The organism is Halobacillus sp. B29 (assembly GCF_052246755.1).
In the GTDB taxonomy this organism is placed as follows: Bacteria; Bacillota; Bacilli; order Bacillales; family Halobacillaceae; genus Halobacillus; species Halobacillus halophilus.
This window is the reverse complement of the sequence record NZ_JBQQCM010000020.1, coordinates 1-48,409: the sequence shown is the minus strand read 5'-3', so window position 1 is coordinate 48,409 and position 48,409 is coordinate 1. Positions and strand designations below refer to the sequence as shown.

Genomic DNA, 48,409 nt, shown 5'->3' with positions numbered 1-48,409 from the left:
TGACCCCCTTACCAGGAAAACCTGAATGAAGACCTTAAAAAAGAAGCGTTAATGCTTCTCTTCTTAAAGATGGTCAAAAGTGTGAGGGGTTGACAGTTTCGTTCATATCAGGAGGCTCACCAGTTCCCCCACAGGAAAGCGAGTTATTTCCCCACCAATCCTTATCCATCTAACGTAACGGACCCATTTATTTCGAAAATGAGTCTTCAAGTATTGGAAGCTTTACTGTAAGAACAACTGAGATTTTGTAGCTTTTTACAAACGTACGCGATAGGTTTTGAGCCAATAATTAATTTGACAGAGGTGGGCGATGAGCTGTGGTCCTGTCATTAACTGACCAAACCATGGGGCTCCGATCGCCTGACCTTCTGAATCATTCAGCTTCCTCACTTTGTTACGGTCGAAAAGATCGAACAGTGGAGCATTCGCATCGGCTACTATTTCATTCATCCATGTACAGACGGCTTTTGTATAAGCGGGGTGAAACGTTTTTGGATATGGATTTTTCTTTCGGAACAGCACTTCATCAGGGAGTACGCCGCGCAACGCTTCACGCAGCAAACCTTTTTCCTGATCCCCGTGAAATTTCATGCTCCACGGAATATTCCACGCATATTCCACCAGACGATGATCACTGAAAGGTACACGAACCTCAAGACTTGCCCCCATACTCATCCGGTCTTTACGCTCGAGAAGCGTCTGCATAAACCATTTCATATTGAGGTAAGACATTTGTCTGTGTTTCACCGCTTTTTCATCTTCTCCTGCCAGAACCGGCGTTTCATCGATCGTATCCTGATAACGTTTCAACATGTACGCTTCCATATTCACACTCTGACTAACATCCGTTTTCACTAAATTCATTCGTTCATCTAAGGACCGGATCCAAGGAAATCCTTTTCGCTCCTGATCTTCTTTTCTATAAAACCACGGATAGCCTCCAAATATTTCATCAGCGCATTCCCCTGATAACGCAACCGTTACATGTTTTTTAATTTGTTCACAAAACCACAGTAATGAGGAATCAACATCTGCCATTCCTGGCAAATCCCGTAGTGTTACGGCCTGCTTCAGCCTTGATATTAGGTCTTCAGGCGTCGCTTCCATCACGTAATGACGGGTCTGGTGCTGGCTTGAGACTTTCTTAATATAAGCTTCATCACGATCCGGCTGAAAAGCGCTCTTCTTAAAGAATTTATCTTGATCTTTATAATCAATCGAAAAGGTCTGCAGGGCGCCCTTTTGTTCATTTTTGTATTTTTCTGCGGCTACGGCCGTAATGGCACTTGAGTCCACCCCGCCCGATAAAAAAGTACCTAGTGTTACATCCGAAACGAGCTGCCGTTCGGAAGCATCAATAAATAACTCCCGCACACGCGCTACGGTCTCATCCCATGTGTCGGTGTGCTCGGCGCTCTTCACATTCCAGTAACGCTCGATCGAAAGCTTTCCTTTTTCCCAAAACGCCCGGTGCCCTGGACGAAGTTCTTGCAACGTTTCAAAAATGCCGTGCCCCGGTGTTCTCGAAGGTCCAAGCGTAAGAATTTCCTGAATTCCTTCCGCTCCAACCCTTGCTTCTACGTCCGGATGAGCAAGAATGGCTTTCATCTCAGAAGCAAACATCAGACCATCCGGCTGATGACGAACAAACAATGGCTTAACCCCGAGCCGGTCTCTAGCTAAAAACAGACGCTTTCTCTTTTTCTCCCAAATACTGAAGGCGAAAATACCGTTTAATCGCTCCACGCATTCTCTGCCCCACTCCATAAAACTGACAAGGACAACCTCCGTATCCGAATGAGAGCGGAACGTCCAGCCTTTCGCTTTTAATGTATCTCGTACTTCATCCGTATTATATAACTCACCGTTATAGCAAAGCACATACTGTTCGTCATGTGCCTCTCGGACCATCGGCTGTTTCCCGCCGTTCGGGTCTACAACAATTAGACGCTGGTGTCCGAAAGCTGCCGGCCCATCCAGCCACGTTTGATAATCATCTGGACCACGGTGCCGGATGGTATCGGCCATCCTTTCTAAAAGAGGGGCTTTATTCTGTACTTTATTTTTGTCATCAATCCAACCCACAATACCGCACATTAAGCTTCACCATCCTTTAAAGTAAGCTGAATCAGAAAAAACACATCATAGCTTACTATATGAAAGCGCCTGGCCACTTATTAAAAAGTTCTGCTTGACAACATAAGTGAGAATGATTATCATTATAAATGATAAAGGATATCACCCGTTCCCCCCCCAAGTAGCGGAGCTCATTCTAGGACAGTAGAAAATCCCCCAAAAAAAGCGGCAAAGCCTGTACAAGGCTTGCCGCTTTTTTTATTAAGCAGGAAGTATGCCTGCTCCAAGGAATCCAAAGCCTAAAATAATCGCGATGGCTCCTGCTATTAACAGCTGCGCCCACCAGACAGCAGCCGGTTTCTTTTTCTTATACTTCACGCATGCCATTTCCATAGCTACAATCGTCCATAGGCCGACAAGCACTTTAAAAATGATCAGGCCGCCATAGTTCGCGTAGCTTGCAAAGAGCGATCCTCCTGAATAAAGAATCAATAAGTAGTCCGCCCGCAGAATCATATGGGATATTTTTGCCCCTTTATCATTACCGCTCCGGGCAAATGTCGTAACAAGTCCCACTAAAGCAAATGCGATTACCCATGAGGTAATATGTAGATGTGCCAATGTTCTTCCTCCTTTTACATGAATCTACGGATATAATAGCACGAGTCCGTCAAAATTTCCTACCAATAAGTACCTTGGAAGGGTGAGAATAATAAAACAAACCTGTTATAATAATAAAAGATTGAAATGTAATTGGAGGGATATCATGTCAGTAAACAGTCAAGAAATCATTGATCAAACACAAGAATATGGTGCCAAAAACTATCATCCACTTCCGATCGTTGTATCGAAAGCGGAAGGCGTATGGGTAGAGGATCCAGAAGGTAACCGCTACATGGATATGTTAAGCGCTTACTCTGCAGTGAATCAGGGGCACCGTCATCCAAGAATTATTCAAGCATTAAAAGACCAGGCCGACCGTGTCACCTTAACTTCCCGAGCTTTCCATAACGACCAGCTTGGACCGTGGTATGAGAAGATTTGTAAAATTACCAATAAGGAAATGGCTCTTCCAATGAATACAGGAGCAGAAGCTGTTGAAACAGCTGTTAAAGCAGCTAGACGGTGGGCTTATGATGTGAAGAAAGTAGAAGACAACCAAGCCGAAATCATCGCCTGTACTGGTAACTTCCACGGAAGAACGATGACAGCCGTATCTCTTTCCTCAGAAGAAGAATACAAGCGTGGATTCGGTCCAACGCTTCCAGGAATTAAATTGATTCCTTACGGTGATGTAGAAGCTCTTAAAGAAGCCATCACTGAAAACACAGCCGGCTTCCTGTTTGAACCGATCCAGGGTGAAGCGGGTATTGTTATCCCTCCAGAAGGATTTTTGAAAGAAGCTTATGAGGTTTGTCAGGAAAACAACGTGCTGTTCATAGCTGATGAAATCCAGGCAGGTCTTGGCCGAAGCGGTAAAATGTTTGCCTGCGACTGGGAAGACGTAAGCCCTGACATGTTAATTCTCGGTAAAGCTCTTGGCGGCGGGGTCTTCCCTATTTCCTGCGTAGTAGCCAACAAAGAAGTACTGGGCGTCTTTAACCCAGGTTCTCACGGATCTACATTCGGCGGAAATCCATTAGCCTGCGCTGTATCTGTTGCTTCTCTCGATGTACTTGAAGAAGAAAATCTGGCCGAACGTTCTCTTGAACTCGGGGAATACATGAAGAAAGAACTGCAGTCAATCGATAATCCGAAGATCAAGGAAGTACGTGGTAAAGGACTGTTCATTGGCGTTGAAATGACAGAACCTGCGCGCGGCTACTGTGAAGAGTTGAAAGCAAAAGGACTGCTTTGTAAGGAAACACACGAAAACGTCATTCGTTTCGGTCCTCCTCTTATCATTGAAAAAGAGGATCTTGAATGGGCAATTACTCAAATAAAAGAAGTTCTTAGTCAATAAAACCCAAAAGCCTGAAGAGAAAATTTTCTCGACAGGCTTTTTTCTTACTTCGCCCGATTAAATCCTACAGTAAAGCTCCCGTTTGTTGAAGAGTTGATTTCGAGATGTTTGTTGAGCAGAAGGTCCTGCGGGGGATGATTTCGCTTTCCGGCCCTGCACAACGCAGGGTCGTTCGACGTTGCGACAGGACGTGGCGATCTTAGTCGAACATCCCTTGTGCTGATCCTCCTCAGGCTTGGCCTTCCGGGGTCTCCCTGTCATTTTCATGAGGCCACTGAAAAACTCCTTTCTGCTCAGGGTAGTTGGTGGCGCTTGATGTTGCTTCTCACGAATCGCTTATCGGTGGGTGCTTGCCGCGGGCACGGCCTCAGCTAACTTGGTCAAGAAGACCACATGACCAAGTGGATCTTCGGCTCGCGCTGTTCCCGCAGGCGTCACCAACGAACGCTCATCGTGAAAGCAACGGAGATCCATCTAAAAAAGTGCTTTTTTTGAACTTACAATAGCCAACCACTCGTAAACGATCCGTGAAACGAATGAAGAGGTAGCGGGGATAAGTTCGCTTTTGTGTAGCCTGCTTTTCATAAATCTTCAGTTGTTCAGCGGCCTCATTTTCATCCCACAGGAGTCTTCAAAATCCCCCTGCGCACCTTGTGAAATAGGTAGCTCGAAATCCTCTTCGAAGATACCTGCTAAATGAAGTTCATTAACCTGGGATCGACGCTGAATTTTCAGCGTATTCAAGTATATAAACCTCCCTATATAAACATTTAAGGCAGATCCAGGACGCTTACCTCTTTTATAAAAGGGTCCGTTATTCTCCCATGGCCGGGGTGGCGAAGGAAACGACGAGACTCCCACGGGAGAAGGAGCTAGGCGAGACCCCACAGGGAGTGAAGCGACCGAGGAGACTTGCCAGTTCCCCCGTAGGAAAGCGAGTTGTTTCCGCAGCCACCCCTCCTCTATATAAAGTAACGGACCAAAGATATCTCGAAACTGAGTCTTCAACTAACCGGCCCTATTGTTGAATAAGTCTCTTACTTCATAGAGATTCGAGGAAATCTTAGGGATTTAGTGGGCGGGTAATCCACTTTGCTCGCTTCAGGTTTTATCCAGCCAACTGATTAAAAAGAGCGCTCTTCCATTTAGGAAAAGCGCTCATTATTTACTCTGCCGTCGTTACGGAATCAATCTTTTTCTGTCCCCAGGGAGCCACGATAACTTCCACAATCAGGTCTTCCCTGTTCTGTTCATATTGCTGACCTGTGCCTTCCTCAATAAAATAACGCTCCATACCGATATCCACCATATACACTCCCCTTTGAGGATCATGCCAGTCAAGACGGGCAGGAAGGACTACCTCCGCCCCGCTCACATCAGGTTTTTCAGTGGTAGCCTGAACAAGTGTATAAAGATCATTTTCACCAGGTTCGAGCAGCAAATAAACCTTTTCTCCAGAGGCTATATCAGCGGAAATATTCCATTTATCTGTAGGAACCAGTTCCACCTCGTACGATAATGTCACATAATCACCATAAAAAGGGTCTCGTGGATCTACAGGGGCCGTTTTTAAACGTATGGATTCGCCCCATGCGTCCATTGTATAGTAAGACATGGACATCAGAATGAGAAACAGAGCCTGAAGGCAGACAATGACATAAAACCAAATGCGCTTCATGGCGTTACCTCCCCTTTGCTGACTTGTCTTCGTTTCCTTTCAAGGAAGAAGCTTAAGGCAAACAATAGAATTCCTCCAATAAAAAAGAAAAGAGAGCGGCTCATGAAGTCCCAGGCTAGCTGGAAATAAGCTATAAAGGTCGTAGCCAGAAGTGCAGCTGTCCCTTTGTTTACCCACCGTGCCACACTCTGCTGATAGCCGGAAGTTAGCCACAGCAAAGAATAAACAAACAAAATACCAAGAGACAGGCCATCAGCGAAATCGAATCGGAAGACCGGTAAGAACAATAACAGATCAATCCAATAGTAATTCGTTGAACTCATCGCGGACCGGACCACAGCTCCAACGAAAAAGACGGCCCATACAATAAAGAAATAGAAAGAGGATTCCGTCTGGACTTCTACAAAACCTTCTCCAAGAAAGAAGACTTGAAAAACTAAAATCAAAAAGACTGAAATAACACTGAACGTTTTGAGTACACGCAGTTTCCCTTTTCCAGCGGCTGCATCATCGAATAAATAAAGAAAGAGAATCAGATTAATGAGCCAGTAATAAGGATAACCGCTGCTGACAACGAAGACGAGACTTTGAATCAAGTAACCCGCTCCGAACCAGACCGAATAATCCGTCCGCTGCCCGTGCGCCGTAAACCACCCTAGACCAAGGATGAAAAGCAACCCAGTCCAGATGTGAAATTCACCAAAAGTGACCCCACTGTACACCTGACCCACCGTAGTTAGAATAGCCGCAGCTATAAAGAAAGGCGTTTCTTTACATAAGAGATACAAGCTGAATGCGGCGATGGACCAAATAAAGAATGGCAGGGCACTGAATGAAGTGAAATGATACATTTGCCCCGTCAAAAAGATCCCTGCTCCAAATATCATAAGAGCAATGAGCATTAGACTTTCCCCTAAGCGCTTGGAGTGCTTCCTGTAAATTTGCTCCCCTGCAATATAGAAGGCTAGTAAACTTCCGATGATAATCGCCATTCGAAAGATATCCGAGATCGCGGACCAATTGGAAGCGATAAACGTTAGAAACCCGAGGCCTATGAAGATGGCGGCAAAGGTCAGCAGCAGAGGTTTATGCTGACGGGCCGGATAGCGCTCCATCAGCTGTTCCCTCTGCTCTTCCGATATTATTCGTTCTTCCACCCATTCCTTGCTTTCTTTGATGAGCTCTTCACGTTTCATGGTGTGTCCCCCTCTTTTTAAGAAGCAGCTGTCTGTTTACGTTTCAGCGGTTGTCTCTTCCCATAAGTTAACGTCCTCCACAGCCACTCGAGAGGACCATAACGGTATCTTTTGAGCCATGCTCTGCTTGCGAAGATCTGCAACGTGTAAACCACCACCACAATCATTACGCTCATAATAGGTGGTACCTGTCCGTAGAGACCAAAGCCCACCGAATAAAAAAGGACAAAACATACAAGCGACTGAAGAATATAATTGGATAACGACATTCTTCCAATCCACGTCAATGGATGCAAAAACCTTGCTCCTGATTTTGTCCGGAACAATAACGTAACCGACAGCACATAAAATATGGCTGAGGCGGTGCCCCCAACACTGTCCTGCATAATTCCGACCCACTCAGGATTACCATAGAGATGAGGACCTGCTTTAAAAATAAGAAAAAGGACGCCTGTCATGGCCCACACTTTTTTAATACTTCCCAAATGAGCAGCCGGTTCGTGGAGCCAGCGCTTACGGCACACATATAAACCAAATAAAAACATGGGAAGCAGGCTGAGTGCTAAAAATGGAAGATTAGCAACATGGTTGGCATACAGCCAGTCAGAGGCATTCTGCTGCCAAATTTCGGTTAGACTCCCTGTGCCGTAGTTAGCTATAGCTTCATTAATTGATTCCTGTTCAACAATCCCCTGCAGCCGTCCGCGAATCGAGTAGAGGGCCAAAGTCATTGGCAGGACAAGAAGCGCAAGCATACTATAAGCCACGAACAAAAGCCCAGTTGTCGATAGATGGAAAAACGCGAATAAAGTAAGTCCGAGTACTCCATAAGAAAGCAGAATATCCCCATGCCAGATCAGAAAGGCGTGAACTAACCCAAAGCCGATCAATACCACCAATCTTTTAAATATGATCGGGCGGTAATCGAGATTCTTCTCATCCAGCCTGTCTTTCATCATCTGCATGCCGAACCCGAACATAAAAGAAAATAACGTATAAAAACTTGCCTGGAAAAAGATATCAATGATCGCCTGCACGGTATGGCTCAGTGATGAATCCCACGCCTGAGCGGCTCCCCCGTATAAGAAATAAGGAGCGTTAAAGGCTGGCACATTCACCATAAAGATGCCTAAAATCGCAAGCCCGCGCGCAGCATCAATCCAGTTTAATCTTTCTGACTCACCTAATGGCGACGCCTTCGAATTCATGTTTATTCCCCCTGTTAGCTTTATTTTACTTTTATTCTGTTATTTAGACAATTGCGTTTCATAAAATAAAGAAAGGAGTTTTTGCATGCCGGCAAAAGTAGGAGCCGTAAATGTGACGTCCTTATCCAGTTCCAGTATATTCAACATTGGCGACGTGTATAATATGGCCCCACAGGCATGGGTAAAAACATTTGCTGGCGGCGGGTCATTTAACACAGGGAATGGAATAAAGATTGATATTAACCGCTCCAATACCTATGTAAACGACCAGGAAGTCATTGACCAATCCTTAATTAACGATTCCTAGGAGGATGCTTCATGAACATTACCGTCCACCAGTCCATCTGCATCCATGTACTGCGTATCGGCACCGTGGCCAACTCATCGATCGTTCAAATCGGCAGCTCAGGAGTCATTCAAGCCAAAGCTGACCTCTATAATACGGGAGCTTTTAAAACCGCTGCACCAGCTGCCATGCCAGTAGAAGGAACGGTAGACATTCCAGAAGCCGAAGGTCCTTCTCTCGTTCCACTTTCCATATCATAGTCTTGTTTATTGTGCATAAAGTTAAACAGGGGGTGATCTCATTTGAACAATCATTACCAATCATGGCAGTCATGGGTTCAGCAAGTTATGAAACACATGGAAAACCAGCAGCAGCTGATCAATCAATTGACGCAGAAAATCGAACAGCTTCAAATGAATGAGAGCCCTAAGACCGTCATTGAAAAAATCGAGTATCATTTTGATCAGCTGAAGATCGATACATTGGAAGGAACTTTGCAAATTGGACTAACTCCCAACGGAACGGATGCGGCAGATATCGGTGATTTTTATGCAAATCAGGGTCAGATGCCTCCTCAGCAGGATCCCGTCCTTCACCAATTACAAAAATACATGAACACAGACATTCCCCAGTGGATGAACCAATATACCCGCGATCATGATATCTCGGTCACGGATCACCATAAGGAGCAAATTATTGCCGATGTTAGAAAACAGCTCTCTCAGAGAATAGAACACTATAAGAATCAAAATCCGGACTTGGATGACGCCGGTCTTGTCAATCAGGTCCAAAATGAAATCAGGCATTCCATAGCTCAATACTTTGATTCTTTTCAAGGAGATGGTACCTCATGAATCACATCGTTCACAACTATGGTCTCCATGTTGGACGGATCCGCGTAACGGCGGTCTCTTCCTCATCCGTCTTCATGATCGGAGATAATAAAACGATTCGCTTACAATCCTATTTTGATACACCGCCGGAATCCTTGATTATTGGTCCGTATGTTCCAATGGAAACCGACGGAGAAGCCGTGGTTAGTGATGATGGTGAAAATGTATAATCGCATGGTGTACGTCGATGAAATCGACATTACATCTGCACTGATCGCTTCTCATATTTCGATCGGAGATGTGTACCGTGCGTCTCCCTGGTCGAAAGTGCTGGCTGTACAAAAAGAAGGCTCTGAATTTATTTCCGATACGTTCAACTTTGAAGATTTTCCCGTTTTCTCACTTCAGCCCACCAGCCCTTTACCTCCAATCACCGTTCCTTCCTACAACTACCACAACCAGGCGATCTATGTAAATGATATCCATGTAACCGGGGTTTCCACTGCTGGAATCGTGCAGGTAGGAGGTATTGAACACATTGATGCCGTATCGAGAACTAAACATATTCGACTCTTAAGTGACGAACAATAGGTCCTGGTTTCGCATAGGTTGTAACTATATCGTCGAATCGAACTAATTATAAGAAGGAGGCGATCATGAATGCCGGCCATAGTCGGTCCCATCAGTATAAATAGTGTCGGCGGCGGGGTCGTAAACTTCGGGGATTCCTTCTATCTTTCACCTAAGAGTACTTCAAAGACAAACGCGGGTTCAGGTGCCCTCAATACAGGAAACTGGATTGTCTGCAACAACGGTATCAGTTCTACGAATCCTTTTGATCCTGATGTTAACGACCAGAATGTTACCGCTAATGCTTAAGCTGCTTTATTTTGAGTTAAACTAATAGTGTATAAACGGATAGAAGAAGCTCAAAGTATTTTATAACTTTGAGCTTCTTACATAGAATGAGTCCATTTCCTTATTTTTGAAGGTTTTAGGAAGGATGACCCGGGGAATTAACCATGAAAGCGCAAGATGGAGGTTATGAAGATGAAGGAATGCACACTGAGCAATAGAATTCATTGCAGAACGGAATATTCTGCTTTAAAAAAAGTGCTGGTTGCAAAACCATCCTTTATGAAGATATCGACTGTTATTAATGAAACACAAAAGCATTATGAAGATGTCAATATTGATATCCAACGTGCGCTTGACCAACACGACACCTTTGTCCATGTGCTGAAGGAGCATGGTACTGAAGTGGTTGAACTTTCTTCTCATCCTGAATTACACGAGCAGGTCTTCACGAGAGACATTGCCTTTGTGATTCATGATCAACTCTTCGTTGCTTCAATGAATGAGGAAGTGCGGCTTGAAGAGACTTCGCTTTTGAAAGAGTGGCTTTATGAAAATTCGATCCTTTTTCAGGAACCGTTTCCTTCTTCCATCGAGGGCGGGGATGTTTTAATTGACGGAAAGACTATTTGGATTGGGAAAAGCGGGCGTACTTCCTCTGAGTCTATAGAAACGTTACAAGAACAACTCCCTTCCTATACGATTGAACCGCTGGACCTTGAGGATGATATTCTTCATCTGGATTGTGTATTTAATATTATTAGTGATCATACAGCTCTTGTTTACCCTCCCTCTTTTACTGATAGTGGATTGGATAAGCTTCAGTCCAGGTTCAATCTGATTCCGGTAACTCGGGAGGAGCAATTCTATATGGGGCCGAATGTTCTTTCCATTGATGAAGGAAAGCTCATTAGTCTTCCTCAGAACCAACGGTTGAACGATGAACTGCATTCAAAGGGTTTCCAAGTCATTCCCATAGATTTCTCTGAAATTATAAAATCAGGCGGTTCCTTCCGCTGCTGTACCCTTCCCCTACTGCGCTCATCTGATAAGAAATAAGACAACCCTTAACTAAATCTACAGATTATTTCAATTATAAACCCAAAAAACTACATGGTAATTCTTACAGAAAAGCTCCCAATACTGGAAGACTCAGTTTCGAGATATCTCGTGAGAGAGTTGGGTCCTGCGGGGAACGACTCGCTTTCCGGCCCTGCACGACGCAGGGTCGTTCGACGTTGCCACAGGAAAGCGAGTTGTTTCCGTAGCCAGCCTCTCTCTATATTAGCAACGGACCAAAGATATCTCGAAACTGAGTCTTCAACAATCCGGCCCTTTTGTTGAATAATCATTAAATGAAAATCAATTAGCAAAAGCGGAAGGACTGGTTGGTCCTTCCGCTTTTTGAATGAAGAGATCGTCTCGTTCATTTTTTAGTTACACCATTCTAAAAAAGCAGATCACCAGTTGAAAATCCAAGGAGGCTTGATCATCCATTCTGCGCTTCAAGTGTAATAGACCCGAGGTTGTATAGGGTCCCGGAAGCCCCATCTGACTTCAAGTATTCCAGATCCTCTATGAATATACGGCTGGTAAAGACGGTTTCGCCATAATCACAAAAGATTTCCAGACTCGAAGAATCCATAAACAAACGGATGCGATGATTTTCTTTATATTTTCGTAGAGCATATCGCTTCGTTCCGTAGGTTTCTGCAAACGTATGAGTCATGTCAGACCGATCCAGGCAATATTCCTCCCCATTCGAGGAGAAGGTGACAGATTCACCTTTACGATTGCTGAAAGTTAGAGTAAAGTCTGGATCTACGGATAACTCCAGCTCAAACGCCCGCGAGCTTAAGTTATGTTCCTGTTCCAGTGTTTCTGCACCTAGACGCAATTTCTTCAATTCCTCCAGCGGCTGTTGAACGAGGCGGTTCCTCTGAAGGGTAACTTGCCGGGGAATCGTCAGCATGTGTGCCCACATATTCTCATCCGTTGGGTAATCGCTTTTCGAGTTACCGAGCCATCCTATTAGAATCCTTCTTCCCCGTTCATCCTCATACGTTTGAGGAGCATAAAAGTCGAATCCTTTATCAAGTTCAATGTACTGCTTCCCTTCATAGTGAAGCTTGCGAACATCCAGCGGATCACTGAGCACATAAGCGACAGAAAACACATTATTGAAATTATATTTATCGGTTTCTAACTCTCCCTGAGGTGAAAAGATGAACACCCCGTGCCCGTCCTGCTCAAAGTGATTGGGACATTCCCACATATACCCGGCATCCGGCAAGTCTGTGGTCAATTTTCCTTGAAAAGATAACTGCTGCATACTTTGTCCTTGATAAAGAGCCAGCGCCCCCTCCCCGTCTTTCGTTTCTCCTCCTACCAACATGCAGTAGATATTCTCTCGTTTAAATTTAGGAACTTCCTAAATCCAACGCTTATGTTGGCATTGATCTCGGATTGAAAGACTTCGCTGCTCTCTCGAATGGCACCACCTATCAAAACCCACGATACCTACGTAAGACCGAAAAGAAACTAGCAAAAGCTCAACGTATCCTTTCCCGAAGGGAAAAGGGATCTTCGAATTGGCATAAGCAACGTATTAAAGTAGCTAGACTTCACGAGAAGATAGCGAACTCCCGCAAAGATTATCTGCATAAGATTTCTACCGAAATCATCAAAAACCACGATGTGATCGGTGTAGAAAATCTCCAAATTTCCAATATGCTCAAAAACCGAAAACGATCCAAATCGATTCGTGATGTGAGCTGGTCGATGTTCACGTCTATGCTCGAATACAAAGCAAAGTGGTACGGGAAGCAGTTGGTAACTGTATCGAAAGTTTTGGCGAGTTCTCAGCTATGTTCCAAGTTGCGGATACCAAAACAGGGAGGTAACGAATCTCGCTGTTCGAACGTGGAACTGCCCGAATTGCGGATCCCACCACGACCGCGACCTAAATGCGAGCTTCAATATATTGAAGGAGATTCAAAGAATCCTTACAACCGTCGGTGCGACGGGGCTAGCCTAATCATGTGAATGAACCGTTAGATTCGTGCTCTTAGGAATCCCCCAACTTCAAGGAGTGTCAGCGAGTAAGTGGGGGTAGTTCAAGACCTCTACCATCTACCTCATTCTATTAAGTCTTAGAGCAGGATTTTAAAAACGAGGGTCTCATTTCTGAGAATTTGAATAAGCTTATTTGGGGAGTTATTTTATGAAAGGAGCCTGCCCATGTATAACTATGACCCTTGTGATCAATTAGCGTGGAATGCTGCCAAGTACGATATGCTGTCAAATTATTACAAGTACTCCAATCCTCAGAAGCACATCTATTATTACCAAAGACATTTAGAATGTATGCAACGCTGGATCATGATGCAAGAACGGGGTGAAAACTCCGGTATGATGGGGATGAACAGTGAAGCGAAGGTCCGTGTACTCCACGCTTCGCCAGATGCTCCCGCCGTAGATATTTATGTGAACGGCCAGAAGGTTCTTGAAGGCGTTACGTATAAGCAGCAAAGTGAATATTTAAGTGTCCCAGCAGGTCAATATCAAATCGATATTTATCCTTCTGGAGAAATGAACCAGGCCGTCTTATCGCAAAACGTCTCGGTCGAAGCAGGTAATATGTACACGGTGGCTGCTGCCGGCAGGTTGAACAATTTGCGGCTGATTGCCGTCGCAGACAACGACAGTATCTCGTCTGGAAATGCTAAGGTACGCTTCTGGCATTTATCACCAAATGCACCAAACGTAGATATTGCGGTACAGGGTGGAGATGTGCTCTTCCGTAATGTACCATTCGGAAAAGCTACCCGCTACTTGACCCTGCCGCCGACGACCGCTAATCTTGAAGTCCGCGTGGCAGGAACAAATCAGACAGCTTTAACTATTCCAAATGTAACCTTAAGTCCTAACCAGGCTTATACAGCTGTGGCCGTCGGCTTAGCTGGTGGCGATCCTCCTCTTGAAGCTATTTTTCTTCAGCCTTAAAAAACAAGCAGCGATTCCTCAGGTTTCGCTGCTTGTTTTTTATTGTGCTTATAGGCGAGTGCCCCCACCCAAGCAAAGCATAATCTTTTTTTAAAAAAAGCTCTGTTAAAGCTTATTGTTGATTTTCCATAAAAGACTTATTACACAATAGGGCCGTTTAGTTGAAGACTCAGTTTCGAGATATCTTAGGTCCATTGCTGATATAGAGAGGGGCTGGCTACGGAAACAACTCGCTTTCCTGCGGGGAAACTGGCAAGCCTCCTCGCTCGTTTCACTCCCTGTGGGGTCTCGCCTAGCTCCTTCTCCCGCGGGAGTCTCGTCGTTTCCTCCGCCATCCTATGTTTGAGGAGTGAACGGACCCTTCCATAGGCGATAAAGCGGTGCTTGCCCCGCCTTAAATGCTTCTATGGCAGGAATTATCTACACATGCACGCTTATTGTTAGAAGTTTATCTCTATCATAAACCGGTGCGTTTCGAAGAGAGATTTCGAGCTCCATATATCGCAAGCTCCGGAGGGGGACGGTGAAGACTCCCTGTGAGATAAACTTGAGGTCGCTGAAAAACTGAAAATTCATGAAAGGTAGACTCCAAAAAAAGCAACCTGGATGGATTTATTCCCTCCAAGCCGCTTTTCTTTTGCTTTTATAAGTTCAACAAAACCCCTCTTTTTAGATGGATTTTCGTTGATTCCACGATGAGCGTTCGGTGGTGACGCCTGCGGGAACAGCGCGAGCCGAAGATCCACTTGGTCAAGTGATCTTCTTGACCAAGTTAGCTGAGGCCGTGCCCGCGGCAAGCATCCACCGACAAGCGAGTCGTGAGAAGCAACAACAAACTTCAAAAACTCCCCTGGGTAGAAAGTAGTTTTTCAGCGGCCTCATAAACATGATCGGTGAGACCCAGGAAGGCGCAAAGCCTGAGGAGGCTCAGCACATGGGAGGTTCGACTAAGACCGCCACGTCTTGTGGCAACGTCGAACGACCCTGCGTCGTGTAGGGCCGGAAAGCGAAATCGTCCCCGGAGGACCTTCCGCTCCTCCAATGTCTCGAAACTGAGCCTTCAACAAACGGGAGCTTTACCTTAAAAGGATCACTGAGGTTAGCAAATCCTTAAAAAAGACGGAAAAATAGCAATTCTTATCTGGAGAATTTTGTGCATTGACGCACTAAATAATCGCTAATAGAATGTGGTCACGATTTTAGAGAAGCATCTCTAACGTCAATCTATTTGGAAGGGAGGAGTACCTCATGCTTTATCGATCCATGGTTTACCTATTCGGAATGCTTGTCAACTTTTTCGGAGTCGCCCTGTTAATTAATGCTACACTTGGCGCAGGATTTTGGACATCCTTTTTTATTGGAGTTTCTGATCATCTTGGTTTCACGGTTGGATTCTGGTACGGTGCTTTTCAACTGCTGATTATTTTTATTAATGCGAAACTAATGAAGAATCTCCCCGAGGTAAGAGCCGTAGTACCAGTGTTTATGGAAAGTTTGATTCTTGACTTTTGGCTTGAGATTGTATTCGCAAATGTCGATCTATCGACAGCCCCATTTATTCTGCAAATCGCAGCCCCTTTTCACCGGTGTAGCGATTATCGGACTCGGAGTGGCTATTTATATTCTACCTCAGTTTCCGCGTGCGCCAGTTGATCAGTTGTTCTTAGCAGTCAGTGCGCGGTTTAACTTGAGCCTCCAAACAGGTCAAACCCTGGTTGCGGTAACCATGACGTCTCTTGCCCTGCTCATTGGAGGCCCAGTGGGACTTGGAACTCTTGCGCCAATGCTGTTTCTCGGCCCTGTGATCCAGTATTGTTATACTAGGGCCTATCCACTTTATTATAAAATTCATCCTGACGGTGAGCGAGTATACCAACAAGCTGTATAACGAGATAACATGTGAAAGCCGCATGGTTCAGAATAGAACCATGCGGCTTTTTTCATTGATCTTTAATTCGGACGGTGTGTGGTTATCTACGGCGTCTGCGGTTGGACTTTCTGGTGGTGACTTCCTTTTGAGGATCCTGCTTTTTAATCCAGCTCAAATATTTTTCCATATCGGGATGTTCACGCAGACGCTCAAGAGTATGATAAAAGTTCGCGAGTTCTTCATTGGTGAAAAGAGCATGAATTTGCCGGTGACAGGCACCGCACAGCCATACTGTCACGCCCATGGCTCCGCCGTGCTGTCTTGGAATTAGGTGGTGTTCCGTCGTTTTGACAGGCGTACGAAAACACAATTCACATGTACCTTCCATTTAATCGACCTCCACAAGTACCGACCCTTCAAACAAGTACAGACAACTCTTACGAACCGGCTCTTTCCAAATTTTTTCTAATGCACACCGGTACATCTCTATTTGGGTGCGGTAGCGGTCTTTCATGGTTTCTTCTACCGACTTCTTCTCAGGGTCAATTTGATCAGATTTGTAATCCAGGATCATCCAACCATCTTCATAAGGAATCATGGCGTCAATAACCCCCTGGATGAAAACCAGTTCATTTTCTGGTGACTCCCAATCAGGATACACTTCATGAGCCGGCAGCGTCAGACTGAACGGCACCTCGCGTTCCACATGTTCCGCTTCGAGTACAAATTGCCCCACAGAGGTTTCAAAGAAAGCCGCCACTGCTGCTGGATCGATAACGTCTGCTTCCTCTCGACGAAGCACGTCTTTAAGGACCAGATGTTCGACAAACTCTTCCACCTCTTCAGCACTGTGTTTATGGGACAACGGAATATGCTGCATGACGGTATGCATAGCGCTTCCTTTTTCAGCCGCAGACAATCTTTGATCCGCCTGCATAAACCTTGGCCGTTTCTGGATTGGAGCCTGATAAGGAACCAGCAGCTGGTCGCTTGAATACTCATCTTTTGTTTCGCGCTGCCTTTTAATTTCTGTAACGGTCTGTTTAGCCCGCGAGTAGGCTGCTTTATGATGAGGATAAACGAAGCTTAACCGCTTCTCGACCATATCTTTTCCTTGAGCATAGTCTTCTGCGGGCTGCCACTCTTCAATCGCTGTGCGCAGCTCCTCATCCCTTGTCTCCTGAGATTCATCAAGGACAGCGAATTGACTGCCGTGCGCTATATTAACTTTCCACTCCGATGTGTCTGCATAAATGTCCTCTGATGTGGTCACTTCAATACTGCCGCGGAGCTCTTCCGCGTGCCGATGACGGATCAGTGCAGGCCCTACCCAGTCCAGGTAGGATTTAGCATCGAGCCGATCATGAGGCGGCAGCACCCATTCCGGTGAATCCAGAAACGTCTGCCACTTTTCCTGTTTTTTATCAAAAGAAGCAACATTTCCGACCATAACCAGCTTTTCCTTGGCCCGGGTCATCGCTACATATAAGACTCGCATTTCCTCTGCCAACAGTTCTCTTCGCTTGGCCTGCTTTAAGGCGTGATAAGCAAGTGTCGGATACATCAGCCGCTTATGGGGGTTTATATATCTTGAACCAAAACCATAATCTTTATGAAGCAAGTAACGATCCTTCAAGTCCATCATATTGAACTGTTTATCCATCGCCCCTAAGATGACGACAGGAAACTCCAGACCTTTACTTTTGTGAATGGTCATAATCCGGACCACGTCTTCCTGTTCGCCAAGAGCACGTGCCGCTCCCAGATCATCGCCCCGCTCTTCCATCCGTTCAATGAACCTCAGAAATCGGAACAGTCCTCGGAAGGATGTAGTCTCATAGGACCTCGCTCTGTCATAAAGAGCACGGAGGTTAGCCTGACGCTGGCGTCCGCCTGGCATGCCTCCCACGAAATCATAATAACCCGTTTCTCGGAAAATATCCCAGATCAGTTCCGATAAAGCTCCCTGCCTGGCCCGCTCTCTAAAGCTTTCAATCAGTTTAAAAAAGTTTGCTACCTTCCTGCCTAATTCATCATTTCCAGGATACACTTTCATAGCTTCGTAGTAGCTGACCCGCTTTCTGGCGAGTCTCAGCCTTGCCAGCTCGTCCTCATTCAGTCCGACGATAGGAGACTTCAGAACAGAGGCGAGAGGTATATCCTGCATCGGATTATCAATGACTTTCAATAGACTGAGCATAATCTTAATTTCAATTGCTTCAAAATAGCCGGTCGAAAGTTCCGCATAAACCGGAATGCCCTGCTGTTTCAGTTCATCAACGATCATCGGCGCCCATGTCATTGAACGCATTAACAGGACAATATCCCGGTACTGAATCGGGCGCTTCGTTCCCGTTTCCTTATCCATCACTTCAAGCGGAGGTTCGTCGTCATGACCGAGCCATTTTCGAATCATCTGGCCGTAAGCTCTCGCTTCTAACTGGGCTTTCTCCAGGTCTTTATATTCTTCGTTCTCTTCCTGTTCATCCTCTTTGGATTCCCGATCGATCACAAAGAGTTCAGCTTCTGGACTTGAAGGCGCCCATTCGTCATACGTTTGATTACTGTAGATAAGCTCGGCTTCTTTCTCATATTCCATTTCCCCGACCTCTTCATCCAGCACCTGACGGAAAATATAGTTGGTCGCGTCCAGCACCTGCTTCCGGCTTCTAAAGTTGCGGGCTAAGTCAATCCGTTCGCCGTCGTTTTCAAGATAGCCGTAAGCCTTATATTTTTGGAGAAACAAGGAAGGTTCAGCATGACGGAAACGATAAATACTCTGTTTCACATCCCCCACCATAAATAGGTTCCCGGCTTCCGGAGCATCGGTTAATAAACGAAGCAGTGTCTCCTGTACCAGGTTCGTATCCTGATATTCATCAATCAGCACTTCACTGAACTGCTGGTGAAAGCCGGCTGCTACAGAGGAAGGAACGGGCTGTGCCGGCGTCGAGGATTCATCAAGCAGAATCTGAAGACAGTAATGCTCCAAATCGGAAAAGTCCACAATTGCTTTTTCTTTTTTTAACTGTTCATAGCGCTGCTTGAAATCTTTCACCACTACAGCCAGTTGTTCCATGACCGGATAAAGTTCCTGCATATCCTGTAAATAACTGTTTAAAGACCTTGAAAACCACTCATCCCGCATTTCATTCCAGCGCTTCTTATAGCGGTCACGGATTTTTTTGGCCTGCTCTTTCTTCTCTTCATTGCATTCCATCTTTTTCTTAGAAAGGGTGGCAAAGGACTGTTCACTAATATACGATTGCAATTCTTCCCATGAGTGGGCCATCGCCCCTTTAGCCTGTTGAATCATCTCTAGGTCGGAGTCAGCGGTTTCCCCGTACGTATAAGGACCATCCGGTTCTTTGGTAAGATCCAAAAATTTATGAGCTTCCGCTTCCATCGCTTTTAAGTGACTGCTGACTTCCTCTTTCAATAGGTGAAGCCATGGAAGCTGATCTTCTCCATCTACTTCCTGTACGTTGTACATCTGCACCATTTGATCCAGCCATACTTCCGGCCAAGGATTCTGCGTAGCAAACGTGTAAAGTTCAAGAATAACCTTCTCTACATCCAGATCACTGCGATCACTCGAGAAACGGTCGACAATATCAAAGAATCTCTCCTGCTCTTCCCCTTCTTTTCCATACCAGTCCTCAAACAGCTCCTCTAATACTTCCTGCTGAATAAGATCGGCTTCTACCGTATCGGCAATTCGAAAGCCCGGGTCAAGGTCAAGCCGGTAAGCATACCTGCGCACCACTTCCATACAAAAAGAGTGCAGCGTAGAAATCGATGCATTCTGTAGCAGCGACAGCTGTTTCTTCAAATGATGAGAGCCTGGATTTGCTTCCAGCGCTTTACTTAACGCCTGCCCCACTCGATTTCTCATCTCCTGCGCTGCTGCATTCGTAAACGTAACGACCAGTAAAGAATCAATGTCCGCTGGCTCCTCTTCATGAAGCAGTTTTTGAATGATCCTTTCAACAAGAACCGCCGTCTTCCCAGAGCCAGCGGCAGCAGCTACCAGAATATTCGAGCCATGCGTATAAATCGCCCGCTCCTGTTCTTCTGTCCAACTTACCAAGCAGATCCCTCCTCTCTATTTATCATTCGTTCCAATACATCTTCATCTTTCAGTTCTTTCAGCTTCCGGAAATTGTTCTCCTCAAGGGTAGGGTCAAATTGACAGACGGAACGGTACGGGCAGAAATTACAGGCACTCTGCTGTTTCTGCTGGTAAGGATTCAAATCCACTTTGCCGTCCGTAATATTTGTGCCCGCACGGCTCATCAGCTCCCGAATGTAGTGGCTCAGCTGCTGGAAACGTTCGGCATCAGCGGTTTTAGAATTTTTATAAAAACCGCCTTTCGCTTTCAGACCAGCCGGCACAATCTGGCTGTGGCCTTTCTCAAGCCCTGTATCCATCATCTGGATGATACGCTCATTTTCAAGCAGCAGCCCCTGCATTTTGAACTTCTTGAAAATCTCTTCTTCAATCGCCGCATCCTGAAGCATCCGGCTGCCTGTAATCATCGGATTATGAACGTGGAAGTATAGAACCCCGGCCGGCGAAGCTGCCGTTCCAAGCCAGTGCTCGGCGTTAGTGAGAACCACGTCCAGATAAGCGAGCATCTGAAGGGACAGACCATAGTAGACGTCCATCAAACTCAAGCCCTTGGCACTTGATTTATAATCTATAATTCTCAAGTAAAGATCTTCTTCCGTTAAGGCTTTATCCACACGGTCAATCCGGCCGCGCAGCATCAGTTCATAACCATTAGGTAAATCAAGTGAGAGCGGCGGAAGTTTTGCATCATTACCCGTTCCAAATCCTAATTCCAATCCCACAGGTGAAAAGTCACTGCTTCTCGCCTGCTCACTCAGGACAAACGCGGCACGTGCGATGACCTGCTGCAATTTCTTCTGGATATATTGATATCGATTGGAACTGTGCAGGATCTGATTTTGAAGGACCGGAGCCAGCTGCTCAGTCGCTTTAGCGGCATAGCTGTTCGTTTCCTCTTTGTTCAGCTGGGCAAAATCCCGGCCTTCTCCTTGAATCCACTCTGTAATCTGCTTTAACGCCTCATGGAAAAGCTGACCGATATCCGGAGCATCCAGTTTATACGTACGGCGCTCTTCCAGGTTCAAACTGTGTCTTGCAAAATATTGATAGGAGCAGCTGTGATAGGTTTCAAGTCTCGATACACTCGTTTTCACCTGCTTATCAAACAGCTGCCCCGTTGTCTCTTCCCCGAGATCCACCGGCTGATTATTGTAAAACAGACTTTCCAGCACGCGGTGTGTTAATCCATTGGGATCTTCCCGTTCGATATACCAATTCAGCACACTCCACCACACAGGCTGCATGGCATATCCTTTTAAATACCTGGCCAGCTGTGATGTAAGCGCTGATCTCGTTTTAACCGGGGTCGTAATAAAACGTTCCGCTTCATGAAGATCATCTGGATCCTGCAGCAGGACATGGTCTTTACAGGAAGGAAACAGCTCTTCCAGTCTTTGAATAATCGCTGCCGGAATTTTTGATTTACCTTCTTCATTGCTTAAAGGATAGCTGACCCACAAGCGGTCTTTAGGCATGGTCAGGGCTAAATACACATAAAAGCGGTCATCGAGCAATTGCCTATTGCTCCCGTCTGCGAGCTGCAGTCCATGTTCAGCCAAAAGAGAACGCTCCTGTTCGGAGATCATCCCGTCACTAGGCGGTTTCATCGGCCACAGACCATCGGTGACCCCTAACAAAAACGAGGCCTTAATGCCCGTGATTCTGGACCGGTCCACACTTCCTACAATCACGTGATCCATGCTCGGCGGCACATGGGCGAAATTAAGAGATTCGAGTCCGCTGTCCATCGTATTCCGGAACACCTGGAGAGACATTTTTCCTTCTCCTGCCATTTCCACCATTTCGTCAAGAAGCTGAAGGAAAGCATCATAGACCTGCTCTTGTTCCCGGCCTCGCTCAATCTCACCGCTTTCATCATAGCGGTTACGCCATTCTTCCAGCTGTCTGGGTACTTGCAGATGTTCAAGCCAATCATAAATAACAACGGCTTTCTCTTCAATCGTAACTACTGCGCGAAGTCGTTCATCGAATTCCTCCAGCGCTTCGCGTACCTGCTTCCGATACGCATTAATCCGCTGTTGTTTTTGCTTTTCCTCATCGGTCTGAGAAGCTTGCTCAAACCCTCTAAATCGCTGATAAATCCAGTCCTGGTTTGAGAACCATTGAGTCCTCGAGCGGATGCCGTATTCCAGAACATAGTTCTCCAGCTCATCGATCGCATTTTCATTAAGCGGATGTATCCGATCCGTCGCCGGGATAAACCCAGTTTTCAACAGGCGGAAAAGCGCATCGTACCGAAAGTTCCCTTCTACCACGTCGAGCCCTGAGCGGATGAGCTCAATCATAGGGTGATTCAGCATCGTCCTTTTTTCATCAATAAACACTGGAATTCCGTAGTCATTAAATAAGGTTTCAATTAAGCTGTGATAAACCTCAGGTTCCCGCATAAGAATCGCCATATCCTTATAACGATAGCCCTCTTCACGTACCAGCCGTAAAATTTCCTGGGCCGCGCCTTCCACTTCGGCACGGGGATGAACAGCCTCCGCAATGTGAATTGGTGCCTGCCCTTCAAAAGCAGGAGCCGGGTGCTGATCAAAATATTTCTCCAGATGCTGAAAGGCCGGCTGATCCTTCATGCGACCTTTCGTGTGATCGAGAATGACCACCTCATCCACCTGAGAGCCAGCTATCCTTGTAATTTCCTTTAAATTCAAATACGTTTCTTTCGTTTCATGGAAAAGATCAAGTTCCGGATTTGAATCTCCCTCCGGCCGTTCCGTCGTAAGGGTGACGTGAACCTTGTCCACCTTTTTCAATAGCTCTTCCAGTACACCGCATTCCTGTGGCGTGAAACTATGGAAACCATCAATATAAACTTCAGCGCCTTCCAAGAAGCCTGCTTCCGGAATTTTACTGGCGAGCAGCTGCAATTGATCTTCGCTGTCTATGTACTGCTCACGTAAAGCATCCACCAGGCGGTCGTAAATATAATTTAAATCATCAAGTTTATCTCTTAACCCTTCTTCCTGGGTCGTCGTATGCTGAAAGCGGTCGAGCCCTTCCATTTGAGCATGAAGGTCTTCTGGAGTAATACGGTACCGCTTGAATTCTGTGATCATACCTTCCAGCTGTTCAATGAACCCCTGCTTTTCAATCGCCTTCTGAAATACTTTCCAGTCGGACGTACGCTCTTCCACAATTTTACGAAGCATCATCTGGACACCGGTAGACGTCAAAAACTTTTTCGTACCGCCCCCGGTCTCCTGCAGAACCCTCCAGGCAAGGCGTGAAAAGCTGAACACTTGCGCCCGGATCGAGCCTTCAATCCCCTCTCGTTTCAGCAGCGCGTATTCCTGCTGAAACGTCATTTGTTCTGGAACAATATAGATAATAGGAGGCCCTTTAGGGTCTTCTTTTAACCTGCCTTCAATTTCTTCTAAACATCGTGTGCTTTTCCCTGCTCCTGAGCGGCCGAGCAATAAACGCATCCCCATAAAACACACTCCTTCCTTCCTTTTCCTTTCCTTCTAGTTTATCATTTTTTTCGTAGTCTGCAGACGAATGTAATTTCTTTTTCCAACTGCTCACGAACTCGTCATCTATAAATCTACATTAAAAAAACCGCCCGACGGACGGCTGGAATTCACTTCTAAAATTGTAGAGCTAATTGAGAAAATGGCCAGTAACGGACATCCACTTTTCCAACCACCTTCTCAATAGGTACGAAACCAAAATAGCGGCTGTCCAGACTGTCTCTGCGATTATCTCCTAAGACAAACAAGTGGCCTTCAGGAACCTGCATCTGACCGGTAACACCTTCTAAGGTAAAGTTGCTTGTGAAAGCCTTACCATCATGTGGTCTCAATGCTTCGAGATACGTTTCCTTCACGCGCTTTCCATTTACATAAAGCTCGTCCTCCCGCACAGCGATCTCATCTCCTCCTACACCGATCACCCGCTTCACATAATCTTCCTTTTCGTTTGCATGGAAAACGATCACATCCTGTCTTCCAATGTCCTGTAAATCATAGACGACTTTATTGACCATCAATAAGTTTCCGTCATACAAAGTAGGCTCCATGGATTCGCCATCCACGATATAGCTTGCGAAAAAGAAAGAACGAAAAACGAAAGCTAGCAATAAAGCAAGCAATACAGTCCGGATAAGATTACGATATTTTTTCATAGTTTAATCCTCCAGGTCTTCTTTCTACCCCTATTTTACCCTTTCTGGATTAAACTTAATCACTTACGCGCCCCGTCCTCTCTGCTCTTCTCTGAATCCGCTTTTCTATATATTTCCCTGCTGTCCAGAATAATAGAATGCAGATTCCGACAATGACCGATTTCATCGGATTTTGAGCAAATGAAGCGATACTTGATCCCACATAAGCAATCGTAAAAATCATAACCGACTTCCCTAAAATCGCTGCCAGCATAAACTGCTGCCGGCTCACGTTCGATAGACCTGAGACGACATTAATAATGGATGAAGGTGAAAATGGAAAGCACATTAAAAGAAACAAAGGACCGAACCCATGCTCTTCCACCCAGGTCATGACTTTTTTCACCTGTTCATGACGTGTGATAAAGCGAAGGAACCGTTTTCTTCCAAGTCTTCGAATAATAAGAAAAACGCAGAGGGCGCCCGCTACGGAACCAATCCATGAATACAAAAACCCTTTAAACAAGCCATACACGACCGAGTTTGCCAGTACAAAAGCCACTAAGGGCAGGATCGGCAGGAAAGCTTCCAGCAAAGGAAGCAGAATTCCCGGCAGTGGCCCAAAACTTTCTAATTGCTCCAGCTGCTGGATCACATAATCAAAAAGCTGATCGTTTTCAGCCATTCTTTTGTAACGCTCAAGTGAGAAAGTAAATAAGTACATGAGACGGTGCTGCTCCTTATTCACACCGAGAAAACCAGTGCTTCTTTTCTCCATTTTATATGAAACCTTCTCGTATGCCTACCAGAAATCTGTTTATTCTTAGCTTCCCCACCTATTTCCATTTATAACCTTTTCCGAAATTTACTTGCATAATATGTTCCTTCACGTGATATAATAAAAACAGAACAAACGTTCCCTTTTGGAGGAGAATAGTATGCGTTATTTAAAACAAAAAGAGCTGGATCTGGCTTCACGCTATTTATTTTTATCAATGGCCATTGCTGTCATCAAGCAGGATCGGAAGCACTTTGAATTAGGGAAATTCAAAATAAAAGAACCTTATTTAGAACTGTTGGGAAAGATGGAGTTGGAAGCCCGCGAAGAACGGAGAAAGCTCCGCCAGAAAATGGATCACCACAAGCTGCAAGTCGTTGAAACCGGCAGAAATGATTCATTCACCTCATTTTTATTCTTAGCTCACGGCTACGAAGAGAAACGAAACTACTTTAACCCGGCCATCCGCAAGAAAGTAGAAGTGATTCTATCAGAACTTATGAAGAGGTCCCAAACCTCAAATCGTGAGAAGCATCCAGCGGGGGTTGAGAAGCGTGCAGACGATCTTCAAGGATAAATCTGAAATGAGCGGTGCGGTGAAGCTGGTTGGCAAACATCCCCACTGACACGGGAAGGTTGAGGCTTGTCCCATTGGAAAATTGTATCGTTGTCGTATGATCGCTTTCACCTTTGTGGGTTTGGATGTATTTTAAAGCGATCCAGGAGCACTCTTTACGTTTAGGAGAAATAATTGGGAAGAAATATATACCCATCGCTTCAGATATCACAATAGGAGGTTTGTGGGTATAGCTGGTTACTTGCTTTGTACCTAGAATACGGCCTTCCAGACTGCTTGCGAAATAACGGCAGGAATCATCGACCACCTGGCTTGGACATTTTAACACTTCAAAGCTTCCATGCTGCTCAACCACGTGTGTAATTACTTGCCCTTGCTGATCATACTTAGCAATCAGGGCCATCGTTTGAGGGTTCACCTCATATTCTTTTTTTTGAAGATACTCCATTCTAGTAATCATCCTTTCTATTAAGCCGGCGGTAGTTCTTCCTCGACCCCGCCGCTTATCTTCTTAAATTTACCATAATACTGAGCATAAAGTCTAAACATTCTTAATAAATGTGGAATTATACCAATTCTGATATACTACTGTTATGCCTCCTCTTTTTGCCTGGCTTGTTGTTCTCTGTCTCCTTCTTCCTCCCTTTGACCGAAGTCCGGATTCAGCAATGTAAAAAAATCGAGTTCTGGCTGAAGATTTGGTTTATCTTTCAATTGACGTACCCCCATGTCATTTTTCAATTATTCTAAAGGAGGAATATACGTGTGGAACCGTAAAAAAAAGCAAAAACCTAAGCATAATGATCAACCTCTGGAAATCAGTGATCTCTCCATCGACGATATCAGAAAAGCGGTTCATGCTTTCGCTGATAACAAACCTAATGAAGTTCCTCTTAGTGTCGTGATCAATCAGGATTTAACTCTTGATTACGAACTTCTTGCTCCCTATTTAAACGCTATTCCCAGAAAAAACTTTTACATGTCACGAAAAACGTATGAACTGTTTGAAGAGGAAGATTTACAACTGGCTAAAGATATTGATACTGTGCAGCAAGCTGTAGATGAATACATGAAACAAACTCAGGAAGTTCCCGTGATCGATAATGATCCTTATAAGAGGATAAATTATTATAAGCTCGAAAAGCTCGACCTGTTACCCGAAAGGCCAAAAAGAGACTTTTATATGACAGCGGAAGAATTTATGATTACGTACAAGAAACAAAAGTAAGCGAATCTATACAGAAATGCTTTCTTAAAAAAATACAAAAAAGGACCAATGCTATTGGAAGCATTGGCCAAAGAGACGACTGGTTAACTTTTGAGTGAGGGATTAAATTTGAAAAAGTTCCTGTAAGGAAACTTCTTCACAGAATACACTCATCAGTAACAAAGTTACTGACCTATTTATGATCACCACATCATAAATAGTAAAATCAATAAGCATCATCGCTTATCTATTCTTATTGTAATATACAAATAATCAAGATTCACCGAAAAGATATTGCGGAAGACCGCAACCGATTGCGAAGTTACTAGGATATGACATCTTACATCCAATACTTTACAAAATGACCGCTTATATTTGGGCTATATAACTTCGTTTGCGACTTTCCCATTCAAATAATCTCCATTTCCTTTCCAGCACAAAAAACACAAAAACTCTTAAATTAATTAATTTTCTTTTTATATTTTTGTACATGTAAAAGGGATCATTGCGGGGTGCCGCATCAGCTGCTTGCACTCTTCCGAAACATATATTCAATAATATTGTAAGATAAAATCCACTTTGCACTACGAAAGGAGCGGACCATGAGAATTCATTTCGTAGAATTAAAAGAACCAGCCTGCCATCTGGTTGATACATTTAACCGATGGGAAAACGACCCGGAACTGATCCCACTCACACGGCCCAATCAAAACCAGTCTGAGTTGGAGCAACGATCGCTTATGACACTGGAAGACTTACAAGAAAACCTGGATCACCACTATATTTACCTTATCTACATGAATGAACAACTGGTCGGCTCAATGAATTACATGGTTGACCCAGAACACCTTTACAAAAAAGAACCTGGAACAGCCTGGATCGGGATTACGATAGGCGAACCGGAAGCGAGAGGTAAAGGAGCGGGGTACAAAGCAATCCGATTCTTGGAAAAGCAAATCAAGACGCAAGGACTTGACCGTATAGAACTGGGAGTATTTGAATTTAACTTTCCTGCTCAGAAACTGTACCAGAACCTGGGATATAAAGAGATCGGCCGTATTCCTAATTTCACTTATTGGCAGGGACAGATGTGGGAGGATATCCGCATGGAAAAATATATGGACGAGATTTAATTAAAAACCTCAAAAAATGGACCCTTAGGAATCAAAAAAAGATTCCAGAGAACAATATGTTCCCGGAATCTTTTTTAAATGGAGGCGTTTATAAATCGACTCTGCCAAACTCCCTGTTGATTATTAAAGATAAGCTCCCTTTTCTGTAAGAATCAGTTTCGAGATAACTCGGGTAAGTTGCCAAAAACGGTGAGGGCGGCTACGGAAACAACTCGCTTCCTACGGCCCTGCACGAGGCAGGGTCGCGGAAAGCAAGCCGGTCCCTGAAGCCCCTTTGTCCACACATTATCTCGAAATTGAGTCTTCAACTAAACGGCCCTATACTTTAACAAATCCTTATCTACTTATATAATCGCTGTACCATCTCAGTTTTAGAATTTAACTCATTAAGATTGAGCCAGTTTTTCGCGTAAATTCTTCCGAAGGATTTTACCAGTCGTGTTTTTAGGCAGTTCTTCCATGAACTCTATTCGGGAAGGCACTTTATATTTAGCTAAATGTTCCCGGCAATACTCGTGCAATGCCTGTTCATTAATGGAAGGGTTGCTGGATACTACAAAGCTGATGACGGTCTCCCCAAGTTCTGGGTCCGGTGCTCCGACCACAGCGACTTCCGTAATATCCGGATGATTATATAATACTTCCTCCACTTCTCTTGGATAAACGTTGTAGCCGCCTACAAGAATCATATCCTTTTTGCGATCCACAATATAAAAATACCCTTCCTCATCCACCCTTGCCATATCTCCCGTATAAAGCCAGCCTTCCCGTATAGTTACAGCCGTTTCCTCAGGTAACTTATAATAGCCTTTCATCACGTTCGGACCACGGACGATCAATTCGCCTACTTCTCCGACTGGAACCTCATCTCCCAGTTCATCCACCACTTTATTTTCTACGTTACGAATATTAGCCCCAATAGACCCAGCTTTTCGAGGGCGATCAAGAGGATTAAAGGTCGTAACAGGAGAAGCCTCCGATAAACCGTACCCCTCTGAGATTCGCACATTAAATTGTTTTTCAAACGACTCCAGCAGAGCAACAGGAAGAGAAGAGCCGCCGGATATACAGAGTCTCATATTGGCAAATGTGTGAACTTGATCCTTGCCGGTTTGCTGCAGGTAATTATACATAGTTGGTACACCTGCAAAGACGGTAGCTTGATATTCCTCAGCTATGGTAAATACATTCTGCGGGGAGAATTTCGGCACAATTAAGACCGTCCCTCCGTTCATAATCGGAGCGTTTAAAGCGACCGTTAAGCAGAATACATGGAACATAGGTAAAGTAGCTATGACGCGATCATCCGATGATATTTGCAAGTAATTAGCGACATCTACCGCATTGGAATACAGGTTTTTGTGCGTGAGCATCGCTCCTTTGGGTTTACCTGTTGTGCCGGAAGTGTAAAGAATAACGGCTGTATCTTCAGAATCCAGACTAGGAGGTTCGTAATCCAGTTTCCCTTCCGACAATACATTTGTAAACGATTTCATTTTTTGGGATAACGGAGAGCTGTTCAAATCAATACCCGATCCTGTGGCTGCCGTAAAGTAATGATACACCTCTAACTGGTCATCCATTTTCTCAAATAATTCAAGCAATACATCCATCGTGATGACAGCTTTCACATCCCCATTCTTCAGGATGTAACTCATTTCATCGGCTGTATAAGTCGGATTGATGGGAATAACCGTAATCCCTGCGCGCAGTGCTCCGTACAAGCCGATCATAAACAACGGACTGTTTCCACTGACAAGGGCAATGTGGTCATGCCTCCCGTAGCCTAATTCGGTTAATCTGGAAGCAAACTTCGTAACAGACGCATCAAATTCCTGATAACTCACCTTTTGTCCCTGAAATATGTAAGCATCTTTAGAAGGGTTACGCTGAGCTGTTACGGACAACTGTTCACTTAAATTCATGAATGACTCCCCTTTTTTTATTCTGAATGAATAATCATTCATATTATTGTTTTAAATTTTCATTCTAATTATAAAATACTGACAATTAATTAGCAAGTTTCGTCGAAGAGTATAAAAAAGATCCCTCATCGCATGAGGAATCTTTGGTTTCCAGTATAAATGATAACTAAAGGGATTAACTCTTATCAGTTTGAACAGCGCTTTAGTATACGATATCCAAAAACTGTTCAATATTAATTTTACCTAAATACTGGGAAATATCAATATCTTCAAGAGCTTCTGCGATGGCCTGGCGGTTGTATTGCGTGCCAATCAGCTTCTCTTCTACATCATTGATGTCCCCTACACCGAAGAAGTCGCCATAAATTTTAGCATTTTTAATATAGCCTTTCGCTACATCCAAACGTACATCATAACTGCCGGCACCTTCAATACGTTCGGTATGCTGAATGTTGAATTTAGGAGATTTGCCATAGTTCCAGTCCCAGTTGCGGTATCTCTCTTCCGCAAGCTTATAGATATTCTCCCAATCTTCCTCCGTTAATTTATATTGAGGTACATCTTTTACATCTTCAACGTCGAAAATATGACGCAGAATAAGATTTTTGAATTCCTGCATAGAGATTTTTTCTTCAAGAAACTCAGAAATATTCGCTACGCGGCTGCGAATAGATTTGATGCCCTTGGATTTAATCTTTTCAGTTTTTACATTAAGAGCAGATACCACATTTTCAATTTCCGAATCCAGCATCAGCGTTCCATGACTGAACATCCGGCCTTTGGTTGAAAATTGAGCATTTCCTGAAATTTTACGGCCATCTTCAGCAACTACATCATTTCGGCCGGACAATTCCGCATTTACACCGATCTGTTTCAGTGCGGTGGTTACTGGTTTTGTGAATTTAGCGAAATCGTGAAAGCTATCTCCATCATCCTTTGTAATAAAACTAAAATTTAAATTACCAAGATCATGATAAACGGCTCCTCCGCCAGATAAGCGGCGTACAACGTGAATACCGTTCTCCTCCACGTAATTGGTATTAATTTCTTCCACTGTGTTCTGGTTTTTCCCAATAATGATGGATGGCTCATTTACGTAAAAAAGCAGGTACGTTTCGTTAATATCGAGGTTTTTCAACGCGTATTCCTCGATCGCAAGGTTAATCGTAGGGTCATTGATTCCTTCGTGATCAATAAATAGCATCATTCTCATCCTTTCCACTAAAACTGTTCTAATTCTCTATTGTAATGGTTTCGACATGTTTAGACAATCTATTCTCCCCACGTTAAACCTTCCGAGGCTACTTGAATAGTTCCTTCAAAAACATCCTGCGCTTCCTGCAGCAGCCGTCCCTGTACACCAAAGTGAGGCAGATGGCTGAGCCATAGGGTATCAACTGAAGCCTCAGCTGCAATTGAAGCCGCTTCTGTACTTGTCATATGACCAGGTCCTTTTCCATCCATTCCTTTAAAGAAATTGGTATCCGTAATCAGAAGGTCGGCATTCTTAGCAAATTCTCCCCATTCAGTGAAGTAACTAGTATCGGCTGTATAAACCACTGTTTCATTTCCATCCGTAATGCTCATCCCATAGCAAGGAACCGGATGCTCTGTTTTTTGGAAATCAATTGTAAACGGTCCTACTTGTAAACTCTGTTCAGGATCATACTCTACTCCTTTGGTGTACTGGTGAGTTAGTGCTTTAAACGCTTCTTTATCTTCCTTATGCCCGTAGATAGGCAGCACCTCATTGGTGTCATTCAGAGAGTTTTGTACAAGATAAGCGTACTGTAAAGGACCAATATCGGCTATATGGTCGTGGTGATAATGCGACAGCACCACCGCATCAAGATCCGTAAGATTGGTAAACTGCTGCAGCCGGGATAGCACACCACTTCCGCAATCAACGAGCATTTTGAACCCGTCCTGTTCATATAAATATCCTGAAGTAGCGCTTCCTGCCTCAGGATAGGCTCCCCAATAACCGATTACTGTCACTTTCATTTTTACCACTCCTTATATCTTTTTGCCTATTTTTTAATTGTTTTATAACAGACTGTTGATTTCTGCATATTGTTATAATACAATGACTTTACACTAAATTAATTGGAGGCGATGTAACATGATGAGCGTAATTGAATTCTTCCGTAATTTGCCCGAGAAACAATGCTCCAAGTGCGGTGATGTTATCCAGGAAAAAGCTGATTGCTACGGTAACGTTTGCGACGAATGCGACCACCCGGCTCACTAATTCTAGTATTCCACAAAAAAATGAATCTGGAACATGTAATTTGGAGCAGCTGTATAAAAGCTGCTTTTTTTTTGGAATTTTTTATTTTCAACTTTCCTGTTCTTCAGAACTGTTACATTACAGCTTTAACCCTTGAGATCAGCTTTCCTTCACGTCACTATCCAGTTACAGCGCTTCAGATTATAAGAAGAGCAATCTCTAATAAAAAATTAATAATCCAAGTACTCACTAAACGTTTACATAAATTAACATTTATAACAAAGAAGCACCCGTCCCATAATAATAAAAGACTAATGCCTCAGCCTGTCTATTCAGAGGGGGATTCAACTTTGCTGATAAATATCTTATTAGGATTTATTCTCCCCTGGATTAGCGGAGTTTTTCTTTTTAAACGCGCCCGGGTGTTATTATATACCGTTGTTCCATTTACTGCTTTATTTTCGATGGCAGGTAATCAGTTAGGAGTGCAATTGGGCTTTTGGCTCTTAATTCCTGAAGGAAAAATTCATTTAATGAATACCATCTTTATCGATTTTGGTTACAATCCCATTGTTGCTGCATGGTTTATTTATTTTCTTTACTATAAACAAATTCGCCGCTGGATTATGTATCCTTTATTTATGGTGATCTTGAATGGCTTTGAATTTTATGCTTTATCCGTAGGTAAAATCATCTATGATCAGGGCTGGCACATCTTATACTCCGTGATCATCTATGGCATAGGCCTTATCGTTATCGATTGGTATTTCTCCCAAGTGATAAAAGCCGCGAAACCCTTAGCACGACTCTCCTAAACAAGCTAATTCAACAAATGGAACAAAGAGTCGTTTCGATCCCTTTAATTAGGAGCTGCGGTTTTCCGGGGCCGGAGGACACAATTATAGCAGCGCACAGCACAATCCAACACCTGGGTTGCTGTGGCTGAGATTTGCTTTCCCGGTCACCATCTCCTCCTTAATATATCTTGTTAACTTAAAATCTACACGATGAATTTATCAAAAGAAAAAACCCACGGAGTAATGGGTTTTAGTGTATGATTAATTCTTCTTTCCTTGTCGATCCTCTGACTACGAGTTTGTGGTCAAATACATGGCTCTTCCCACGCACAGGGTCGGGATGAAGCAGCTGTTTCAGTAAGACTTCCACAGTTTTATCAGCTAACTTCTTCACAGGCTGCTCAATCGTTGTGATGGAAGGCACCATAAGAAGGGAAAGCATCTGATTGTCAAAGCCGACCACCGAGAGGTCTTCGGGAATCTTCCAATCAGAATGGGCAGCTTCATAGATAATCCCGGCTGCGACTTCATCGGAACCGGTAAATACTCCATCAATATGAGGCATTTCTTTTTTAATATAGGTGAACAAATGTCTCCCGTCTCCTACATCCATCGGCCCCTGGATCACTTGATCCTCCGATGAAGAAAGACCATGTTCCAGCAAGGCTTGTTCAAATCCCCGTTTCCGCTCTAAGGTTAAATGCCCTTCCTGCCCCCCATGAACAAAAGCTAAATGCTTACACCCCTGTTCAATTAAATGCTGCACCGCTTCATAAGCCGCCCGCCGGTGGTCCATATGAATCATCGGTACAGTGTTATTTTCCATATATTCATTACATAACACAATGGGGCCATTTTCCAGGTAAGGGTGGATCAGCTCCCAATCATTTACTAAAGAAGTCATGATAATGCCATCCACTTGCTTTGTTTTTAATAACTGAAGATAATCGAGCTCTTTCTTTTTTGAATCGTGGGTCTGACAGACAATTACCTGATAGCCTGCCCTGGATGCTTTCTGCTCCATGGACTCTATTAAATTTCCGAAAAAAGGATTCGTTATACGTGGCAGCAATACAGCAATGGTTTCGGTGCGCTGGCTGCGCAGGCGCCGTGCAGAAGAATTAGGAACATACCCCAGTTCGTCCATTGCATGAAGGATGCGCTGTTTTTTCTCATCTGTTACATAGGGCTGGTCATTAATGACTCTGGATACCGTCGTTCTGGATAAGCCAGCCAGCTTTGCTACATCTTCTATCGTAGCCATTTGATCTCCCCCTGATGATGTTTACGCTAACTTGAAAACGTTTCCAATTTAAATCATACTAATCCTTCCGTTTTCTTGCAAGCCCTTTCATAATTTAAGAGAAAAAACTGCCGCCCGGGGCAGCAGTTTTAAATACGATTATCCTTTATAGAGCTAAGCACTTTTTCTACCGCTGCTTCCCCTTGATCGATACAATCAGGAAGACCAATTCCACGGTACGAACCACCCGCTAAACAGACACCAGGCAAATGCTGATCCAATTGTTCAGTGATTTCTGCTAAACGGTCTTTGTGGCCAACTTGATATTGAGGCATGGCGTCATACCAGCGGGTCACAATAGAAAAGTCGGGCTTATCGGTAATGTTCATCGTTTTATTTAAATCGTTCAAGGCGATCTCAACAATGTCCTCATCTGGCAGGTTCACCACGTCCTGGTCGTCAGGCTTCCCTACGTAGCAGCGAAGCATAACTTTCCCAGTCGGCGTCGAATGGGGCCATTTTTTATGCGTCCATGTACAGGCTGTAATTCTGAAGCTGCTGTTCCGTGATACCACAAAGCCTGTACCGTCGATATCTTTTTTGATTGCTGACTCGTCAAAAGCCATCGCAACATTGGCTACAGAAGTCGCATTTACTTCTTTAAAAGGATCCATAAAATCAAATTGAGAAAGCATACGCTGTGCCTGAAAGTGAGGAACAGCCAGTATGACAGCATCCGCCTCTTCTACAGTTCCATCACTTAACAGTACATGATAGCCTTGAGGCTTTCTCTCAATATGATCGACTTTTGTATTTTTTCTAACAGAGCCGGGGGCAAGATTATCTTCCACAGCATCTACCAGGGATTCAAGGCCATGTTCGAGTGTACGGAACATGCTTGGTTTCTTTTCCCCTTTTTTGGGTTTACTGATGGGACGCGTTTTGCGTAACCCTTTAATTAAGCTTCCATATTCCTGCTCTAAACGGTAAAAATCAGGGAAGGTTGCTTCAAGACTCAGCTTATCAATGTCTCCTGCATAAATGCCGGAAAGAAGGGGTTCAATTAAATTCTCCACCACTTGACTGCCAAGTCGCCTGCGGAAAAAGAGACCTAATCCCTGATCGCCTTCCACATGTTTCTTAGGCTTTATTAAATCTAAGGACGCTCTTAATTTTCCCGCAGGGGTAAAAAGACCAGAAAATAAGAAGGGCCGAATACGGGTAGGGATTCCCATAAAAGAACCACTTGGCATTTTATGAAGTTTACCATTGACCAGAATGTAAGACTGCCCCGTGCCATTTGGCACCAGCTGATCGCCAAGACCGACTTCTTCAGCCAGTCTTGCAGCACTTTCTTTACGGGCAAGAAAAGAATCAGGTCCTCGTTCAATCGTAAAACCATCTCTCTTTTCTGTTTTAATTTTTCCTCCTAATTGATCACTTGCTTCGATCAATTGAACATCAAGAGGTAAGTTTTTCTGCTTTTGTTCTTTTTGCAGATAATAAGCCGCTGTTAAACCTGAAATGCCTCCGCCAACAACAAGTACTCGTTTTTGCTCTGTCATCTTTATCGCTGCTCTTCTGCTTTTTCAAGTACGACACCAGCAAGCGTATGAATAAACTTATCGTTAGTGTTAGGCATTTCTGGACGGTAGTAATCCGCTCCTACCTCATCACAAACTACCTTACACTCGTAATCATTATCATAAAGAACTTCCAGGTGATCGGATACAAAGCCTACGGGAGCATAAATAAAGGACGTGTACCCTTTATCATGATACAGATCTCTGGTCAGATCCTGCACATCCGGTCCAATCCAAGGATCCGGTGTATTACCTTCACTTTGCCAGCCGATTTCGTACTGAGTAATTCCAGTCGCTTCACTAATCATCTCAGCGTTTTTTTTCAGTTGATCCGGATAAGGATCACCGCCTTCTAGAATTTTCATTGGAAGACTATGCGCCGATACGATCAGGCACGTATTTTTCTTCTCTTCTTCTGCAATTTTCGAATATTCTGCGAGGATTTTTTCTTTCCAGAAGTCGATGAAGCCTGGAGCATCATACCAGCTTTCCACGGAACGGATGGTGATGCCGTGCTTCTCAGCTTCCTCTTGAGCTCGTCCATTATAAGACTTCACACTAAAGGTGGAATAATGAGGAGCAAGTACAATGGACACAGCTTCTTCAATTCCGTCTTCTTTCATCTGTTGAACTGCATCTTCTACAAAAGGTTCAATGTGCTTTAGCCCGATGTATAGTTTGAATTCAATTTCATCCTGATTTTCATTCAAGTCATTTTGAAGAGCTTCCGCCTGGCTGTCTGTAATTCTTGCTAAAGGAGAAATGCCTCCAATGGCGTCATAACGGTCTCTAAGATCCTGAAGCATTTCATCCGTCGGCTTGCGTCCACGCCGGATGTGTGTGTAATAGCGCTCCAAATCTTCTTCTTTGTATGGCGTACCATAAGCCATTACTAGCAGTCCCATTTGTTTTTTACCCATGATCGTCACCTCTTACTTAGATTTTGAATACTCATGTACCAGATTGGTCAATCGCTTCAATGTTTCCGGTTTGATATCAGGTGTGACGCCGTGTCCGAGATTAAATATGTGAGCCGGATGCTCGCGCCCTTCATCTATAATACGCTTCGTCCGCTCTTCAATCACGTCCCAATCGGCCAGCAATAAAGATGGATCCAGATTTCCCTGTAATGGTTTCGTAATGCCATTACTTCTTGCTTCGGTAATGGACATTCTCCAATCAAGTCCCATCACATCTACTGGAAGGTCATTCCACTCAAGAGCCAGATGGCGGGCGCCTACACCGAATAAAATAAGCGGTACACCCTCGGAACGTAATTCGCTGAAGATTCTTTCCATAACTGGTTTAATATACGTTCGATAGTCCTCTACATTTAAAGCACCGACCCATGAATCAAAGATCTGAATAGCTTTTGCGCCTGCTTTCACTTGAGCACGGACATAGGTGATCACCATATCAGCCAGTTTGTCCATTAAAGCAAACCAAGTCATGGGTTCGCTGTACATTAAGGATTTGGTCTTATTATAGTTCTTGGAAGGACCACCTTCCACCATATAACTCGCCAGTGTAAACGGTGCCCCGCTGAAGCCAATTAAAGGAACCGTCAGCTGCTCTTGTGTGAGAAGTCTGATCGTATCCAGAACGTAAGGAACATCGGATTCAGGATCGATGGTTCCCAGATTTTCCACATCCGCTTTGGAGCGGATTGGATTGTGAATCACCGGCCCGATGCCTTTCTTAATCTCCACGTCCACGCCCAGTGCAGGAAGGGGGGACATAATATCTTTATAAAGAATGGCCGCATCGACTCCGTACTGTTCCACGGGAAGACGGGTCACATAAGCGCAAAGTTCCGGCTCGTGTGTAATTTCAAACAATGAATATTTCTCTTTTAATTTACGATATTCAGGCTGGGATCTGCCCGCCTGACGCATAAACCAAACCGGAGTATGCTCCGTCTTTTCTCCCTGAAAAGCTCTTAAGATCGTATCGTTTTCAATTTTATTCATAATCACCTAGCTCCTTTATCCACGTTCATCTTTCATCCGATTTCCACTATAACGATATATCCTTCTTCTGTATAGAAAAATGAACTAATTTTCACCAGATTGTGCGTTTTTTCACAGGTCCCAATTTAGGGTTACTTTATTGGACGGCTCTCCTTCTCTTCCAGTCAACGGATCAAAAGGAACGATGTAATACGTGGTCTGATCAAATATTCCAAAGGCATTGACTTTAAACTCGCCTTTTCCAGTCACTTCCCCTACTTTTACATCTTCTCCTTCTTCTTCTCTGTAAATACGGTAAACCAGTCGATCGTCATCCGCAGGCGTCCAGCTGATCGTTCCACGGAACCTGGCAAGCCCTGATAAACTTAAAGATCCTGATGCATCCTCGAGATTAGGCATTTCAATCGGTTCCGGCAAGTCTTCTACTCCCTCGGGACGATCAAAGCTTTCTTTTAAATTCTTTTCCTCGTCGATTTGCGATAATACTTCCTTCATAAGTCTGGTAGGATAGCTGCTTCCGCCTTCTAAGCGGTATTTCTCCCCGGCCTGGTCATAGCCCATCCACAACGTCCCGACGTACTCCGGTGTATATCCGGCAAACCATACATCCTTATTATCACCGTCCGGGTGCTGCTGGGTCCCTGTTTTCCCTGCCAGTGCTTTACGATAATCACCTGCACTTGCTGTGCCCTCGTTAACTGTGCTTTGCAGCATTTCAGTCATATACCAGGCTGTCTGTGGACTGAACACCTCAATTTCTTCTTCGCTTTGATGCTTATGAATGACTACACCGGATCGATCTTTGATTTGAGTGATCGTATAACTGTCTGTGACCTTTCCGTTTTGAGCAAAACTTCGATAACCTTCTGCCATTTGCAGAGGGGTATATCCTTCCGTAAGTCCGCCGAGAGCAATCGCCAGTCCCTCGTCTTTCGTCTCAAGTCCAAGCTTTTTTAAATAACCTTTTGCATAATCAATACCCATTTGATCCAGCAGCCACACGGCGGCAACGTTTTTGGACTGGCTCAACGCCTGATAAAGAGACACAGAGCCGTCGTATTCCCCGTCGTAATTTTCCGGCGTCCACCCATCCGCGAATTCCTGTTTTTCATCAGGAAGAACCGTGTAAGGGGTGTACTCTTCAGTCATAAGGGCTGGTCCATATACGGCAAGAGGCTTGATGGCAGACGCCGGCTGATGAGAGGTTAAGACACGGTTAATATCACCGTGTTTAAAATCTCTTCCGCCGACAACCGCGCGCAAGGCTCCAGTTTCATGATCCATCAACGTTAAAGCCCCTTGAACTTCTCCGTTCGTACCGGGAACAAATTCTCCGTTCTGCATATTTTCAGAAGCAATCCGCTGAGCCACAGGGTCCATTTCAACAATCAAACGGTAGCCTCCGCGTTTTAACTCATCTCTTGAAATGTCATATTTCTCTGCCGCTTCTGCAATTACTAAATCCACATAACTATTCGTCCACGTTTCGGTTTCTGAATCATCTTCTTCCGCTCCCAGAGTCGCCCCCTGGTACCTCTTCATATCGGCAGCCGATATACTTCCCGTATCGTGCATACGCGAAAGAACGAGGTTCCGACGTGCTTTCGCTTCTTCTGGATTATCAAAAGGAGAATAGGAATTCGGAGCTTTAGGCATACCGGCAAGCAGTGCACCTTCAGCTTCCGTTAGTTCTGAAGCTGGACTTTGAAAATAATGCTCGGCAGCGGCCTCAATTCCATAAACCCCTTCTCCAAAATAGATCCGGTTTAGATAGAGCTCCAAAATTTCATCTTTTGTAAAATTCCGCTCCAGATAAATAGCGGCCATAACTTCTTTCGTCTTCCTCATCCACGTCTTATCATTGGATAAAGATATATTTTTCGCCAGCTGTTGTGTAATGGTACTGGCTCCTTCGACCTTCGCCATAGCAATGATGTCTTTATAGACGGCCCGGACAATCGATTTAAAATCTATTCCGGAATGTTCGTAGAAGCGACTGTCTTCAATCGCTACAAACGCTTCCTGCACGTGCTCAGGTACATCGGATAGATCGATAATTTCCCTGTTTTTCGTGTAAATCTCTTCAATGACCTCTCCATCTTTTGTTTCGACAAACGTTTTTTCGTCTAATACCAGATCTTCTTCACTAACGACTAAACGTCCTCCAAACAGGATGGTTATATAACCTAACACACCGGCCATGACCAGGATAGCGAGGATTATGCCTGCCCATCGCACACGTCTTGCCGCACGCTGGATCGGTTTAAGATAATCATATTGTTTCACTTTCTATGCACCCTTTCTTGTGCAATCTCTTTCAAACTTGCGGGTTCACCATTTCAATTGCTAAACTGAAATTAATGTTGGAAAGGAGACATCCATTATGAAAGTTTCGATGACAAATGGCACTTTGAATTACTTAGCTAAATTAGACAAACAACACCCAGATGCTCACCTCTTATTTATGCAGGACCAGGATAAAACAGTGGCTTATTACGAAGGAGAGAATTCAATTTTTGAAGAAGGGCGCGAGTACGAAATTGTAGACTCCGTTGGCAGCCTTCAACCTAAGGGATACGTCGTTATGAATAATATTCCTGTAGCAGACGAAGGACGTCCTGTATTTGAGGACCGCTTCAAAAATCGTGCAGGGAATGTCGAGAATATGGAAGGCTTTCAAGCGATCCGAATTCTGAGACCTGTCAAAGGCAATACTTATGTGGTGCTGACTCAATGGCGTAATGCTCAGGACTTTGAAGATTGGAAGAACTCTCAATCCTTCGAACAAGCCCACAAAAATTCAGGACCAAAGCACGAGAAAAAACCTTCATTTATTGATGGAGAGGCCTACATTACCAAGTACCAAATGCTTCAGCTAGAGGAATAAACGAAAAGTGAGCGGACAGTGCCGCTCACTTTTTTTATTCTTCTGCCTGTCCGGACTCCTCATCTAAAACTTCTTGACGGAAAAAGTTATCAAAAGTGGTTACCGGCTGTTCGCCTGAAATCCGTGCCGCTTCTTCACCATTCTCAAAATGAACGATGGTCGGCGTTCCTTCAATGCCATATTTGTCCCATTGACCTTCAAACTCAAGCAGATTCATTTTCTTCATATCAACGCCAAGCTCCTGAGTCATCGGCACAACGACAGGTGTCGTACGCTGACAATGAACACAAGTGGGGCTGTAAAAATAAACGGTTGTTTCTTCGCCTGATTCAATTTGTTCTTCTAGTTCGTCAGGTTGAATTTGATTTTGATAATTCTCGTTATCCAACTGATCAATCGTTGCTTGATTGAGGTTCTCCTTACCGTAAGGATTGTCGGCTGTCTTCTGACTATTCTGGTAGTTCACTACAAAGATCAATACAGCGATCAATACAGCCAAGCCTGTACCAAAAATGACCATTTTTTTCTTCATATAAAATTCCCCTTTACTTCCTTACCATCAATAGATGTGTGATAAAAATAATAATAAATGCGGTTCCTGCCAGAAATGGAATGGTAATAAAGCCAAAAATATTAATGTACTGTACATTACAAGGAACCAGTCCACAAGCATCCCCTGCTCCTATCGCGGGAACTTTCTGCATTAAGTAATGATACAGAGAAACAATGGCCCCAATCCCGCTGAGAATGAGCCCCGGCAATGTCATAGCTGAATTTTTCTTAACCAGTCCGACCCCATATATAATCACAAGCGGATACATGAGGATACGCTGATACCAGCATAGCTCACAAGGTTCATAGCCAAGAACCTCTGAAAAGAATAAGCTTCCTGCTGTGGCGGTAAGCGCGGCCGCCCAAATGATAAACAATCGATTTTCATGATTCGCCTTCATTCGTCATTTTCCTTTCTACCTCTCTATTTTGATATTATACTAGGGATTGTTTCGAAAACAAAATAGTTTTGTCCCTATTCCTTACTTATCACAAAGTTGTCACAGAAACAAAAAAAACCACCCAAAGTGGCTTTTCAAGATGTTTCAGTTAGTACTCTGTCATAAATTATATCTTTTTTACTGGCGATTCATCTTTAAACTGTTGATTTTTCATAAGTGCTTTTATTGAACAATAGGGTCGGATTGTCAAGACTCGGTTTCGAGATAAATCGTGGGCCGTTATGATATGAGGAGAGGGCTGGTGGGGAAATAACTCGCTTTCCTATGGGGGAACGGTGAGCTTCCTCGCTCGTTTCACTCCCTGCGGGATCTCACCTAGTTCCTTCTCCATGGGAGTCTCATCATTTCCCCACCAACCCAGCTTTTTTAGGGGAAACGGACCCTTTGGATAAAGAGTATCCTTTCCTCCTTAACCTACCAGAAATGCTTATATAACATGATATTCGCCAGTTGATTATTTCTTCATAAGCGGGTGAAGGATGAAGCTGTTTCGAGTTTCTGATTCGGGCAGGTCCGGAGGGGGACGATGAAGACTCCTGTGGGATGAACATGATCGGTAAGATCCCGCAGGGCTGTTAAGCCCGAGGAAGCTTACCACAGAAGAGGTTCGACTAAGAACGCCACATCGTGTGGCAACGTCGAACGACCCTGCATCGTGCAGGGCCGGAAAGCGAAATCGTCCCCCGCAGGACCTAATTCTCACAAAAAGTTTCGAAACTGAGCCTTCCAGTATCGGGAGCTTAACTGGAAATACAGCTTGTTTAAAGAACTTGATCTTATTTATCTTTTTTCAACAGACCATTACGGTGGACATACACTGCAGCCTGAGTACGATCCTGTACTTCTAACTTGCTGAGCACATTGCTTACGTGCGTTTTTACCGTTTTAATTCCGATGAAAAGGTTGTCACTAATCTCCTGATTGGTCATCCCTTCTCCGATGCACATTAAAACTTCCCGCTCACGATTCGTCAATTCTTCATGAGGTTTCTTATCCTGACGGAAACGAGTCATCATCTTGGTAGCCACTTTCGGCTCAATCACGTTTTCACCGCGGTAAGCTTTCTTGATCGCCTCGGCAATTTCGTCAGCAGAAGAAGTTTTCAGCATATAGCTGAATGCTCCAGCTTCTAATGCCGGGAACACTTTTTCATCATCATAAAAGCTCGTCAGAATAATAATTCTGCATGTCTCTGACTTCATTATTTCTTCCGTAGCTTCAATCCCCGTCCCATTCTCCATAATTAAATCCATTAATACCACATCAGGTTTTAACTCTTTTACAAGCGCTGCTCCTGTATGACCGTCCGAAGCTTCTCCGACAATCTCAAGCTCCTCTTCCGTATTTAGATAAGCGATGACTCCCTTACGAACCACTTCATGATCGTCAATAACTACGACACGTATCACTCTTCTGCCTCCTTAATAGATAGCTGTTTAGGAACTCGAAGGTCAATGTGAGTCCCTTCTCCTACGCGGGAACGGATCGTGAACTCGCCACCCACCTCTTCACAGCGTTCTCTCATCGTTTTTAATCCATAAGATGCTTTATTATCCTGTTTGTCTTCTGCATGAAATCCCGAGCCGTCATCAGCAATATGTAAAAAAACTTCGCGGCTGGAGCTCGTCATTTCCACCTTGACTTCCTTAGCATTTGCATGCCGGAGAATGTTCGATAGTGCTTCCTGGACCACTCTGAAAAGATGTTCTTCCGTCGTTTTGGACAAATCTGTAACGTCTTCCAATTGAACCTTGAAATCAAGAGAACATTTTTGCTTCAGTTCTTCAATGAGCGAAGCAATCCCCTGCCCCAGGGGTTCACCTGATAAGTGAACCGGCCGCAAATGTAGAAGCAGCGCTCTCATTTCTGTTTGAGCCTGCAAGGCCATTTGAGTAATTTCCTTCAGCTGTTTTTTGGCTTGTTCGGGTTTCTTTTCAATTACACGATCAGCCGCCTGAGCCATCATAGTTAAAGCAAACAGCTGCTGACTGACCGCATCGTGAAGATCCCTTGCCAGCCGCTGCCGCTCTTCAATGGTCGCTGCCTTGTGTGCAGTACGCGCCAGTTCACCTTTTTCATCCGCAAGTTTCAGAAGAGATTCCCGCTGCTGGTGTAGCTTCTCCCCAAGCGTGTTCAGCTCGTCAGCGATTCCTGAAATTTCATCATCCTCATTAAAATATAATCGTGATGACAGTTCGCCGCGGGCAAGCCTGGTAATCATCGTAGAAATATAGTCCATACGTTGTTTCATATCCCCGCTTGACTTGAAGCCGGCATAGACCGCCATTACAAATCCTACTAAGAGATAAGAAACGATAAAAAACAAGATCGCACCGGGATGAAGCCAGTCGGGATTAAACCACACATGAACAGAAAGAAGAAGAGCAAGCATAATAAATATATTCAAGATAAGCCCGTACAAATGCGAACGAATATACATATATCGGATACTGTTCAACTGCTTAAACATACTGCGCCCCCCTACACACGCTCGACCTTAATTGAGCCTACATTGAAATCAATCCATAAAGATAATCTCCTGTCAGCCAATTGGTAATCTTCCGTTTCATAAACAATTTCTCTTCGCAAACCATCGGCTGTCTGGCCGGCCACTTTTATATCCCCGGTCTTAATCCTCGCTTCGACACGAAATGGAACGTTATTCGGAATAATCATTTTCACATCACCAATCCACCCTCTTACAATGATCGGAGTATCCCCATCAGGAATGAACGCTCTGGTGAAATCAAACTTGTAATCCCCTATGCCATTCCATAAATCCATTGGCTCGACCTTCCAGTTCTCATCATTATAGGAATGATCTCCAATAAGCATCTTAGTTGATTTTCTCTTTTTGCTTGAAGAAGGTTGATGGTAGGAAGCAGCTCCATTTGTATCAAATTGAAATTTTTTCGTTTTTTGTCCGCCAAGAAATATACTGAAACCGATATATATAAATAACAACGGCCACAAACGCAGGACATCCGCAAACTGAAATGAGATCACTTCAAAACGATCCATAATGAGAAGGACTCCAAACACTGTAAGAAAGGATCCTAACGTCCAGGAGCCTCCTTGTTTCATGAGAGAATCACCCCACAATTTCAACCCAATTCCGGCTAACAGAACTGGATAAATCGTAGACCATGAAAACTCTATTTCCAAGGAAATAATTCCGAGGTTGGCCAGTAGAAGGATGGCTCCAATCACAACCAATCCTGTCGCTAATAAAATATTTGCTGCTCTTTTTTTCAATTGAATCACCCTTTTTTCATCCTGCGATGAGTTATTCTCTATTTCTTCCATAAATCCCTTTTTAATAAAAGAAACGTTCTCTATATCCTTACTTTAGCCTTCTTTCTACCACTTAGAAACAAGCGGAAGGTGGGTTTATTCTCCGTCTTAAGTCTGAGTTAGAAAATATTGAGATGGGGTTTAAACAGCAACTCTCAGGGAATATCTAAACTGTGCAACTTTTTTATAGAAAGGATGTTGTCATATGGATGAAAAAATGAAGGTATTAATCGACGGACTAAATGAAGACTTGGCCAACGAATATGCCGCTTCAATCATGTACACGTATAACGCAGCGGTGGTTTCGGGTCTATATCGTTCTGTACTAAAACCATTCTTCGAAAGCGAAGTGGCTGACGAACAAGCACATGCTCTTTACTTATCCGAGAAAATCAGCATACTTGGCGGCACGCCTACTACAACTCCAGCAGAGGTGAAGCAGCATACAGAAGTGAAACCGATGCTTGAAGAAGCAAGAGAAGCTGAACGTCAAACCATCAAGCGTTATGAAGAGCGTAAAGTTCAGGCAGAAGAACTTGGCCTGACTGAACTTGCAGTTAAACTCGACGACTTAATCTCTGATGAAACAGGTCACTATGAAGAAATCGGTCGTATGCTACAGGACTCTCGATTAGCTGAATAGACGAATTCAAAACCGCTGCTTAAGCAGCGGTTTTTTTGTACCTGATGAGCGTTATCTATTCAAAAAAGAGACTACACAATAGGGCAGGTTAGCTGAAGACTCGATTTCGAGATGTTTTTGGTCCGTTGCCATAAAAGAAGGAGAGTTGGTGGGGAAATAACGGACCCTTCCAGAAGAGAGTATGCTCTCCTTCTTAACTGGTCTTAAATGCTTCTATGACAGGCTATCTTTACATCTTTATAGCATGAATGCAGGCTCATATTCCCATGCTTTTTTGGTCATCAAGAAGATATCTTAAGTGGTTTCAAGGTTCTCATTCGGCCAGGGCCGGAGGGGGACGATGTAGACTCCTAGATTAAAAGCGGAAGCACTTTGGTAATCGGCGTATGAACTGGAGGTACAAGGAAGTTCGACTAAGATCGCCACGTCGTGTGGAAACGTCGAACGACCCTGCGTCGTGCAGGGGCGGAAAGCGAAATCGTCCCCCGCAGGACCTTCCGCTCTCAACAAATGTCTCGAAATCAAGTCTTCAAGTAATGGGATCTTTTCTTGAAAAACACTAGAGATTTAGCGGAGTCTTTTTGTAAAGAATAGACCTCTCATTTTTTAGACTAATCTAATTTGTTTGAGAATTAGGGTTACTTATATTACACTTTATGCAATCTATAGAAACCATAGGAGGAAGTTACGAATGTGGAATGACGTCTTTCAAGCAATTGATGAACAATATGAACAAATGGTTCAAACACGCAGACACCTGCACCAGCACCCCGAAGTTTCTTTCTATGAAGAAGAAACTTCCCAGTACATTGCAGATACATATAAACGTTTAGGGGTTCCCTACGAAAAAAAAGTAGGCGGTAATGGAGTGCTTGCTACACTTGAAGGCGGAAAACCTGGAAAGACAGTAGCCTTAAGAGCGGATTTTGACGCTCTTCCGATACAGGAAGAAAACGATCATCTTGAATTCAAATCCCAAAACGACGGCGCTATGCATGCATGCGGTCACGACGGCCATACTGCAGCTCTGCTGGGGCTCGCCGAAGCACTTGTCCCTTTTCAAGACGACCTGCCGGGCACAGTGATCTTTCTGCATCAGCACGCCGAAGAGTATGCACCCGGGGGAGCGAAGCCAATTGTGGATTCCGGAAAACTCGATCATATCGACGCTGTATTCGGTACTCATTTATGGGTCAACACGCCCACTAATACCATTGAAACAGCAAAAGGACCCTTCATGGCCGGAGCCGACCGTTTTGAAATTGTAATTCAAGGTAAGGGCGGGCATGGCGCTCAGCCGCACCAGACAAAAGATGCAATTGTCATTGCCTCTCAGCTCGTCACTTCTTTACAGCAGGTAGTCAGCCGAAGAGTGGATCCACTTAAAACAGCTGTCTTATCTGTAGGGACATTTGAAGCAGGCCATACCTTTAACATTATTGCCGATTCGGCTAAGTTGACTGGTACAGTCAGAACGTTTGATCCTGAAGTACAGCAGCTGATCATGGAAGAAATGGAAAAAATCATAAAAGGTACGTGTACAGGCTATGAAGCCGACTATTCCTTTAATTATGAAAAAGGTTATCCGCCAGTAGTCAACCACGAAGCAGAGGCCGAACTTGTCCTTCAGCGTTCTCACGAAGCAGACAGCAGTCTCCGCACGCAAGAGGTGGAGCCAGTGATGGCCGGTGAAGACTTCGCTTATTATCTGCTGGAAAAGCCCGGGGCTTTCTACTTTACCGGAGCTCAAATTCCCGATCATTATTATCCGCACCATCATCCAAAGTTTGATTTTGATGAAAAAGCGATGAACCATGCCGCAAAAACTTTATTGCAGGCTTATCGAAGTTACCAGGAAAAGCATCAAAATTCTTAATTATTTAGCAAACGGAGACGGCTGGCATTCTTAGTCGTCTCCCCTAAATGCTGAAGCAGCCTTCCATTTGCGATATAACCCACAGCAGCTCCGATACCCGGAAAGAGCTGTAGCAATTTCACGAAATCCAATGTATCCCGGTATTCAATCTGAAGCGTTTTCCAATCAATTTGTTTACGGCTTTGTGGAATATTTTCCCAGTCCAATACCACATCTTTCATAGACCTCCGGGCATCGTCACTGGAAAAAGCCAGCATAAATATATGCAGTAAATATACCCTTTCTTCATATGAATCTACATTAAACCCATAAAGCTGTCCTGCATCAAACAAGAACTTCATCTTGATACTAAGGAACAACGGAAAATCTGCCAAACCGAGCCAAAATCCGCCGAAACCCGTTCCTGCTCCCTCAAAAGCTGCCGTCTGTTTATACTGCTTTAAAATTTCCTCTAACCTTTGTTCTCTTTCCTCCAGGGTCCATTCAGGATTTACTTCCAATGGACGAACATACTCAGAAGTTGTAAGTGCTGTTTCAATCATCCTTCGAATACTTTCTGTCACCACGTTATGAACTTTGTCCGGAATCTTGTTATTAACAGCCGCCTGGACTCTTTTCGATTGCCTCTGCATTAAAGATGATCTTTTTTCTAAAGAACGTCTCCAGCGTAAAGCTTCCTTAAGCGCTTTTTCTTCATAGCTCACAAGTAACACCCCTCTTTATTCGAATATCTTCATCATACAATGAAACACACTAGAAAGCCTCTAAAGCAAAACATCCACAATTTTAAAAAGCATAATATTACTCCCCCTTCTCTCTACCTCTTATTTAACAATAGGGCCGGATAGTTGAAGACTCAGTTTCGAGATATCTTTATGAGAAGAAAGGTCCTGCGGGGGGATGATTCGCTTTCCGCGGGCATGTGCTGAGCCTCCTGATATGAACGAAACTGTCAACCCCTCACACTTTTGACCATCTTTAAGAAGAGAAGCATTAACGCTTCTTTTTTAAGGTCTTCATTC

The 48,409-nt window shown here is 44.2% G+C and carries 46 protein-coding genes and 2 pseudogenes; 19 read left to right on the top strand and 29 right to left on the bottom strand.

Annotation, left to right across the window (positions count from 1 at the left end; all coding sequences use genetic code 11):
• Positions 1-255: 255 nt before the first annotated feature.
• Together asnB and ACTWP7_RS19185 are read right to left on the bottom strand one after the other, a co-directional pair.
• A complete protein-coding gene (gene asnB / locus ACTWP7_RS19190) occupies positions 256-2,097 on the bottom strand; it encodes an asparagine synthase (glutamine-hydrolyzing) (RefSeq protein WP_443124557.1) in 1,842 nt (613 codons plus the stop codon).
• 240 nt (positions 2,098-2,337) lie between these two features.
• On the bottom strand, positions 2,338-2,697 hold the full coding sequence (locus ACTWP7_RS19185; RefSeq protein WP_443124556.1) for a YisL family protein: 360 nt from the start codon (positions 2,695-2,697) through the stop codon (positions 2,338-2,340).
• Between the two features lie 145 nt (positions 2,698-2,842).
• Here ACTWP7_RS19185 and ACTWP7_RS19180 point away from each other — a divergent pair, with 145 nt between their 5' ends.
• Entirely contained in the window at positions 2,843-4,039 is a 1,197-nt protein-coding gene (locus ACTWP7_RS19180; protein WP_014642518.1) for an ornithine--oxo-acid transaminase, read from the top strand.
• A gap of 591 nt (positions 4,040-4,630) precedes the next feature.
• On the opposite strand, the gene ACTWP7_RS19175 is transcribed toward ACTWP7_RS19180, so the two are convergent.
• The 4 genes from ACTWP7_RS19175 to ACTWP7_RS19160 all read right to left on the bottom strand — a co-directional run bounded on the left by ACTWP7_RS19175 (position 4,631) and on the right by ACTWP7_RS19160 (position 8,121).
• On the bottom strand, positions 4,631-4,783 hold the full coding sequence (locus tag ACTWP7_RS19175; protein ID WP_443124555.1) for a hypothetical protein: 153 nt from the start codon (positions 4,781-4,783) through the stop codon (positions 4,631-4,633).
• Positions 4,784-5,204: 421 nt separating this feature from the next.
• Positions 5,205-5,717 carry a GDYXXLXY domain-containing protein gene (locus tag ACTWP7_RS19170; protein ID WP_443124554.1) on the bottom strand — a complete coding sequence of 171 codons (513 nt, stop codon included), beginning with the start codon at positions 5,715-5,717 and terminating at the stop codon, positions 5,205-5,207.
• Positions 5,714-6,913: a DUF2157 domain-containing protein gene (locus tag ACTWP7_RS19165; RefSeq protein ID WP_443124553.1), complete on the bottom strand. Its 1,200-nt coding sequence runs from the start codon at positions 6,911-6,913 to the stop codon at positions 5,714-5,716. The genes ACTWP7_RS19170 and ACTWP7_RS19165 overlap by 4 nt, the downstream gene beginning before the upstream one ends.
• Before the next feature lie 17 nt (positions 6,914-6,930).
• On the bottom strand, positions 6,931-8,121 hold the full coding sequence (locus ACTWP7_RS19160; protein WP_443124551.1) for a DUF418 domain-containing protein: 1,191 nt from the start codon (positions 8,119-8,121) through the stop codon (positions 6,931-6,933).
• An 85-nt stretch (positions 8,122-8,206) separates the two neighbouring features.
• Between ACTWP7_RS19160 and ACTWP7_RS19155 the strand changes: the two genes are divergently transcribed.
• The 7 genes from ACTWP7_RS19155 to ACTWP7_RS19125 all read left to right on the top strand — a co-directional run bounded on the left by ACTWP7_RS19155 (position 8,207) and on the right by ACTWP7_RS19125 (position 11,154).
• A complete protein-coding gene (locus ACTWP7_RS19155; protein ID WP_443124550.1) occupies positions 8,207-8,428 on the top strand; it encodes a spore germination protein in 222 nt (73 codons plus the stop codon).
• 11 nt (positions 8,429-8,439) lie between these two features.
• Complete coding sequence (locus ACTWP7_RS19150) at positions 8,440-8,667, top strand: spore germination protein GerPB (protein WP_443124549.1); 228 nt, start codon at positions 8,440-8,442, stop codon at positions 8,665-8,667.
• 42 nt (positions 8,668-8,709) lie between these two features.
• Entirely contained in the window at positions 8,710-9,261 is a 552-nt protein-coding gene (gene gerPC, locus ACTWP7_RS19145) for a spore germination protein GerPC (protein ID WP_443124548.1), read from the top strand.
• On the top strand, positions 9,258-9,470 hold the full coding sequence (locus tag ACTWP7_RS19140; protein WP_443124547.1) for a spore gernimation protein GerPD: 213 nt from the start codon (positions 9,258-9,260) through the stop codon (positions 9,468-9,470). Before gerPC ends, ACTWP7_RS19140 begins: the two co-directional genes overlap by 4 nt.
• Complete coding sequence (locus ACTWP7_RS19135; RefSeq protein ID WP_443124546.1) at positions 9,463-9,831, top strand: spore germination protein GerPE; 369 nt, start codon at positions 9,463-9,465, stop codon at positions 9,829-9,831. Before ACTWP7_RS19140 ends, ACTWP7_RS19135 begins: the two co-directional genes overlap by 8 nt.
• Positions 9,832-9,900: 69 nt before the next feature.
• Positions 9,901-10,119, top strand: coding sequence for a spore germination protein (locus tag ACTWP7_RS19130; protein ID WP_014642510.1), 219 nt, complete (start codon positions 9,901-9,903; stop codon positions 10,117-10,119).
• A 171-nt stretch (positions 10,120-10,290) separates the two neighbouring features.
• Positions 10,291-11,154 carry a dimethylarginine dimethylaminohydrolase family protein gene (locus ACTWP7_RS19125; protein WP_443124545.1) on the top strand — a complete coding sequence of 288 codons (864 nt, stop codon included), beginning with the start codon at positions 10,291-10,293 and terminating at the stop codon, positions 11,152-11,154.
• 430 nt (positions 11,155-11,584) lie between these two features.
• On the opposite strand, the gene ACTWP7_RS19120 is transcribed toward ACTWP7_RS19125, so the two are convergent.
• Both ACTWP7_RS19120 and ACTWP7_RS19115 read right to left on the bottom strand, forming a co-directional pair.
• The gene (locus ACTWP7_RS19120) at positions 11,585-11,992 is read right to left on the bottom strand and encodes a GH32 C-terminal domain-containing protein (protein WP_443124559.1); all 408 of its coding nucleotides are present in this window, start codon (positions 11,990-11,992) and stop codon (positions 11,585-11,587) included.
• Positions 11,993-12,022: 30 nt separating this feature from the next.
• A pseudogene (locus tag ACTWP7_RS19115) lies at positions 12,023-12,502 on the bottom strand (sucrose-6-phosphate hydrolase); the annotation flags it as partial.
• Between the two features lie 17 nt (positions 12,503-12,519).
• Here ACTWP7_RS19115 and ACTWP7_RS19110 point away from each other — a divergent pair.
• The 3 genes and pseudogenes from ACTWP7_RS19110 to ACTWP7_RS19100 all read left to right on the top strand — a co-directional run.
• A pseudogene (locus ACTWP7_RS19110) lies at positions 12,520-13,132 on the top strand (RNA-guided endonuclease TnpB family protein); the annotation flags it as partial.
• A gap of 203 nt (positions 13,133-13,335) precedes the next feature.
• Entirely contained in the window at positions 13,336-14,100 is a 765-nt protein-coding gene (locus tag ACTWP7_RS19105; protein WP_443124544.1) for a DUF4397 domain-containing protein, read from the top strand.
• A gap of 1,248 nt (positions 14,101-15,348) precedes the next feature.
• Positions 15,349-15,753, top strand: a complete 405-nt coding sequence (locus tag ACTWP7_RS19100) for a hypothetical protein (protein ID WP_443124543.1) — start codon at positions 15,349-15,351, stop codon at positions 15,751-15,753.
• 317 nt (positions 15,754-16,070) lie between these two features.
• On the opposite strand, the gene ACTWP7_RS19095 is transcribed toward ACTWP7_RS19100, so the two are convergent.
• From ACTWP7_RS19095 to ACTWP7_RS19075, 5 genes are all read right to left on the bottom strand, one after another.
• Positions 16,071-16,358 carry an HNH endonuclease signature motif containing protein gene (locus tag ACTWP7_RS19095; RefSeq protein ID WP_014642502.1) on the bottom strand — a complete coding sequence of 96 codons (288 nt, stop codon included), beginning with the start codon at positions 16,356-16,358 and terminating at the stop codon, positions 16,071-16,073.
• The gene (addA, locus tag ACTWP7_RS19090; RefSeq protein ID WP_443124542.1) at positions 16,359-20,060 is read right to left on the bottom strand and encodes a helicase-exonuclease AddAB subunit AddA; all 3,702 of its coding nucleotides are present in this window, start codon (positions 20,058-20,060) and stop codon (positions 16,359-16,361) included.
• Positions 20,054-23,560: a helicase-exonuclease AddAB subunit AddB gene (gene addB / locus ACTWP7_RS19085; RefSeq protein ID WP_443124541.1), complete on the bottom strand. Its 3,507-nt coding sequence runs from the start codon at positions 23,558-23,560 to the stop codon at positions 20,054-20,056. The genes addA and addB overlap by 7 nt, the downstream gene beginning before the upstream one ends.
• Positions 23,561-23,715: 155 nt before the next feature.
• Complete coding sequence (lepB, locus tag ACTWP7_RS19080) at positions 23,716-24,252, bottom strand: signal peptidase I (RefSeq protein WP_443124540.1); 537 nt, start codon at positions 24,250-24,252, stop codon at positions 23,716-23,718.
• A gap of 55 nt (positions 24,253-24,307) precedes the next feature.
• A complete protein-coding gene (locus ACTWP7_RS19075; protein WP_014642498.1) occupies positions 24,308-24,955 on the bottom strand; it encodes a TVP38/TMEM64 family protein in 648 nt (215 codons plus the stop codon).
• 214 nt (positions 24,956-25,169) lie between these two features.
• Between ACTWP7_RS19075 and ACTWP7_RS19070 the strand changes: the two genes are divergently transcribed.
• The gene (locus tag ACTWP7_RS19070) at positions 25,170-25,586 is read left to right on the top strand and encodes a hypothetical protein (RefSeq protein ID WP_443124539.1); all 417 of its coding nucleotides are present in this window, start codon (positions 25,170-25,172) and stop codon (positions 25,584-25,586) included.
• On the opposite strand, the gene ACTWP7_RS19065 is transcribed toward ACTWP7_RS19070, so the two are convergent.
• Together ACTWP7_RS19065 and ACTWP7_RS19060 are read right to left on the bottom strand one after the other, a co-directional pair.
• Positions 25,507-26,034, bottom strand: coding sequence for a competence protein ComK (locus ACTWP7_RS19065; protein WP_014642496.1), 528 nt, complete (start codon positions 26,032-26,034; stop codon positions 25,507-25,509). The two genes, ACTWP7_RS19070 and ACTWP7_RS19065, sit on opposite strands and share 80 nt — an antisense overlap.
• A 143-nt stretch (positions 26,035-26,177) precedes the next feature.
• Positions 26,178-26,300 carry a hypothetical protein gene (locus tag ACTWP7_RS19060; protein ID WP_263622596.1) on the bottom strand — a complete coding sequence of 41 codons (123 nt, stop codon included), beginning with the start codon at positions 26,298-26,300 and terminating at the stop codon, positions 26,178-26,180.
• A gap of 49 nt (positions 26,301-26,349) precedes the next feature.
• Between ACTWP7_RS19060 and ACTWP7_RS19055 the strand changes: the two genes are divergently transcribed.
• Together ACTWP7_RS19055 and ACTWP7_RS19050 are read left to right on the top strand one after the other, a co-directional pair.
• Positions 26,350-26,814 (top strand): DUF3939 domain-containing protein, encoded by a 465-nt coding sequence (locus ACTWP7_RS19055; protein ID WP_443124538.1) that lies wholly within the window; start codon positions 26,350-26,352, stop codon positions 26,812-26,814.
• Positions 26,815-27,395: 581 nt separating this feature from the next.
• Positions 27,396-27,926 carry a GNAT family N-acetyltransferase gene (locus ACTWP7_RS19050; RefSeq protein WP_443124537.1) on the top strand — a complete coding sequence of 177 codons (531 nt, stop codon included), beginning with the start codon at positions 27,396-27,398 and terminating at the stop codon, positions 27,924-27,926.
• A 386-nt stretch (positions 27,927-28,312) separates the two neighbouring features.
• On the opposite strand, the gene ACTWP7_RS19045 is transcribed toward ACTWP7_RS19050, so the two are convergent.
• From ACTWP7_RS19045 to ACTWP7_RS19035, 3 genes are all read right to left on the bottom strand, one after another.
• Positions 28,313-29,851 carry a fatty acid--CoA ligase family protein gene (locus tag ACTWP7_RS19045; RefSeq protein WP_443124536.1) on the bottom strand — a complete coding sequence of 513 codons (1,539 nt, stop codon included), beginning with the start codon at positions 29,849-29,851 and terminating at the stop codon, positions 28,313-28,315.
• 202 nt (positions 29,852-30,053) lie between these two features.
• A complete protein-coding gene (locus tag ACTWP7_RS19040; protein ID WP_443124558.1) occupies positions 30,054-31,055 on the bottom strand; it encodes a lipoate--protein ligase in 1,002 nt (333 codons plus the stop codon).
• A gap of 68 nt (positions 31,056-31,123) precedes the next feature.
• Positions 31,124-31,855, bottom strand: coding sequence for an MBL fold metallo-hydrolase (locus ACTWP7_RS19035; protein WP_443124535.1), 732 nt, complete (start codon positions 31,853-31,855; stop codon positions 31,124-31,126).
• A 118-nt stretch (positions 31,856-31,973) separates the two neighbouring features.
• On the opposite strand from ACTWP7_RS19035, the gene yhfH reads away from it, so the two are divergent.
• Together yhfH and ACTWP7_RS19025 are read left to right on the top strand one after the other, a co-directional pair.
• Positions 31,974-32,102 (top strand): protein YhfH, encoded by a 129-nt coding sequence (gene yhfH / locus ACTWP7_RS19030; protein ID WP_087946050.1) that lies wholly within the window; start codon positions 31,974-31,976, stop codon positions 32,100-32,102.
• Positions 32,103-32,431: 329 nt separating this feature from the next.
• Positions 32,432-32,896: a hypothetical protein gene (locus ACTWP7_RS19025; protein WP_443124534.1), complete on the top strand. Its 465-nt coding sequence runs from the start codon at positions 32,432-32,434 to the stop codon at positions 32,894-32,896.
• A 232-nt stretch (positions 32,897-33,128) separates the two neighbouring features.
• Here ACTWP7_RS19025 and ACTWP7_RS19020 read toward each other — a convergent pair whose 3' ends face one another.
• From ACTWP7_RS19020 to ACTWP7_RS19000, 5 genes are all read right to left on the bottom strand, one after another.
• On the bottom strand, positions 33,129-34,142 hold the full coding sequence (locus ACTWP7_RS19020; RefSeq protein ID WP_443124533.1) for a LacI family DNA-binding transcriptional regulator: 1,014 nt from the start codon (positions 34,140-34,142) through the stop codon (positions 33,129-33,131).
• 128 nt (positions 34,143-34,270) lie between these two features.
• On the bottom strand, positions 34,271-35,686 hold the full coding sequence (gene hemY / locus ACTWP7_RS19015; protein ID WP_443124532.1) for a protoporphyrinogen oxidase: 1,416 nt from the start codon (positions 35,684-35,686) through the stop codon (positions 34,271-34,273).
• Between the two features lie 2 nt (positions 35,687-35,688).
• Entirely contained in the window at positions 35,689-36,624 is a 936-nt protein-coding gene (gene hemH, locus ACTWP7_RS19010; protein WP_443124531.1) for a ferrochelatase, read from the bottom strand.
• 12 nt (positions 36,625-36,636) lie between these two features.
• Entirely contained in the window at positions 36,637-37,674 is a 1,038-nt protein-coding gene (gene hemE, locus ACTWP7_RS19005; RefSeq protein ID WP_014642484.1) for a uroporphyrinogen decarboxylase, read from the bottom strand.
• A gap of 111 nt (positions 37,675-37,785) precedes the next feature.
• Positions 37,786-39,960 (bottom strand): transglycosylase domain-containing protein, encoded by a 2,175-nt coding sequence (locus ACTWP7_RS19000; RefSeq protein ID WP_443124530.1) that lies wholly within the window; start codon positions 39,958-39,960, stop codon positions 37,786-37,788.
• Positions 39,961-40,057: 97 nt separating this feature from the next.
• Here ACTWP7_RS19000 and ACTWP7_RS18995 point away from each other — a divergent pair, with 97 nt between their 5' ends.
• Positions 40,058-40,561: an antibiotic biosynthesis monooxygenase family protein gene (locus ACTWP7_RS18995; protein WP_443124529.1), complete on the top strand. Its 504-nt coding sequence runs from the start codon at positions 40,058-40,060 to the stop codon at positions 40,559-40,561.
• A 34-nt stretch (positions 40,562-40,595) separates the two neighbouring features.
• Here ACTWP7_RS18995 and ACTWP7_RS18990 read toward each other — a convergent pair whose 3' ends face one another.
• The 5 genes from ACTWP7_RS18990 to liaF form a co-directional block, all read right to left on the bottom strand.
• Positions 40,596-41,093 (bottom strand): thioredoxin family protein, encoded by a 498-nt coding sequence (locus tag ACTWP7_RS18990; protein WP_443124528.1) that lies wholly within the window; start codon positions 41,091-41,093, stop codon positions 40,596-40,598.
• Between the two features lie 13 nt (positions 41,094-41,106).
• Positions 41,107-41,514: a disulfide oxidoreductase gene (locus tag ACTWP7_RS18985; RefSeq protein WP_443124527.1), complete on the bottom strand. Its 408-nt coding sequence runs from the start codon at positions 41,512-41,514 to the stop codon at positions 41,107-41,109.
• Between the two features lie 836 nt (positions 41,515-42,350).
• Entirely contained in the window at positions 42,351-42,983 is a 633-nt protein-coding gene (locus ACTWP7_RS18980; protein ID WP_443124526.1) for a response regulator, read from the bottom strand.
• The gene (locus ACTWP7_RS18975; protein WP_443124525.1) at positions 42,980-44,044 is read right to left on the bottom strand and encodes a sensor histidine kinase; all 1,065 of its coding nucleotides are present in this window, start codon (positions 44,042-44,044) and stop codon (positions 42,980-42,982) included. Before ACTWP7_RS18975 ends, ACTWP7_RS18980 begins: the two co-directional genes overlap by 4 nt.
• A gap of 11 nt (positions 44,045-44,055) precedes the next feature.
• Entirely contained in the window at positions 44,056-44,880 is an 825-nt protein-coding gene (gene liaF, locus ACTWP7_RS18970) for a cell wall-active antibiotics response protein LiaF (protein WP_443124524.1), read from the bottom strand.
• A gap of 193 nt (positions 44,881-45,073) precedes the next feature.
• Between liaF and ACTWP7_RS18965 the strand changes: the two genes are divergently transcribed.
• Positions 45,074-45,511, top strand: coding sequence for a ferritin-like domain-containing protein (locus tag ACTWP7_RS18965; RefSeq protein ID WP_014642474.1), 438 nt, complete (start codon positions 45,074-45,076; stop codon positions 45,509-45,511).
• 691 nt (positions 45,512-46,202) lie between these two features.
• Complete coding sequence (locus ACTWP7_RS18960; protein ID WP_443124523.1) at positions 46,203-47,387, top strand: amidohydrolase; 1,185 nt, start codon at positions 46,203-46,205, stop codon at positions 47,385-47,387.
• Here ACTWP7_RS18960 and ACTWP7_RS18955 read toward each other — a convergent pair.
• Entirely contained in the window at positions 47,384-48,091 is a 708-nt protein-coding gene (locus ACTWP7_RS18955) for an EcsC family protein (RefSeq protein ID WP_443124522.1), read from the bottom strand. The two genes, ACTWP7_RS18960 and ACTWP7_RS18955, sit on opposite strands and share 4 nt — an antisense overlap.
• Positions 48,092-48,409: the final 318 nt, after the last annotated feature.

Excerpts from the sequence above, each read along its gene's own strand:
- ACTWP7_RS19180 (WP_014642518.1), top strand. The coding sequence starts at position 2,843 with ATGTCAGTAAACAGTCAAGAAATCATTGATCAAACACAAGAATATGGT.
- ACTWP7_RS19130 (WP_014642510.1), top strand. The coding sequence starts at position 9,901 with ATGCCGGCCATAGTCGGTCCCATCAGTATAAATAGTGTCGGCGGCGGG.
- ACTWP7_RS19045 (WP_443124536.1), bottom strand. The coding sequence starts at position 29,851 with ATGAATTTAAGTGAACAGTTGTCCGTAACAGCTCAGCGTAACCCTTCT.
- liaF (WP_443124524.1), bottom strand. The coding sequence starts at position 44,880 with ATGGAAGAAATAGAGAATAACTCATCGCAGGATGAAAAAAGGGTGATT.
- ACTWP7_RS19135 (WP_443124546.1), top strand. The coding sequence starts at position 9,463 with ATGTATAATCGCATGGTGTACGTCGATGAAATCGACATTACATCTGCA.
- ACTWP7_RS19140 (WP_443124547.1), top strand. The coding sequence starts at position 9,258 with ATGAATCACATCGTTCACAACTATGGTCTCCATGTTGGACGGATCCGC.
- ACTWP7_RS19150 (WP_443124549.1), top strand. The coding sequence starts at position 8,440 with ATGAACATTACCGTCCACCAGTCCATCTGCATCCATGTACTGCGTATC.
- hemH (WP_443124531.1), bottom strand. The coding sequence starts at position 36,624 with ATGGGTAAAAAACAAATGGGACTGCTAGTAATGGCTTATGGTACGCCA.
- ACTWP7_RS19050 (WP_443124537.1), top strand. The coding sequence starts at position 27,396 with ATGAGAATTCATTTCGTAGAATTAAAAGAACCAGCCTGCCATCTGGTT.
- ACTWP7_RS19095 (WP_014642502.1), bottom strand. The coding sequence starts at position 16,358 with ATGGAAGGTACATGTGAATTGTGTTTTCGTACGCCTGTCAAAACGACG.
- lepB (WP_443124540.1), bottom strand. The coding sequence starts at position 24,252 with ATGAAAAAATATCGTAATCTTATCCGGACTGTATTGCTTGCTTTATTG.
- hemE (WP_014642484.1), bottom strand. The coding sequence starts at position 37,674 with ATGAATAAAATTGAAAACGATACGATCTTAAGAGCTTTTCAGGGAGAA.
- ACTWP7_RS19160 (WP_443124551.1), bottom strand. The coding sequence starts at position 8,121 with ATGAATTCGAAGGCGTCGCCATTAGGTGAGTCAGAAAGATTAAACTGG.
- ACTWP7_RS19170 (WP_443124554.1), bottom strand. The coding sequence starts at position 5,717 with ATGAAGCGCATTTGGTTTTATGTCATTGTCTGCCTTCAGGCTCTGTTT.
- addB (WP_443124541.1), bottom strand. The coding sequence starts at position 23,560 with ATGGGGATGCGTTTATTGCTCGGCCGCTCAGGAGCAGGGAAAAGCACA.
- ACTWP7_RS18990 (WP_443124528.1), bottom strand. The coding sequence starts at position 41,093 with ATGAAGAAAAAAATGGTCATTTTTGGTACAGGCTTGGCTGTATTGATC.
- asnB (WP_443124557.1), bottom strand. The coding sequence starts at position 2,097 with ATGTGCGGTATTGTGGGTTGGATTGATGACAAAAATAAAGTACAGAAT.
- ACTWP7_RS19040 (WP_443124558.1), bottom strand. The coding sequence starts at position 31,055 with ATGCTATTTATTGATCACGAAGGAATCAATGACCCTACGATTAACCTT.
- ACTWP7_RS19035 (WP_443124535.1), bottom strand. The coding sequence starts at position 31,855 with ATGAAAGTGACAGTAATCGGTTATTGGGGAGCCTATCCTGAGGCAGGA.
- yhfH (WP_087946050.1), top strand. The coding sequence starts at position 31,974 with ATGATGAGCGTAATTGAATTCTTCCGTAATTTGCCCGAGAAACAATGC.
- ACTWP7_RS18960 (WP_443124523.1), top strand. The coding sequence starts at position 46,203 with ATGTGGAATGACGTCTTTCAAGCAATTGATGAACAATATGAACAAATG.
- ACTWP7_RS19100 (WP_443124543.1), top strand. The coding sequence starts at position 15,349 with ATGCTTTATCGATCCATGGTTTACCTATTCGGAATGCTTGTCAACTTT.
- hemY (WP_443124532.1), bottom strand. The coding sequence starts at position 35,686 with ATGACAGAGCAAAAACGAGTACTTGTTGTTGGCGGAGGCATTTCAGGT.
- ACTWP7_RS19155 (WP_443124550.1), top strand. The coding sequence starts at position 8,207 with ATGCCGGCAAAAGTAGGAGCCGTAAATGTGACGTCCTTATCCAGTTCC.
- ACTWP7_RS19020 (WP_443124533.1), bottom strand. The coding sequence starts at position 34,142 with ATGGCTACGATAGAAGATGTAGCAAAGCTGGCTGGCTTATCCAGAACG.
- ACTWP7_RS19105 (WP_443124544.1), top strand. The coding sequence starts at position 13,336 with ATGTATAACTATGACCCTTGTGATCAATTAGCGTGGAATGCTGCCAAG.
- ACTWP7_RS18975 (WP_443124525.1), bottom strand. The coding sequence starts at position 44,044 with ATGTTTAAGCAGTTGAACAGTATCCGATATATGTATATTCGTTCGCAT.
- ACTWP7_RS19065 (WP_014642496.1), bottom strand. The coding sequence starts at position 26,034 with ATGGAGTATCTTCAAAAAAAAGAATATGAGGTGAACCCTCAAACGATG.
- ACTWP7_RS18965 (WP_014642474.1), top strand. The coding sequence starts at position 45,074 with ATGGATGAAAAAATGAAGGTATTAATCGACGGACTAAATGAAGACTTG.
- ACTWP7_RS19075 (WP_014642498.1), bottom strand. The coding sequence starts at position 24,955 with ATGTACTTATTTACTTTCTCACTTGAGCGTTACAAAAGAATGGCTGAA.
- ACTWP7_RS18985 (WP_443124527.1), bottom strand. The coding sequence starts at position 41,514 with ATGAAGGCGAATCATGAAAATCGATTGTTTATCATTTGGGCGGCCGCG.
- ACTWP7_RS18995 (WP_443124529.1), top strand. The coding sequence starts at position 40,058 with ATGAAAGTTTCGATGACAAATGGCACTTTGAATTACTTAGCTAAATTA.
- ACTWP7_RS19070 (WP_443124539.1), top strand. The coding sequence starts at position 25,170 with ATGCGTTATTTAAAACAAAAAGAGCTGGATCTGGCTTCACGCTATTTA.
- ACTWP7_RS19125 (WP_443124545.1), top strand. The coding sequence starts at position 10,291 with ATGAAGGAATGCACACTGAGCAATAGAATTCATTGCAGAACGGAATAT.
- ACTWP7_RS19165 (WP_443124553.1), bottom strand. The coding sequence starts at position 6,913 with ATGAAACGTGAAGAGCTCATCAAAGAAAGCAAGGAATGGGTGGAAGAA.